The 54,303-nt window shown below is 72.4% G+C and carries 57 protein-coding genes and 3 pseudogenes (2 of these 60 running past the window's edge); 30 read left to right on the plus strand and 30 right to left on the minus strand.

Features of this window, described 5'->3' with window-relative positions; all coding sequences use genetic code 11:
* The 3 genes from ACFW48_RS12060 to ACFW48_RS12070 form a co-directional block, all read right to left on the minus strand.
* On the minus strand, positions 1-1,511 hold the 5' portion of the coding sequence (locus ACFW48_RS12060) for an MDR family MFS transporter (RefSeq protein WP_386313955.1). 64 nt of this gene lie to the left of the window's left edge; the window shows 1,511 of its 1,575 coding nt (coding positions 1-1,511); the start codon lies at positions 1,509-1,511; the stop codon falls past the left edge of the window.
* A gap of 93 nt (positions 1,512-1,604) precedes the next feature.
* On the minus strand, positions 1,605-2,282 hold the full coding sequence (locus ACFW48_RS12065) for a TetR family transcriptional regulator (protein ID WP_386313205.1): 678 nt from the start codon (positions 2,280-2,282) through the stop codon (positions 1,605-1,607).
* A 28-nt stretch (positions 2,283-2,310) separates the two neighbouring features.
* Positions 2,311-2,904 (minus strand): rhodanese-like domain-containing protein, encoded by a 594-nt coding sequence (locus ACFW48_RS12070; protein ID WP_386313208.1) that lies wholly within the window; start codon positions 2,902-2,904, stop codon positions 2,311-2,313.
* Positions 2,905-2,993: 89 nt separating this feature from the next.
* Between ACFW48_RS12070 and ACFW48_RS12075 the strand changes: the two genes are divergently transcribed.
* From ACFW48_RS12075 to ACFW48_RS12085, 3 genes are all read left to right on the plus strand, one after another.
* The gene (locus tag ACFW48_RS12075; protein WP_386313211.1) at positions 2,994-3,272 is read left to right on the plus strand and encodes a metal-sensitive transcriptional regulator; all 279 of its coding nucleotides are present in this window, start codon (positions 2,994-2,996) and stop codon (positions 3,270-3,272) included.
* Between the two features lie 870 nt (positions 3,273-4,142).
* Positions 4,143-6,533 (plus strand): phosphoketolase, encoded by a 2,391-nt coding sequence (locus ACFW48_RS12080; protein WP_386313214.1) that lies wholly within the window; start codon positions 4,143-4,145, stop codon positions 6,531-6,533.
* Positions 6,530-8,905: a glycoside hydrolase family 65 protein gene (locus ACFW48_RS12085; RefSeq protein WP_386313216.1), complete on the plus strand. Its 2,376-nt coding sequence runs from the start codon at positions 6,530-6,532 to the stop codon at positions 8,903-8,905. The genes ACFW48_RS12080 and ACFW48_RS12085 overlap by 4 nt, the downstream gene beginning before the upstream one ends.
* A gap of 12 nt (positions 8,906-8,917) precedes the next feature.
* Here the strand turns inward: ACFW48_RS12085 and ACFW48_RS12090 are convergent, their stop codons facing one another.
* On the minus strand, positions 8,918-9,376 hold the full coding sequence (locus tag ACFW48_RS12090) for a hypothetical protein (protein WP_386313218.1): 459 nt from the start codon (positions 9,374-9,376) through the stop codon (positions 8,918-8,920).
* A gap of 377 nt (positions 9,377-9,753) precedes the next feature.
* Between ACFW48_RS12090 and ACFW48_RS12095 the strand changes: the two genes are divergently transcribed.
* A complete protein-coding gene (locus tag ACFW48_RS12095; RefSeq protein ID WP_386313219.1) occupies positions 9,754-10,056 on the plus strand; it encodes a hypothetical protein in 303 nt (100 codons plus the stop codon).
* Positions 10,057-10,090: 34 nt separating this feature from the next.
* Here the strand turns inward: ACFW48_RS12095 and ACFW48_RS12100 are convergent, their stop codons facing one another.
* From ACFW48_RS12100 to ACFW48_RS12145, 10 genes and pseudogenes are all read right to left on the minus strand, one after another.
* A complete protein-coding gene (locus ACFW48_RS12100; RefSeq protein WP_386313958.1) occupies positions 10,091-11,329 on the minus strand; it encodes an arginine deiminase in 1,239 nt (412 codons plus the stop codon).
* Between the two features lie 85 nt (positions 11,330-11,414).
* Positions 11,415-12,869 carry a basic amino acid/polyamine antiporter gene (locus tag ACFW48_RS12105; protein ID WP_386313222.1) on the minus strand — a complete coding sequence of 485 codons (1,455 nt, stop codon included), beginning with the start codon at positions 12,867-12,869 and terminating at the stop codon, positions 11,415-11,417.
* Between the two features lie 129 nt (positions 12,870-12,998).
* On the minus strand, positions 12,999-13,466 hold the full coding sequence (locus ACFW48_RS12110; protein WP_386313224.1) for a TSUP family transporter: 468 nt from the start codon (positions 13,464-13,466) through the stop codon (positions 12,999-13,001).
* A 7-nt stretch (positions 13,467-13,473) separates the two neighbouring features.
* Positions 13,474-14,337, minus strand: coding sequence for a DMT family transporter (locus tag ACFW48_RS12115; RefSeq protein ID WP_386313226.1), 864 nt, complete (start codon positions 14,335-14,337; stop codon positions 13,474-13,476).
* A 94-nt stretch (positions 14,338-14,431) separates the two neighbouring features.
* Positions 14,432-15,148, minus strand: coding sequence for a hypothetical protein (locus ACFW48_RS12120; RefSeq protein WP_386313229.1), 717 nt, complete (start codon positions 15,146-15,148; stop codon positions 14,432-14,434).
* A 266-nt stretch (positions 15,149-15,414) separates the two neighbouring features.
* Positions 15,415-15,753: an SCO0607 family lipoprotein gene (locus ACFW48_RS12125; protein ID WP_386313231.1), complete on the minus strand. Its 339-nt coding sequence runs from the start codon at positions 15,751-15,753 to the stop codon at positions 15,415-15,417.
* Positions 15,754-15,843: 90 nt separating this feature from the next.
* On the minus strand, positions 15,844-16,788 hold the full coding sequence (locus tag ACFW48_RS12130) for a hypothetical protein (protein WP_386313233.1): 945 nt from the start codon (positions 16,786-16,788) through the stop codon (positions 15,844-15,846).
* A gap of 22 nt (positions 16,789-16,810) precedes the next feature.
* Positions 16,811-17,416 (minus strand): DUF488 family protein, encoded by a 606-nt coding sequence (locus tag ACFW48_RS12135; protein WP_386313235.1) that lies wholly within the window; start codon positions 17,414-17,416, stop codon positions 16,811-16,813.
* Positions 17,413-17,724, minus strand: a pseudogene (locus ACFW48_RS12140) (hypothetical protein); the annotation flags it as partial. The gene ACFW48_RS12135 and the pseudogene ACFW48_RS12140, both read right to left, overlap by 4 nt.
* Before the next feature lie 55 nt (positions 17,725-17,779).
* Entirely contained in the window at positions 17,780-18,271 is a 492-nt protein-coding gene (locus ACFW48_RS12145; protein WP_386313237.1) for an FBP domain-containing protein, read from the minus strand.
* A gap of 71 nt (positions 18,272-18,342) precedes the next feature.
* Here ACFW48_RS12145 and ACFW48_RS12150 point away from each other — a divergent pair, with 71 nt between their 5' ends.
* Together ACFW48_RS12150 and ACFW48_RS12155 are read left to right on the plus strand one after the other, a co-directional pair.
* Positions 18,343-18,912 carry a TetR/AcrR family transcriptional regulator gene (locus ACFW48_RS12150; protein WP_386313961.1) on the plus strand — a complete coding sequence of 190 codons (570 nt, stop codon included), beginning with the start codon at positions 18,343-18,345 and terminating at the stop codon, positions 18,910-18,912.
* Between the two features lie 47 nt (positions 18,913-18,959).
* On the plus strand, positions 18,960-20,135 hold the full coding sequence (locus tag ACFW48_RS12155) for a GDSL-type esterase/lipase family protein (RefSeq protein WP_386313240.1): 1,176 nt from the start codon (positions 18,960-18,962) through the stop codon (positions 20,133-20,135).
* A gap of 45 nt (positions 20,136-20,180) precedes the next feature.
* On the opposite strand, the gene ACFW48_RS12160 is transcribed toward ACFW48_RS12155, so the two are convergent.
* The 3 genes from ACFW48_RS12160 to ACFW48_RS12170 form a co-directional block, all read right to left on the minus strand.
* Positions 20,181-20,879, minus strand: coding sequence for a type 1 glutamine amidotransferase (locus tag ACFW48_RS12160; protein WP_386313243.1), 699 nt, complete (start codon positions 20,877-20,879; stop codon positions 20,181-20,183).
* Between the two features lie 77 nt (positions 20,880-20,956).
* Complete coding sequence (locus ACFW48_RS12165) at positions 20,957-22,582, minus strand: amidohydrolase (RefSeq protein ID WP_386313244.1); 1,626 nt, start codon at positions 22,580-22,582, stop codon at positions 20,957-20,959.
* Between the two features lie 2 nt (positions 22,583-22,584).
* Positions 22,585-23,247 carry a TetR/AcrR family transcriptional regulator gene (locus tag ACFW48_RS12170; protein WP_386313247.1) on the minus strand — a complete coding sequence of 221 codons (663 nt, stop codon included), beginning with the start codon at positions 23,245-23,247 and terminating at the stop codon, positions 22,585-22,587.
* A gap of 69 nt (positions 23,248-23,316) precedes the next feature.
* On the opposite strand from ACFW48_RS12170, the gene ACFW48_RS12175 reads away from it, so the two are divergent.
* Complete coding sequence (locus tag ACFW48_RS12175; protein ID WP_386313250.1) at positions 23,317-24,774, plus strand: purine-cytosine permease family protein; 1,458 nt, start codon at positions 23,317-23,319, stop codon at positions 24,772-24,774.
* A 20-nt stretch (positions 24,775-24,794) separates the two neighbouring features.
* The gene (locus ACFW48_RS12180; protein WP_386313252.1) at positions 24,795-25,535 is read left to right on the plus strand and encodes a class I SAM-dependent DNA methyltransferase; all 741 of its coding nucleotides are present in this window, start codon (positions 24,795-24,797) and stop codon (positions 25,533-25,535) included.
* A 50-nt stretch (positions 25,536-25,585) separates the two neighbouring features.
* On the opposite strand, the gene ACFW48_RS12185 is transcribed toward ACFW48_RS12180, so the two are convergent.
* On the minus strand, positions 25,586-26,707 hold the full coding sequence (locus tag ACFW48_RS12185) for a lipid II:glycine glycyltransferase FemX (protein WP_386313254.1): 1,122 nt from the start codon (positions 26,705-26,707) through the stop codon (positions 25,586-25,588).
* 229 nt (positions 26,708-26,936) lie between these two features.
* Between ACFW48_RS12185 and ACFW48_RS12190 the strand changes: the two genes are divergently transcribed.
* Positions 26,937-27,974 (plus strand): Ku protein, encoded by a 1,038-nt coding sequence (locus tag ACFW48_RS12190; protein WP_386313257.1) that lies wholly within the window; start codon positions 26,937-26,939, stop codon positions 27,972-27,974.
* Between the two features lie 8 nt (positions 27,975-27,982).
* Here ACFW48_RS12190 and ACFW48_RS12195 read toward each other — a convergent pair whose 3' ends face one another.
* From ACFW48_RS12195 to ACFW48_RS12205, 3 genes are all read right to left on the minus strand, one after another.
* On the minus strand, positions 27,983-28,828 hold the full coding sequence (locus ACFW48_RS12195; protein ID WP_386313259.1) for an RNA polymerase sigma factor SigF: 846 nt from the start codon (positions 28,826-28,828) through the stop codon (positions 27,983-27,985).
* 133 nt (positions 28,829-28,961) lie between these two features.
* The gene (locus tag ACFW48_RS12200) at positions 28,962-29,891 is read right to left on the minus strand and encodes an anti-sigma factor RsbA family regulatory protein (RefSeq protein WP_386313261.1); all 930 of its coding nucleotides are present in this window, start codon (positions 29,889-29,891) and stop codon (positions 28,962-28,964) included.
* On the minus strand, positions 29,888-30,241 hold the full coding sequence (locus ACFW48_RS12205; RefSeq protein WP_386313263.1) for an STAS domain-containing protein: 354 nt from the start codon (positions 30,239-30,241) through the stop codon (positions 29,888-29,890). The genes ACFW48_RS12200 and ACFW48_RS12205 overlap by 4 nt, the downstream gene beginning before the upstream one ends.
* A gap of 169 nt (positions 30,242-30,410) precedes the next feature.
* Between ACFW48_RS12205 and ACFW48_RS12210 the strand changes: the two genes are divergently transcribed.
* Together ACFW48_RS12210 and ACFW48_RS12215 are read left to right on the plus strand one after the other, a co-directional pair.
* Complete coding sequence (locus tag ACFW48_RS12210; RefSeq protein WP_386313266.1) at positions 30,411-30,767, plus strand: PRC-barrel domain-containing protein; 357 nt, start codon at positions 30,411-30,413, stop codon at positions 30,765-30,767.
* Between the two features lie 34 nt (positions 30,768-30,801).
* Positions 30,802-30,966, plus strand: coding sequence for a hypothetical protein (locus tag ACFW48_RS12215; protein ID WP_386313269.1), 165 nt, complete (start codon positions 30,802-30,804; stop codon positions 30,964-30,966).
* An 89-nt stretch (positions 30,967-31,055) separates the two neighbouring features.
* Here the strand turns inward: ACFW48_RS12215 and ACFW48_RS12220 are convergent, their stop codons facing one another.
* On the minus strand, positions 31,056-31,619 hold the full coding sequence (locus tag ACFW48_RS12220) for a Dps family protein (RefSeq protein ID WP_386313270.1): 564 nt from the start codon (positions 31,617-31,619) through the stop codon (positions 31,056-31,058).
* A 205-nt stretch (positions 31,620-31,824) separates the two neighbouring features.
* Here ACFW48_RS12220 and ACFW48_RS12225 point away from each other — a divergent pair, with 205 nt between their 5' ends.
* The 3 genes and pseudogenes from ACFW48_RS12225 (at position 31,825) to ACFW48_RS12235 (ending at position 33,639) form a co-directional block, all read left to right on the plus strand.
* Entirely contained in the window at positions 31,825-32,391 is a 567-nt protein-coding gene (locus tag ACFW48_RS12225) for a hypothetical protein (RefSeq protein WP_386313273.1), read from the plus strand.
* Positions 32,280-33,131, plus strand: a pseudogene (locus tag ACFW48_RS12230) (MFS transporter); the annotation flags it as partial. The gene ACFW48_RS12225 and the pseudogene ACFW48_RS12230, both read left to right, overlap by 112 nt.
* 115 nt (positions 33,132-33,246) lie before the next feature.
* Entirely contained in the window at positions 33,247-33,639 is a 393-nt protein-coding gene (locus ACFW48_RS12235; protein ID WP_386314013.1) for a hypothetical protein, read from the plus strand.
* Here ACFW48_RS12235 and ACFW48_RS12240 read toward each other — a convergent pair.
* Complete coding sequence (locus ACFW48_RS12240; RefSeq protein WP_210958340.1) at positions 33,605-34,210, minus strand: flavodoxin family protein; 606 nt, start codon at positions 34,208-34,210, stop codon at positions 33,605-33,607. The two genes, ACFW48_RS12235 and ACFW48_RS12240, sit on opposite strands and share 35 nt — an antisense overlap.
* A 113-nt stretch (positions 34,211-34,323) precedes the next feature.
* Entirely contained in the window at positions 34,324-34,539 is a 216-nt protein-coding gene (locus ACFW48_RS12245; RefSeq protein ID WP_386313275.1) for a hypothetical protein, read from the minus strand.
* Between the two features lie 346 nt (positions 34,540-34,885).
* Here ACFW48_RS12245 and ACFW48_RS12250 point away from each other — a divergent pair, with 346 nt between their 5' ends.
* From ACFW48_RS12250 to ACFW48_RS12285, 8 genes are all read left to right on the plus strand, one after another.
* Positions 34,886-35,611 (plus strand): hypothetical protein, encoded by a 726-nt coding sequence (locus ACFW48_RS12250; RefSeq protein ID WP_386313277.1) that lies wholly within the window; start codon positions 34,886-34,888, stop codon positions 35,609-35,611.
* A gap of 198 nt (positions 35,612-35,809) precedes the next feature.
* Complete coding sequence (locus ACFW48_RS12255) at positions 35,810-36,427, plus strand: sigma-70 family RNA polymerase sigma factor (RefSeq protein WP_386313279.1); 618 nt, start codon at positions 35,810-35,812, stop codon at positions 36,425-36,427.
* 203 nt (positions 36,428-36,630) lie between these two features.
* Positions 36,631-37,404, plus strand: a complete 774-nt coding sequence (locus ACFW48_RS12260; protein WP_386313282.1) for a class I SAM-dependent methyltransferase — start codon at positions 36,631-36,633, stop codon at positions 37,402-37,404.
* 102 nt (positions 37,405-37,506) lie between these two features.
* Positions 37,507-38,301, plus strand: a complete 795-nt coding sequence (locus tag ACFW48_RS12265; protein WP_386313284.1) for a hypothetical protein — start codon at positions 37,507-37,509, stop codon at positions 38,299-38,301.
* Between the two features lie 54 nt (positions 38,302-38,355).
* The gene (locus ACFW48_RS12270; RefSeq protein WP_386313287.1) at positions 38,356-39,159 is read left to right on the plus strand and encodes an alpha/beta fold hydrolase; all 804 of its coding nucleotides are present in this window, start codon (positions 38,356-38,358) and stop codon (positions 39,157-39,159) included.
* 72 nt (positions 39,160-39,231) lie between these two features.
* The gene (locus ACFW48_RS12275; protein ID WP_386313290.1) at positions 39,232-39,414 is read left to right on the plus strand and encodes a hypothetical protein; all 183 of its coding nucleotides are present in this window, start codon (positions 39,232-39,234) and stop codon (positions 39,412-39,414) included.
* Positions 39,411-40,001: a hypothetical protein gene (locus ACFW48_RS12280; RefSeq protein WP_386313292.1), complete on the plus strand. Its 591-nt coding sequence runs from the start codon at positions 39,411-39,413 to the stop codon at positions 39,999-40,001. The genes ACFW48_RS12275 and ACFW48_RS12280 overlap by 4 nt, the downstream gene beginning before the upstream one ends.
* A gap of 114 nt (positions 40,002-40,115) precedes the next feature.
* Entirely contained in the window at positions 40,116-40,838 is a 723-nt protein-coding gene (locus tag ACFW48_RS12285) for an FAD binding domain-containing protein (RefSeq protein WP_386313294.1), read from the plus strand.
* Between the two features lie 37 nt (positions 40,839-40,875).
* Here ACFW48_RS12285 and ACFW48_RS12290 read toward each other — a convergent pair whose 3' ends face one another.
* Positions 40,876-41,712, minus strand: a complete 837-nt coding sequence (locus ACFW48_RS12290; protein WP_386313297.1) for a lysozyme — start codon at positions 41,710-41,712, stop codon at positions 40,876-40,878.
* Between the two features lie 170 nt (positions 41,713-41,882).
* Between ACFW48_RS12290 and ACFW48_RS12295 the strand changes: the two genes are divergently transcribed.
* Positions 41,883-42,896: a TIGR01777 family oxidoreductase gene (locus ACFW48_RS12295; RefSeq protein WP_386313300.1), complete on the plus strand. Its 1,014-nt coding sequence runs from the start codon at positions 41,883-41,885 to the stop codon at positions 42,894-42,896.
* A gap of 47 nt (positions 42,897-42,943) precedes the next feature.
* Here ACFW48_RS12295 and ACFW48_RS12300 read toward each other — a convergent pair.
* Both ACFW48_RS12300 and ACFW48_RS12305 read right to left on the minus strand, forming a co-directional pair.
* Positions 42,944-43,549, minus strand: a pseudogene (locus ACFW48_RS12300) (cytochrome c biogenesis CcdA family protein).
* A 108-nt stretch (positions 43,550-43,657) separates the two neighbouring features.
* Positions 43,658-44,563 carry a PhzF family phenazine biosynthesis isomerase gene (locus ACFW48_RS12305; RefSeq protein ID WP_386313302.1) on the minus strand — a complete coding sequence of 302 codons (906 nt, stop codon included), beginning with the start codon at positions 44,561-44,563 and terminating at the stop codon, positions 43,658-43,660.
* Positions 44,564-44,648: 85 nt separating this feature from the next.
* Between ACFW48_RS12305 and ACFW48_RS12310 the strand changes: the two genes are divergently transcribed.
* Positions 44,649-45,536 (plus strand): LysR family transcriptional regulator, encoded by an 888-nt coding sequence (locus ACFW48_RS12310; protein WP_386313305.1) that lies wholly within the window; start codon positions 44,649-44,651, stop codon positions 45,534-45,536.
* Positions 45,537-45,677: 141 nt separating this feature from the next.
* Here ACFW48_RS12310 and ACFW48_RS12315 read toward each other — a convergent pair whose 3' ends face one another.
* Positions 45,678-47,549, minus strand: a complete 1,872-nt coding sequence (locus ACFW48_RS12315) for a LamG-like jellyroll fold domain-containing protein (protein ID WP_386313307.1) — start codon at positions 47,547-47,549, stop codon at positions 45,678-45,680.
* A gap of 823 nt (positions 47,550-48,372) precedes the next feature.
* On the opposite strand from ACFW48_RS12315, the gene ACFW48_RS12320 reads away from it, so the two are divergent.
* The 5 genes from ACFW48_RS12320 to ACFW48_RS12340 all read left to right on the plus strand — a co-directional run bounded on the left by ACFW48_RS12320 (position 48,373) and on the right by ACFW48_RS12340 (position 52,365).
* Positions 48,373-49,446 carry a polyprenyl synthetase family protein gene (locus ACFW48_RS12320; protein WP_386313310.1) on the plus strand — a complete coding sequence of 358 codons (1,074 nt, stop codon included), beginning with the start codon at positions 48,373-48,375 and terminating at the stop codon, positions 49,444-49,446.
* Positions 49,447-49,508: 62 nt separating this feature from the next.
* Positions 49,509-49,700 (plus strand): hypothetical protein, encoded by a 192-nt coding sequence (locus ACFW48_RS12325; protein WP_386313312.1) that lies wholly within the window; start codon positions 49,509-49,511, stop codon positions 49,698-49,700.
* Positions 49,701-49,840: 140 nt separating this feature from the next.
* Positions 49,841-50,125, plus strand: a complete 285-nt coding sequence (locus ACFW48_RS12330) for a polyprenyl synthetase (protein ID WP_386313315.1) — start codon at positions 49,841-49,843, stop codon at positions 50,123-50,125.
* Positions 50,118-51,191 carry a polyprenyl synthetase family protein gene (locus tag ACFW48_RS12335; RefSeq protein ID WP_386313317.1) on the plus strand — a complete coding sequence of 358 codons (1,074 nt, stop codon included), beginning with the start codon at positions 50,118-50,120 and terminating at the stop codon, positions 51,189-51,191. Before ACFW48_RS12330 ends, ACFW48_RS12335 begins: the two co-directional genes overlap by 8 nt.
* 13 nt (positions 51,192-51,204) lie before the next feature.
* Entirely contained in the window at positions 51,205-52,365 is a 1,161-nt protein-coding gene (locus ACFW48_RS12340; RefSeq protein ID WP_386313319.1) for an oxygenase MpaB family protein, read from the plus strand.
* A gap of 40 nt (positions 52,366-52,405) precedes the next feature.
* Here ACFW48_RS12340 and ACFW48_RS12345 read toward each other — a convergent pair whose 3' ends face one another.
* Positions 52,406-52,828 (minus strand): DUF350 domain-containing protein, encoded by a 423-nt coding sequence (locus tag ACFW48_RS12345; RefSeq protein WP_386313321.1) that lies wholly within the window; start codon positions 52,826-52,828, stop codon positions 52,406-52,408.
* Between the two features lie 128 nt (positions 52,829-52,956).
* Entirely contained in the window at positions 52,957-54,057 is a 1,101-nt protein-coding gene (locus tag ACFW48_RS12350; RefSeq protein ID WP_386313323.1) for a DUF475 domain-containing protein, read from the minus strand.
* A 192-nt stretch (positions 54,058-54,249) separates the two neighbouring features.
* Between ACFW48_RS12350 and ACFW48_RS12355 the strand changes: the two genes are divergently transcribed.
* Positions 54,250-54,303 carry the start of a Fur family transcriptional regulator gene (locus tag ACFW48_RS12355; RefSeq protein ID WP_386313326.1) on the plus strand. 393 nt of this gene lie beyond the right edge of the window, so only the first 54 of its 447 coding nucleotides appear in the window; the start codon lies at positions 54,250-54,252; the stop codon falls past the right edge of the window.

Below are 54,303 nucleotides of genomic sequence, written 5' to 3' on the forward strand. Positions count from 1 at the left end.
GCGAGGCGCTCCATGCCGCTGGTGGTCTTCAACGGCTTCTCCTTCAGGAACACGACGGCGACCAGCGCCAGCAGCGCGAACGGCGTGGCGACGAGGAACAGGTCGGCCGTGGCGACACCGTAGGCGTGCTCGACGATGGACCGCATCGGGGCGGGCAGCGTGGACATGTCCGGGACGCTGCCCTCGCCCGTGCCCTCACCGCCGGGCACGGTGATGCCCGCGTCGCTGAGCCCCTTGGTCATCTCACTGGCGACCCGGTTGGCGAGGATCGCGCCGAGGACGCTGACGCCGATGGTGCCGCCCATGCTGCGGAAGAAGGACAGCACGGAGGTCGCGGCGCCCAGGTCGGCGGCGGGCACGTCGTTCTGCGCGGCCAGCACCAGATTCTGCATCAGCATGCCGACGCCGACTCCGAGGATCGCCATGTAGAGGCTGAGCAGCCCGAAGTGCGTCTTCGCGTCGATCGTGGCGAGCAGCGCGAGGCCGACGGCCATGAGGGCCGCGCCCGCCACCAGGTACCGCTTCCACTTGCCGGTCCGGCTGATCACCTGCCCGGCGACGGTGGACGACACCAGCAGGCCGAGGATCATGGGCAGGCTCATCAGACCCGCGACGGTCGGCGACTTGCCCAGGGAGACCTGGAAGTACTGCGAGAGGAAGACGGTCCCGCCGAACATGGCGACACCGACCAGGAGGCTGGCGACGGTGGTCAGCGTGACCGTGCGGTTGCGGAAGATGTCGAGCGGGATGACCGGCTCGGGGGTACGGCCTTCGACGAAGACCGCGGCGACCAGCAGCAGCACGCCACCGCCGGCGAGCGCACCGGTCTGCCAGGACGCCCAGTCGAACTCGTTGCCGGCCAGCGTCACCCAGATGAGCAGCGCGCAGACACCGGCGACGATCAGGAAGGCGCCGAGCCAGTCGATGCGCACCTTGCGCGACACGGTGGGCAGCCGCAGCGTGCGCTGCAGCAGCGCGATGGCGAGCAGCGCGAACGGCACGCCGATGAAGAAGCACCAGCGCCAGCCCAGCCACGAGGTGTCCACCAGGACGCCGCCGATCAGCGGACCGGCCACGGTGCCCACGGCGAAGACGGCACCGAAGATGCCGGCGTACTTGCCCAGTTGGCGGGGCGGGATGACGGAGGCCATCACGACCTGTGCGAGGGCGGTCAGACCACCCGCGCCGATGCCCTGCACGACCCGGCTGAAGATCAGCAGCCCGACACCGTGGGAGAAGCCGGCCAGCAGCGAACCGACCACGAACATGGCCAGCGAGAGCTGCAGCAGGAGCTTCTTGTTGAAGAGGTCGGACAGCTTGCCCCACAGGGGCACCGTCGCGGTCATCGCCAGCAGTTCGGCGGTGACGACCCAGGTGTAGGAGGACTGGCTGGCCCCCAGATCGGCGATGATCGTGGGCAGCGCGTTGGAGACGACGGTGCCGGCCAGGATGGCGACGAACATGCCGGCCATCAGGCCGGACATGGCCTGGAGTATCTGCCGTTGGGTCATGGCGGTGGGAGGCGCGTCGGCGGGCGCCTGGGATGCGGTCACAGCATCTCTTTCGGTGGTGGTCTGATGGGTCGCGCGAGCCCGGCGCGGAGGCTACGCGGGAGGTGCCGGGAGACCGGCGGCGAGGAGGGCGAACACCTCGTGGAACACGTCGAGGAAGGCCGCGTCCTCCTGATGGGCGGACCAGTGGTCCATGCTGGTCCGCACCGCGGCGTTCGCCACCGAGGCCAGCAGCCGCGGGTAGAGGCCCGGCGCCGTGCGCCGTTCCCCGCCGCCCCCGAGCCCGGAACCGGGCCGATCGCCGCCCCCGGCGCCGTGGAGGCGTTCGGCGATGGCTTCGGCCAGGTCCGCCTCGGCCGCCATGTGCGCCCCGACGCCGCGTGCCAGGAGGTGCGGTGAGGCATGCAGCACCTCGGCGTGCAGCCGCCACAGCTCGTGGTGCTGCTCCGCCTCGGCGAGCTCGGCCGCCAAGGCTTCGCGCAGGGCTTCCAGCGGGGAGAGACCGGCCGGTGCGTCGAGTACGGCGTGCCGCAGGCGTACACCCGCGTCGACGTCGATGACGACGAAGGCGTCGTCGCGGGTGTCGAAGTAGTTGAAGAAGGTTCGCACCGACACACCGGCCGCGGCGCTGATCGCCTCGACGGTGACCTTCTCCGCTCCGTGTTCGGCGGCGAGGCGTACCGCGGCCTCGGTGAGGGCGGCACGCGTGGCCCGCTTCTTCCGCTCCCGCAGACCGCCTCCCGCGGCACTCTTCTCCGACATAAATTGCATGGTATGCAAAGATGCATGTCGTGCAAAATTAGGCGCCTCGGCCCTCCAGCAGCGCCAGCGTCTCCTCGAACGGGACGGCGCCCTTCGCGGGCCGGTTGCGCGGGAGCCTGGCCAGCACGGCGGCCATGCCGCAGGTGTTGGTCACGCCCGAGAAGACCAGGCCCGCGCCGATCGCGCCGGACAGCCAGTGCCCGGGACGCCAGACGCGGCCCGCCAGGAAGCCGGCGGCGACGAGCGACCCGGCGGCGAGGCGCACCTGCCGGTCCATGGGCCACGGCGTGCGGGCCCCGGCCGGACGCTCGACCGGGTGGCCGGCCGCCGCCCACGCGCCGGTGCCGCCCTGAAGGGTGGCCGCCTCGACGCCGCGCGCCGCCAGCCGCGCGCAGCCCTTGGCGGACCGCGCCCCGGAGGCGCACACGAGCAGCAGCGGCCCGCGTGCCGCGGCCGCCGTCAGGGCGCCCGCGGCCTCGTCGAGCCGCTCCAGCGGAACGTTGTGCGCGCCGGGGAGGTGACCGCCGGCGTACTCGCCGGGGGAGCGGACGTCGACGACGGTGAACTCGCCGAGGCGGTCCACGGTCTGGTCGGTGCTCAGGGTGGTGGCCGGTGCGGTGGGGGTGATCACGGAGGGGGACCTTTCTCGTTGCTGCCCTTGTGCGCGGTAGGATACCCGCGGGGGTATGCGGGCAAGGTGAACTTCGTGGAGGAGCGGGCGTGGAACTCGACATGTCGGCCGACGAACTGAAGTCGGCGCTCAACCGGCTGCGGCGCGCCCAGGGGCAGCTCGCGGGAGTCATCCGGATGATCGAGGAAGGGCGCGACTGCGAAGACGTGGTCACCCAGCTCGCCGCCGTCTCCCGGGCTCTGGACCGGGCCGGTTTCTCGATCATCGCCACGGGTCTGCAGCAGTGCATGACCAGCGACGACCCCGAGGTGCGGGATTCGGCGCAGATGCGGGCCCGGCTGGAGAAGCTCTTCCTCTCCCGGGCCTGACCCGCCGTTCGCTCACAGCACCGCCGTGGCGCCCATCGCCAGGGTGACGGCGAGCAGCACGGCGCCGAAGACGCGCCGCAGCGTGGCCGCGGTTGCCCAGTCCCTCGGTCTCCAGGACGTCGACAAAGAACACGGCGCACTCTCCTTCCGGCATTACCCCCGGGGTATCTCTGTCGTCCCCACCGTGACTGAGATACCCCGGGGGGTATAGGGGCGAGGGTGCGGGCCCGCGGGAGAGCCGCCGCAGAGTCATCCGTCGCGCAGCGCGTCGCGTCGGCGACGGACTCGACGCCCCCGTGCGCGGTGAGCCCACCGTCGACCGGGACCTCCGCGCCGGGACCCCGGTGCGGCCGCAGGCACACGGTGTCGCGGCCCGCCCCCGGGCAGCCCTGGCGCGCCGCCGTCCCGTGCTCCGGTCACGGGACACGAGCAACTCCTGCGTGCAGCAGAGAAGTTGGGGTAAACGGTGCGTCAGCACGGTCGGCACCGGAGTCGGCGCCGGTGACGGCCGTGCTGCTCGTGTCACGCACCGCCCTCCCGGTACGGGGCCCGGCCCCCTGTCAGTGCGGCCGCCATCGACGCCGGGGCACCTCGGCGGTCCACAGGCGCCGTCCGTGCCGAGCCGCGCGGGGACGCCGGACCGGGCCCGCGCTCGGTGGCCGGGCCCGCCCGCACCACGGTGGCCGACCCGCTCTTCCGGGCGGCCCGGGTACGCGGCCGACGCCTGACGGTCGGCGGCCCCCGTTCGGGAACCGACGTGACCCGAACGGCCCTGTCGGGTACCCGACAGGCCTGCGCGGGGTTGGGATGTGCACGGGGCACTCGTGCCCACCCGGCCCGACCGCTGCCCCGACACGGAAAGGACCACCGATGTCCGCCGACACGCAGCAGGCGCCCTCCGGGCTCACGGACGAGGAGCTCGCCGGTCTGGACGCCCACTGGCGCGCCGCGAACTACCTCTCCGTCGGCCAGATCTATCTGATGGCCAATCCCCTGCTGACCGAGCCACTGCGCCCCGAGCACGTCAAGCCCCGGCTGCTCGGCCACTGGGGCACCTCACCCGGTCTCAACCTGATCCACACCCATCTCAACCGGGTGATCAAGGCCCGGGACCTCGACGCCCTGTGCGTCTGGGGCCCCGGTCACGGCGGGCCCGCCGTCCTGGCCAACTCGTGGCTGGAGGGCTCGTACACCGAGACCTACCCGGACATCACCCGGGACGCGAGCGGAATGGGCCGGCTGTTCAAGCAGTTCTCGTTCCCGGGCGGCGTGCCGAGCCATGTCGCGCCCGAGACGCCGGGCTCCATCCACGAGGGCGGCGAGCTGGGCTACTCGCTCTCGCACGCCTACGGCGCCGCCTTCGACCACCCCGGCCTGGTGGTCGCCTGCGTGATCGGCGACGGCGAGGCGGAGACCGGCCCGCTGGCGACGTCCTGGCACTCCAACAAGTTCCTCGACCCCGTGAACGACGGCGCCGTCCTGCCGATCCTGCACCTCAACGGCTACAAGATCGCCAACCCGACGGTGCTCGCCCGCCTCCCCGAGGCCGAACTCGACGAACTCCTGCGCGGCTACGGCCACGACCCGATCCACGTCACCGGCGACGAACCGGCCGCCGTCCACCGCACGATGGCCCACGCCATGGACACCGCCCTCGACCGCGTCGCCGCCGTCCAGCGCGCCGCCCGTGAGGGGGGCGCGGGCGACCGTCCCCGCTGGCCGGTGATCGTGCTGCGCACCCCCAAGGGCTGGACCGGCCCGGCCGAGGTCGACGGCCTGCCCGTGGAGAACACCTGGCGCGCCCACCAGGTGCCCCTGTCCGCCGTACGGACCAATCCGGAGCACCTCGCGCAGCTGGAGCAGTGGCTGCGCTCCTACCGGCCCGAGGAACTGTTCGACGAGGCCGGGGCACCGCGGCCCGCGGTCCTCGCCGCCGTCCCGGAGGGGGCACGCCGACTGGGCGCCACCCCCTTCGCCAACGGCGGACTCCTGCTGCGCGAGCTGCCCCTGCCGCCACTGGAGAAGTACGCCGTCCCCGTCGATAAACCCGGCGCGAGCATGCACGAACCCACCCAGGTCCTGGGCGATCTGCTGGCGGACGTCATGGCCGCCACCGCCGACCGGCGCGACTTCCGTCTCGTCGGCCCCGACGAGACCGCCTCCAACCGCCTCCAGGCCGTCTACGCCGCCAGCGGCAAGGCATGGCAGGAACGCACGCTGCCCGTCGACCAGAACCTCGACCGGCACGGCCGCGTGATGGAGATCCTCTCCGAACACACCTGCCAGGGCTGGCTGGAGGGCTACCTCCTCACCGGCCGGCACGGCCTCTTCTCCTGCTACGAGGCCTTCGTCCACATCGTCGACTCGATGGTCAACCAGCACGTCAAATGGCTGCGCGTGACCCGCCGCCTGCCCTGGCGCGCCCCCATCGCCTCCCTCAACTACCTGCTCACCTCCCATGTGTGGCGCCAGGACCACAACGGCTTCTCCCACCAGGACCCCGGCTTCGTCGACCACATTCTCAACAAGAGCCCCGAGGCCGTACGGGTCTACCTGCCGCCGGACGCCAACACCCTGCTCTCCGTCGCCGACCACGCCCTGCGCAGCCGCGACTACGTCAACGTGATCGTCGCCGGCAAGCAGCCCTGCTTCGACTGGCTGTCCATGGAACAGGCGAGGACGCACTGCGCGCGCGGCGCCGGGATCTGGGACTGGGCCGGCACCGAGGACGGCAGCCGCGATCCCGACGTGGTGCTCGCCTGCGCGGGCGACGTCCCGACCCAGGAGGTACTGGCCGCCGCCCAGCTCCTCCGCCGCCACCTGCCGGAACTCGCCGTACGGGTGGTCAACGTCGTCGACATCGCCCGGCTGCTGCCCAGCGAGGAACACCCGCACGGCATGAGCGACTTCGAGTACGACGGCCTGTTCACCGCCGACAAGCCGGTCATCTTCGCCTACCACGGATACCCCTGGCTGATCCACCGCCTCGCCTACCGGCGCACCGGCCACGCGCATCTGCACGTGCGCGGCTACAAGGAGATCGGGACCACGACCACACCCTTCGACATGGTCGTCGGCAACGACATGGACCGCTACCGCCTCGTCATGGACGTCATCGACCGCGTACCCGGTCTCGCCGTGCGCGCGGCGGCCGTACGGCAGCGGATGGAGGACACCAGGCTGCGCCACCACGACTGGATCCGCGAACACGGAGTGGACCTGCCCGAGGTCGCCGACTGGTCCTGGGAGGGCTCGCAGTGACGGTGACGCCCACGACCTGGGACTACGACCACTACGACCCCGCTCAGGAGCGGCTGCGCGAGTCGCTGTGCACGCTCGGCAACGGCTACTTCGCCACCCGGGGCGCGCTGCCCGAGTGCGTCGCGGACGACGTGCACTACCCGGGCACCTACGCGGCCGGCTGCTACAACCGGCTCACCTCCACCGTCGCCGGACGCGACGTAGAGAACGAGGACGTGGTCAACCTCCCGAACTGGCTGCCGCTGCGCTTCCGGGTCGCCGGAGGGGACTGGCTCACGCCGGACACCGCCGAGGTCCTCGACCACCGCCAGACCGTGCACCTGGACTCCGGCGTACTGGAGCGCCGCACCCACTTCGGGCTCGGCGGGGGACGCGTGCTGTCCGTGCGCCAGCTCCGCCTGGTGCACATGGCCGATCCCCACCTGGCCGCGATGCGCACTCAGTTCACGATCGACGCGGGCACGGCGGACCTCGACGTTGAGGCGGCCCTCGACGGCGGTGTCACCAACGGCGGGGTGCCGCGCTACCGGGACCTGGAGGGCCGCCACCTGACCCACGTGCACACCGGCAGCGCCGACGACGGCACGGTGTGGCTGCGCTGCCGCACCCGCACCTCGGACATCCGGGTCGGCCTGGCGGCCCGCACGACGGCCGACGCGCCGGTCACACCGGCACGGGAACACCTGCGGGTCACCCAGCGCACGACCCTGCGTGCGAAGCCGGGCCGCACCGTCACCGTCGACAAGATCGTGGCCCTGCACACCTCGCGCGACCCGGCGATCAGCGACCCGCTGCAGGCCGCCGTCGACCGGGTGGCCGCCGCCCCCGGCTTCGACGAACTGCTGGTGTCGCACCGGACGGCCTGGGGCCAGCTGTGGCGCCGCGCGGAACTCGACGTACCCGGCGAGGCGGGCAGCATCCTGCGCCTGCACCTCTTCCACGTGCTGCAGACCCTCTCCCCGCACACCGCCGACCTCGACGTGGGCGTGCCGGCCCGCGGACTGCACGGCGAGGCGTACCGGGGACACGTCTTCTGGGACGAGCTGTTCGTCCTGCCCTACCTCAACCTGCACTTCCCCGAGGTGTCCCGGGCCCTGCTCCACTACCGGCACCGCCGCCTGGAACGGGCCCGCGCCGCGGCCCGCGCGATCGGCAGGCGCGGCGCGCTGTACCCGTGGCAGAGCGGCAGCGACGGACGCGAGGAGACCCAGCAGCTCCACCTCAACCCGCACTCGGGCCGCTGGCTGCCGGACCACTCGCACCTCCAGCACCATGTGGGGTCGGCGATCGCGTACAACGTGTGGCAGTACTGCGAGGCGAGCGGCGACGAGGAGTTCCTGCACACCAAGGGCGCCGAGATGCTGCTGCAGATCGCGCGCTTCTGGGCGGACTCCGCCACCTGGGACGAGCACCTGGGGAGGCACCGCATCAGGGGCGTCGTCGGCCCCGACGAGTACCACGAGGCCTACCCCGGCGCCGTGCAACCGGGCCTCGACGACAACGCGTACACCAACGTCACCGCCGCCTGGGTCCTGACCCGCACCCTGGAGGTCCTGGCGGACCTGCCCGAGCCCCGCCGCCGCGAACTCGTCGAGCGCACCGCCCTGGACGACGGCGAACTCGAACAGTGGGAGGACGTCTCCCGCACCCTCCACGTCCCCTTCCACGAGGGCGTCGTCAGTCAGTTCGACGGGTACGGCGACCTGGCCGAACTCGACTGGGAGGGCCTGCGCGAGCGGCACGGCGACATCCGGCGCCTCGACCGCGTCCTGGAGGCCGAGGACGACAGCGTCAACAACTACCAGGCGTCCAAGCAGGCCGACGTACTGATGCTGGGCTACCTCTTCTCCCCGGCCGAACTCCGCTCGCTCTTCGAGCGGTTGGGATACCGCCTGGACGACGAGACATGGCAGCGCACCGTCGACTACTACCTGGCCCGCACCAGCCACGGCTCCACCCTCAGCGGGCTCGTCCACGGCTGGATCCTGGCCCGGGCCCGCCGCGCCGAGGCCTGGACGTTCTGCCAGGAGGCACTCAAGGGCGACGTCGCCGACCTCCAGGGCGGCACCACCGGCGAGGGCATCCACCTCGGCGCCATGGCGGGCACCCTGGACCTCGTCCAGCGCGGCCTGACCGGACTGGAGACCCGCGCGGGCGCCCTGTGGCTGGACCCGGTGCCGCTGCCGGAGCTGTCGTCGTACGGGTTCTCCATCCGCTACCTGGGCCACTGGGGCGTACGGCTCCGGCTGGAGCACAGCAGCCTCGAGATCGCCGTGCCGGAGTCCGGCAGCCTGCCGTTCGACGTCCGGCTGCCGGACCGCGCGGTGCGCCTCCAGCCGGGGGACACCTGCCGGCTCGCGCTCCCGGACTGACCGCCCGGACCGTCAGGCCCACAGGGAGTAGGTCACGACGCGGGGGGCTCCGTCCGGCCTGCCGTCGGTGTAGGTCAGCGTCATCCGCGTGTAGTGCCGCTCGCCCGGGTCCTTCTCCCAGGCCCGCGGCTGGTCGAGCCGGACGGTCACGGGATACGAGTGGAACGTGCCCGCGGCGCAGTAGGGGTCGCAGTCGTTGATGGCGTTGGTGCCCCGGCCCACCGCGGCGTTCGCGTCCCACCGGAACCAGTGCAGCGACACCAGGCGGCTGTTGCCGTCACCGCAGGCGAGCAGGAACGCCTCGGGCCGTACCTCCGGCTGCCAGGAGCAGTCGACCAGCACGGGGTCCCGCGTCTGCTGTGTCGATGTCGCCCGTTCCGCCGGCGGTGCGGCGGAGGCCGTGCCCAGGGGTACTGCGAGCGCGGCGGCGGCACAGAGCGTGACCGCTGCCCTCATCGGGTTCCTGCCCATGTCTGCTCCCGGCCGTCTCGGGGTCGCTTGGCTCCGCTCTCCGTCTCCCCGTACCGACCGTACGGCCGTGTCGGGTGACGCACCACTCGTACGGAGCAGCGCCCGCCACGGCTCCCCGTCCCGGGCGCTGCTCCGGTGCGTCGAGCGGCCCGGTCACCAGATGGCGCGCGTAGGCGTCGTCGAGCCGTCCTGGGCGGAACAGAACGCGGTACATGGGCGCGGGGACGCCTACCGGCTGGCGCCCGTGCCGGGCGCTCGGTGCGATAAGGCGCCGATTGCATCCACCGTGTGGTCCTCGGGCCGGTCCGCAACCACCGTCGCCGCCCCGGTGTCTCTTGCCGTCAAGAACGGCGACCCACCAAGTGGAGGACCGCGGTATGCACACGATGACTGCCCCGACTGCCCCGACTGCCCCGACTGCCGCCGACCAGGCGCGCTCGCGCTCCCGCGACGCCCAGGGCGACTTCCTGCTCCAGCCGCCCGACCCGGCCGAACGCGTCCCCAGCCGCATCGACCCCGTCGACCTGCGCCGCCTGGACCTGCTCGCGATCCTGACCGCGGCGGGCATCGCGCCCTCCGCCGGGGACCGTGCCGCCATCGCACAGCTCAGCGAGCTGCCCGGCAGCGTGCACACGGCACTGCACCGGTGGCTGGAGCAGGCGTACGGGTTCTGCCGGTGACGCGTGGTGGGGTGCCCGCGGGACCGGGTGCGGGTCAGAAGTCGACGGGGTCCCGTACCAGCGGGCACGTCATGCAGTGCCCCCCGCCGCGGCCCCGGCCCAGTTCCGCGCCCACGATGGTGACGACCTCGATGCGGGCCTCGCGCAGCAGGGCGTTGGTGAGGGTGTTGCGGTCATAGGTGAACACCACGCCGGGTTCCACGGCGACGGCGTTGTTGCCGCTGTCCCACTGCTGGCGTTCGGAGGCGTAGGCGTCGCCGCCCGTCTCCACCACCCGCAGCGAGGACAGCCCGAGCGCCTTGGCGACGACGTCCACGAAGGGGGTGGTGCCCTCGTCGATGATGTCGAAGCCGGGTGCCCGGTCTCCGGGACGCAGGGAGAAGGTGTGCACCCCGTCCATGATCCGGGGGTAGAGGGTGACCACGTCCCGGTCGGCGAAGGTGAACACCGTGTCCAGGTGCATGGCGGACCGCAGCTTCGGCATCCCGGCGACGACCACGTGCTGCGCGGCGCCGCTGCGGAACAGCGCGGCGGCCACCTGGGTGATGGCCTGACGCGAGGTGCGCTCGCTCATGCCCATGAGGACGACGCCGTTGCCCACCGGCATGATGTCGCCGCCCTCGAAGGTGGCCTGGCCCCAGTCGAGTTCGGGGTCGCCCCACCACACCGTCGAGCCCCTGAAGTCGGGGTGGAAGGTGTAGATCGCCTTCATCAGCAGCGTCTCGTCGTGCCGCGCGGGCCAGTACAGCGGATTGAGGGTGAGCCCGCCGTACAGCCAGCAGGTCGTGTCGCGGGTGTACAGCGTGTTGGGCAGGGGCGGCATCAGGTACTCGCGCGCGCCGGTGGATTCGCGGGCCAGTGTGAGGTGGGGGGAGCGGAAGTCCTCGGGCAGGTCGCCGGTGGCGAGCCCGCCGACGAGGTACTCGGCCAGTTCCCTGGGCGACAGGGTCTCCAGGTAGGCGCGGGTCGCGTCGATGAGGCCGATGCCGACCTGGTTGGCGGTGATCTTCCGGTCCAGGAGCCACGCCTTCGCCTCCGGGATCGCCATGATCTGCGCCAGCAGGTCGTGCAGCTCCACCACCTCCACCCCGCGCCGGCGCAGCTCGCCGACGAACGCGGCATGGTCGCGCTGGGCGTTCTCCACCCACATCACGTCGTCGAAGAGCAGGTCGTCGGAGTTGGTCGGAGTGAGCCGCCGGTGCGCCAGGCCGGGGGAGCACACCAGGACCTTGCGCAGCCGGCCGACCTCGGAGTGGACGCCGAGCGCGGGCATCGCGGCGCTCTCGTTGCTGTTCACACGGCCTCCTTGAAGGATGCGGGACGAGGCGGGGGAAGGGGGGAGACGACGGGGATGCGGTTCACAGGCTGATCCATCCGGCCGCCAGGGCCACGATGCCGAGCACCGCGCCGACCACGGAGACGGCCAGCACGACGAGTTCCCCGGGCGAGAACAGCCGCCGGCCCTGTTCGCGGCGGGCCATCACGAACAGGGCGGTCGCCGGGGCGTAGAGGATGAAGGAGACCAGCACGAACTTCAGGCCGGCCGCGTACAGCAGGAACGCGGTGTACAGCGTGGCGACGACACCGACGACCAGCTCGCGCCGGGAGGTGCGGCCGCCCGCCGTGAGCGGGTCGGCACGGGCCCCGATCCGCACCGCGAACCCCGCCGCCAGCAGATACGGGATCAGCGAGAGCGCGCTGGTCAGGTTGAGCGCGAAGTTGAAGGCGTCGTCCGAGAAACTGGTGGCGATCAGGACCACCTGGGTGAGCAGGGAGGTCATCAGCAGCGCCGGCACGGGCACGTCGACGGCGTTGGCACGGCGCAGGAAGCGCGGCATGTCGTCGTCCTTGGCCGCGACGAAGAGCACCTCCGCCGCCATCAGCGTCCACGCCAGATAGGCACCCAGCACCGAGACGATCAGGCCGACGCTGATGAACACCCGGCCCCAGGTGCCGACGGCCTCCTCCAGGACGCCCGCCATGGACGGCTGGCGCAGGCCGGCGATCTCGGCCATCGGCATGATGCCGTACGACACGATGGTCACCGACGCGAAGACGGCGAACACGCTGAGGAAACCGAGCACCGTCGCCCTGCCCACGTCCGACCGGCGCTTGGCGTGCCGCGAGTAGACGCTGGCGCCCTCCACGCCGAGGAAGACGAACACGGTGGCCAGCATGGTGCCGCGCACCTGCGAGAACAGGGAACCGGCGTAGTCCGCGCCGCCGAAGTTGTCGGCGAACACACTCGGCCGGAAGTACACCAGGGCCAGGATGACGAAGATCACGATGGGTACGAGCTTGGCCACCGTGACGACCTTGTTGATGGCGGTGGCTTCCTTCACACCGCGCCGGATCATCCAGAAGAACGCCCACAGCCCGATCGAGGACAGGACGACCGCGAGGGCGGTGTCCCCGGCGCCGAGGCCCGGCCAGATCGAGCCGATGGTCGACATGATGAGGACCCAGTACGTCACGTTGCCGACACAGGTGCTGGCCCAGTAGCCGAAGGCGGCGAAGAAGCCCAGGTACTCACCGAAGCCGGCCTTGGCGTACGCGTACACACCGGCGTCGAGGTCGGGTCGGCGTACGGCGAGCGACTGGAAGACGAAGGCCAGCATCAGCATGCCCGTGCCGGCGATCGCCCAGGCGATCAGCGCCCCCGCGACGCCGGTCTCCTCGGCGAACCGCCCCGGCAGCGAGAACACCCCGGCGCCCACCATCGACCCGACGACCATGGCCGTCAGGGTGAACAGCGGCAGCTTGGCGGCCGGCGGGGACACCCCGTCGGTGTCGGAAGCAGCGGCCTGTGACATGCCGTCCCTCTGGGTCGCCGAGCGATTGCGACCACTGTGCATCACGTGGTGGCTTCGGGCATCTTGTTCGCTTCCACCACCTCCAGGTGCGCACACACCTGTTTCCCCGGATGCGTCCGTGCCCGGACGTCAGCCGTGCAGCGCGAGATACGGGGCGAGCGCGAACAGGGTCCCGATCAGGGCGTACTTCAGATGACGGGTGGGCAGCGCCTGGGCGATGCGCCGGCCCAGCAGCACCCCGGCCGGCTCCGGCACGCCGACCAGCGCCGCCGGCGGCCAGTCGACGGCCCCGTGGGCCACGTAACCCAGCGTTCCGACACCGGCGATGACGACGGACTGGGCCTGGGCCGAGGCGAGGAACTCCAGTACGGGTACGCCGAGGGCGACCAGCAGGGGGACGGTGAGCATCGGGCAGCCGATGCCGCCGGTGCCGACGCCCCCGGCCGCCACGGCCACCGCGCAACCCAGCCCGGCCACCACCACCGTCGGAGGGCGCGCCCGAGGCGACGCCGGTGGGCGGCGCTCGCGGAACCACACCAAGGCGGCCGCACCCGCCACGAACACCCCGAGCACCAGCCCGAACACCCGGCTCGGCACGACGCGCTCACCGCCCGGTGCGCAGGTCGATGCCGCGCCGGGCGAGGGTGATCACACCCACGACGATCAGGGCGACGCCGAGCAACTGCGGCACGACCCACCAGCCGGCGCGCACGTCCTCCTGGTAGAGGACGACGCCGAGCAGGAGGCTCACCGCGGCGTCCCCCAGGGTGAGGGCGGGCTGGGAGGCGACGAGGGGGCCGCCCTGCATGGCGTGCTCCAGCAGGAGCACGGCACCCACACCGGCCGCGGCGAAGCCGTACGTCTGCCACGTGGTCAGGAAGCCGACCACGCCATCGGTGTCCAGGACGCGCATCGAGTCCTTCATCAGAGCGGCCGTCAGGGCGTAGCTCACCGCGGTGGCCGCGCCGAGACAACCGGCGCGGGCCTTGCCGACCGGGCGCTTCAGACCGGCCGCGGTCAGCAGTAAGGCCGCCACGGCACAGGCCACCAGCGCGGGCACCCACCGATCCAGGGGCACGTCGGCCTCGCCGCCGTCCGGCGCGGCCGACGCCAGCGCGACACCGAGTCCGACGACGACCCCGCCCACGGCGAGCCACATGACGTGGGTCATGTGGCGGCCGGTCATCAGCGAGGCCAGCAGCAGGGCCGCCGGAAGCTCCAGCACGAACAACGGCTGTACGAGTGACAGCGGCCCCGTCGCCAGAGCCACCGCCTGCCCCACACCGGCGACGACGACGGCCACCATGCCGCCGATCCAGACCGGCCGCCGCAACAGGTCGAGCACCAGCCCCGGGCGGAAGCCCTGGGTCTGCGGCACACTCAGCGCGGCACGCCGCTGGAGTACGGTGGCCAGCGCGTTGCTGAACGCGGCGAGGAGTGCGAAGAGCACCGGCAGTACAACACCCATCCACCGATCCTCACCCCGTTTCCCCCCGACCGCGCGCCGCGCCACGACGGGGGAGGACGGTGCGACCGTGCGCCGGTACCGGGCGCGGGCGCCGTCAGTTGTCGCTCTGCGCGGACGGCTTCTCCGTTCCCGCGTCCTGCTTCTGCTTCGCCTCCGGCGCCTCGGTGGCGGTGTAATAGACCGAGGTGCCCTGCTTGGAACGCTGGGCCTGGTTCTTGGCGACGAGTCCCTCGAGGGTGGTGCGGACGACCGTGGTCTTGATGGTGCGTCCGGAGTTGGCCTGACCGAGCGCCGTGGTGACCTCGGCGGCGGAGCGCGGCTCACTCTGTTCGACGAGGTGGTTGCGCACCAGCTCGACCAGCGTGGGCCGGTCGGCGGCCGGCGACGACGCCTTCTTCGCCGCCGGCTTCTTGGCTGCCTTGGTGGCCGGCTTGGTGGCAGGCGCGGCGTCGGTCTTCGAGACCGGCTTGGCACCCGGCTTCGGGGCGGCGGCACGCTTGGGCGTGGTTGCGGCCTTCCTGCTCCGCGTCCGCTTTCCGGCGGCCGGCTCCGTGGCGGCACTGTCCCGGGGAGCGGGGACGGCGGCCGTGTCGGTCGCGGGCTGGGTCGGCGGGGAGGTGATACCGAGCGCCTGCTGCATGTTCACCAGCAGGGCGTGGTCGTGCTGCAGTGCGGCCAGCTGCTGCTGCAGAGCGGTGATCTCCGCGCTGATGCGTTCCTGCTCCTTGACGTTGCGCTCCAGGTCGTCGGTCACCTGGACGCTGTACTGCGATGCCAGTTGGGTGGCGGCCTGCATCGTGCTCTCGGACATGGTGTTGACTCTCCTCGATTCGCGGCCGTGAAGGCTCGTGAGGAACGGCGGGACATCAGGCGCGGGACATGGGGACCATGTCCGATCGGCGCCCGGCAGCGGAGAACTGGAGACTGCCACCGGCTGTGCTGACACACAGATAGTACGGACGGACGGCGCCTGTTGTTCCCCTGTTTGCTGCCGGGCCGGTATACCACGTATGGCCGCCAACGTGGTATGCGCCGCGGGTTCCTCGCGCGCGTGTTCGGAGCGAGGACGCCCGGTACTCACTCGCCGTCGGGCACCTCGACGATGTTTCCGTCCTTGTCGACGGTGTGAGTCTGCCAGTAGGTGTCCCACTTGTCGCCGACGTGCTCGGGGACCTTGCCCTCGGGGTAGCGGGTGTAACCCTCGGGCGGTTCCTCGTCGTTGGGAACGCAGGCACTGCCGGTGCTGCCGATGGTCATGACCGGGTACTCGCCGCCGCCGCAGGTCGCGTCCCGCATGGAGCAGCCGGTCAGGAACGCGGCGACGGTCACGCAGGCCAGGGCGAGCCCCGGGGCGGACCGCGTCGTGCGGTTGACGCGCAGGGGCGACGGGCGGTGAACTCGGCCGGTGGTGCGCACGGTTGGCTCCCTCTGGGTGGCTGGTACGGCAAGCCTCCCCCGGCGGGGGGAAACATCTCATGAGTACGAGTACTCAATCGCTGGGCCGTACTACCTGACACGGCCGGCCAAACGGTCAACCTCGCGGGCGGTCTCATGTGCCTCCCGCTCGGCCCGGGACAGCGCGTCGGCGGCCGTACGCCTCCGCTCCTCGGCTTTCCACCGCTCCCGCTCGGCCCGGTCGAGCCCCTCGTGCGCCTGCCCCAGGCGTTGCTCCGCGGCGGACACCTCCTCGCGTGCCCGGTCGTGTTCCTCGTCGGTCCGCCGCAGGGAGGCCTCGGCGTCGGCCTCTTCCGCGCGTCTGTCACTGAGCTGCCGCGCGGCCTTCTCCGCGGCCTGTTCGGCCCGGGCGAGTTCCTCCTGCCGTTCGCGGCGCCGCTCGGCGAGTTCGTCCCGCGTCCGGCCCGCGGGCGCGGGACGACGGGTGTCCGGCCGGGGCCGCTCGCGCGGTACGGGTTCGGCCGGCGCGGTGCCCGAGGGGAACGCCGACGGCGGGGTGAGGGAGCCCTCCAGGCGTCCCCTTGCCCACTGGTCGGCCGCGTCCGGGTCCGCGAGGACCGCGCGCAGGGTCGACTCGACCTCCCGCTGCGCCGCTTGCGACAGTGGGTGCCCGGCCTCGCGGGAGAGCTGGGCGGCCTGCCGGGACAGGGCGGAGACGATGTGCCGACGTTGCGCGGAGAGTTCCTTGAGGCCGGTCGCGTCCAGGGTGCGATGTGCCTCGCGCAGCGCCTGCCCCAGCTCCAGGAACCGCCGGCTCTCCTCCGGTTGGGAGCGCCTCAGCAGGTTCGCCGCCCAGGCCGCCAGCGTGGGCCGACGGGCGGCGTGGATGTGGCGGGCGTCCTCCTTGCGGCCTGCCGTTCTGGCGGCCGCGGCGTGTTCCTCACGACGGGTGACGAAGTCGGACGGCGGCGTCGCGTAGAGCTCGTCGAGGACCGACTCGACCGGCTCCACGTCGTGTTCGCCGGTCTCCCGACGACGCCCGCCCTTGCGCTGCATGTCCGCTGCCTCCGCCTCGCCTCTACGACCGTCCCGACCTCGACGCGGCCGGCTTCGCCGCCGCCTCCTGGTCGTCGTAGACGAGGAGGCCGTCCGACCGCAGTCGGGCACCAGGGGTGGGGGAGTGGGCGGTCAGGCGGCCGTCGTGCATGAGGTGGTCCACGGGCGTGCCGCGGGCCAGGACGGCGAAGTCGGCGATGACGCGCCGGTGGCACCGCCACCACACCGCTTCGCCGCACATGACCGCGGTGCGTTCCCGCGCCGCCTGGTCCAGTAGCTCGTCCATGGCGGTGACGAACTCCGGTGTGCGGGTGTGGCCGGCGTACCCGCGGAACGAGGTGTTGCGCCAGATGACGTCGGGCGAGTCCGGCACCGGCTTGCGGAAGCCGCCCAGGCGCTGCTCCCACCGGTAGGCGAGGCCCTCCTCGGGCATCCACCCGGCGAGCCGGTCCCGCAGCAGGTCGGGGTCGCGGCGGCTGCCGGGCGCCGTCCTGACGTCGACCACGGCGGCGACATCGGCGCCACGCAGCAGTTCGGCCAGCGCGGCGCGGCCCGCGGTGCCGTGCCCGAACGTGACCAGGTGAGGCTGGGACATGTCGTCGGGGTCCCCTCGCTGCCTGCGGCTCATGCGTCCTGTGTACGGTCACGCGGACCGCCCCGCGACCCGGAGACGGGACTCCTGGGGGCGTCCCGCCGGTCCTGGTGCTCAACCGGCGGCGGTCGGCCCCATGTGGGCCGGTAGGCGTGCGGGCTGACTCCGGCGGTGCGTTCGCAGCGGTCACGGAAGGCGGTGGGCGAGCCGAAGCCGATCTGGGAGGCGATGTCGCAGAGGGCGAGGCAGCGGGCCGGATTCTCCCTGGCCGGGTGAGCAGGGGTTCCATCGCGGAGCCCCTGGGTGCGGGGGCGGTCGTGGACGATGGACTGGGCCTGACCGCCTCGACCCCCGCCTTCGATCATTGCGGGGCCCTGGCCGTGCGCCGCGGCACGCCTGTCATGCGATCACCTTGTCGACGAAGGCGGCGAGGTTCGCCACGGTCCGCCGGATCTTCTCCTCCTGCGTGATCGTTTCGTGCAGTCGCGCGCCGGCGCCGGCCTCCCGCTTGCCCCGCACGTACAGCGAACAGGCCAGGTCGCTGCATATGTAGGCGCCCACCGAGTTGCCCTGCTGCCCGGCCTTGCCCGCCTTCGGCGCGACCATCAGGGAAACGCCGCCGGAATGGGTGGTCAGGCACATCGAGCACATGCTGCGGCGCGCCTGCCAGGAGGCGGCGCCGGAGGAGCGCAGCGCGAGTGCCGTCGGACGGCCGCCCAGTTCGGTCACGAGGTAGGCGCGGTCCGGCGCCTGGGGATCCCGCCAGCCGAAGTAGTCCAGGTCGTCCCACGGGCGGTCGGCCAGGTCGTGGGGTATGGACAGGCGCTTGGCCGCGCCCTTGGTGCAGTTCACGAAGGCGGCGCGGATCTCTTTGTCGGTCAGCGGTTTCATACACATCAGGCTAAGTTGCCTAAAAGCTTTAGGCAAGTGCATAATCGAGTCAGGTAACCGAGAGGATGATTATGGTGCGGGTGGGGCTGACCACGGAACGCCTGGTCCGGGCGGGCGCGGAACTGGCCGACGACGTCGGCTTCGACCAGGTGACGGTCTCCGCGCTGGCCAGACACTTCGACGTCAAGGTCGCGAGTCTCTACTCGCACGTGAGGAACTCCCAGGACCTGAAGACCCGGATCGCCCTGCTGGCCCTCGCCGAACTCGCCGACCGGGGCGCCACGGCGCTCGCCGGGCGGGCCGGCAAGGACGCCCTCGCCGCCTTCGCGGACGTCTACCGCGACTACGCCCGGGAACACCCCGGCCGGTACGCCGCGGCCCAGCTGCGGCTCGACCCGGAGACGGCGGCGGCCAGCGCGGGCGTCCGCCACGCACAGATGACCCGGGCCATCCTGCGCGGCTACGACCTGGCGGAACCGGACCAGACCCACGCCGTCCGGCTCCTGGGCAGCGTCTTCCACGGCTACGTCAGCCTGGAGATGGGCGGCGGCTTCAGCCACAGCGCCCCCGACACCCAGGAGACGTGGACGCGGATCGTGGACGCCCTCGACGCCCTGCTGCGCAACTGGCCCGCAGCGTGAACCACTCCGCCCCCGCGGGCGAACACACCACCACAGCCGGAGACGACATGCGCACCACGGACGACTGGATCACCACGCCGATCACCCGGGACCTCCTACGCGGCGCCCTCGACCTCGAGCGCACCGAGCGGGGCCTGCTGCCGCACCGGCTGCCCGCCCGGGCCCGCGCCCGGAACACCGACGGACAGCTGGCCATGGCCGAGTCCCAGCCCTCCGGCGTACGCCTGGCCCTGCGCACCCGGGCCACCGCCCTCGAACTGGACACCCTGCCCACCAAGCGGGTCTACGTCGGCGTCCCGCCGCGCCCGGACGGCGTGTACGACCTGCTCGTCGACGGCCGCCCGGCGGGCCGGGGCAGTGTCGCGGGCGGCGACACCCTGACCATCGACATGACCACCGGCACGGCGGCCGTCGAACCGGGCCCCGTCGGCACCCTCCGCTTCGCGGGCCTGCCCGAGGGCGGCAAGGACATCGAGATCTGGCTGCCGCACAACGAGACCACCGAACTCGTGGCCCTGCGCACGAACGCCCCCGTCGAGCCCGCCCCGGACCCGGGCCGCAGGGTCTGGCTGCACCACGGCAGCTCGATCAGCCACGGCTCCGACGCCGCGAGCCCCACCACCACCTGGCCCGCGCTCGCGGCCTCCCTCGGCGGCGTCGAACTCGTCAACCTGGGCCTGGCAGGCAGCGCCCTGCTCGACCCCTTCACCGCGCAGGCCCTGCGCGACACCCCCGCCGACCTGATCAGCCTCAAGATCGGCATCAACATCGTCAACGCGGACGTCATGCGCCTGCGCGCCTTCGGCCCCGCCGTCCACGGCTTCCTCGACACCGTCCGCGACGGCCACCCCACCACCCCGCTGCTGGTCGTCTCGCCCATCCTGTGCCCCATCCACGAGGACACCCCCGGCCCCAGCGCCCCCGACTTCTCCCACGTCGCCGAGGGGCGTCTGCGCTTCACGGCCATGGGCGACCCGGCGGAACGCGCGAGCGGCAAACTGACTCTGAACGTCGTCCGGGAGGAGCTGGCCCGGATCGTCGAGCAGCGGGCGGCCGACGACCCGAACCTGCACTACCTCGACGGCCGCGACCTGTACGGCCAGGCCGACTCCGCCGAGCTGCCCCTGCCCGACGACCTCCACCCGGACGCGGCCACCCACCGCCGCATCGGCGAACGCTTCGCCAAGCTGGTCTTCACCGACCACGGCGTGTTCACGGGCTGACTCACGACCCCGCCGACCCTCCCGGCCTCCGACGCTCCCGGCCCCTCATGTCCCGACGACCGCGGCGAAGCGCCGGGCGACCGCGCGCCAGACCGCTTCGGCCGCGGCTTCGTCGCGTTCCGCCCGGCGGGAGAGTTCCGCCGGGTCCAGGCCCTTGGCCCGTATCCGCTCCGGAGCCCACGACCGGACCCGGTCCGCGCCCGCCTCGGGGTGGAACTGCACCCCCCATGCCCGGTCGCCGACCCGGAACGCCTGGTACGGGCACCGCTCGCTCTCCATCAGCCAGGCGGCGCCCGGGGGCAGGGCGGTGACGGCGTCCACATGGTGCTCGACCGCCGTCACCCGCTCCGGCAGCCCTCGGAAGAGCGGATCGCTCCCGGTCTCCGCCCGCAGGGTGAGCGGCGTGCTGCCGAACTCGGGTTCGCCGTGGTCGGCCCGGACCGTTCCGCCCGCGACATGGGCGAGGAGCTGCCCGCCGAGGCAGATCCCGAACACGGGGGCGCCTCGCTCCACCGCCTCGGCGACCAGTGCCCGGGTGGGCGCGAGCCAGGGCGCGCGGACGTCGTCGTCGGGCAGATAGCCGCCGCCGAGCACCATGACGCCCTCGTGCGCCGGGCGCCGGGGGAGCGGCGCACCGGTGTACGCGTGGACCACGTCCAGTGCCAGCCCGTCCGAGGCCAGCCAGTCACCGAACCGGCCCGGCCCGCCGTCCGGACCGTTCTGCACCACCAGCAGCCGCGACATCGCCCACTCCTCGCTTCACACCCCTCGGACACCGTCCCACTGCCCAGGCCGGGGCGGGCCCCAACCCTCCGGCCGGGTCACAGGCTCGCGGCGCGATGCGTCGGGTCGCCGTCGAGGACGGTCAACAGCACCGGTACGTCGGCCAGTTCGGTGGCCGGTACGGTGAGCGGGTCGGCGGCGAGGACCGTCAGGTCGGCGCGGTGCCCGACGGCGATCCGGCCGGCCTCGCCCTCCTCGCCCGCCGCGTACGCCGCGTTGACGGTCATGCCGCGCAGCGCCTCCAGTGCCGTCAGCGCCTGTTCCGGGCCGTGCGGGTCCCGGCCGAGGTCGCGGGTCGGCCGGCGGTGACGGGCGCCCGCCATGACGCCCAGCGGCGGGTAGGAGGCGATGGGCCAGTCGGAGCCGAGGACCACGACGGCACCGGAGTCGTGCAGGTCGCGGCAGCGCCAGGCCCGCGAGGCGCGCGGCTCGCCCAGCCGGCGGGACCAGTTGTCGGTGTGGTCGGCCCGGGTGAAGTCGCAGCAGTGGGTGGGCTGCATGGACGCCACGACACCGAGCTCGGCGAACCGGCGCAGGGTGTCGTCCGGGACGGTCTCGATGTGCTCGACCCGGTGCCGTACCCCGCGTCCGCCCCCGGTCTGCGCCTTCTCGACGGCGTCGAGCACATGACGTACGGCGGCGTCGCCGATCGCGTGGGTGGCCGTGGGCACCCCGGCCCGGTGCAGCTCGCCGATGACCCGGGTGTACTCCTCCGGGTCCGGCCAGAAGGCGTGCCGGGACTCGCCGTGGCAGTCCGGCTGCTCCAGCCAGGCGGTGCCGTTGTCGACCGTCCCGTCCATGAAGATCTTGACGCCGGCGGTCCGCCACAGCCGCCCGCCCGCACCCTGCTGCCCGATGAGCGTGCGCACACCCTCGGCGTCGGTGCCGGGCTGGCACCACGGCGCCACCCGCAGCCGCAGCGGCAGCCGACCCGCCTCGTCCAGCTCGCCGTAGAAGGCGAGGCTGTCGCCGTTCGCGTCCATGACATGACCGCCCGTCAGGCCGGCGGCGGCCATGGCGCGCAGGGCCGCGGCGAGCCGGTCGCGGCGCTCCTCGCGGGTGGGCTGCGGAGCGATCCGCTCCACCAGCTCGCACGCGGCGTCCTCCAGCAGCAGGCCGGTGGGCCTGCCGTCCGCGTCGCACACCACCTCCGCCGTGGCCTGGTCGAAGGTGCGCGGCCCGTCCACCCCGGCCAGCTCCAGCGCGCGCCGGCTGGCGAGCATGGAGTGCGCGTCGAAGAGCAGCAACAGCGCGGGCACCCCGTCGAGTACCGCGTCGAAGGGTGCCGTCTCGACGGGGCGGCCGTCGAAGACGTTGGGGTCGAGGCCCCAGGCGTGCAGCCACGCGCCGGGGGCGAGGCCCCGTGCCGCGCGGGCCAGCGCCTCGCGCACCTGGCCGACGTCGGTGCAGCCCGACAGGTCGAGACCGTGGGTCAGTTCGGCCCCCGAGACGGGGTGGATGTGCCCGTCGACCAAGCCGGGCGTCACCACGGCCCCCTTGAGGTCGACCACCGTGGTCGAGGCGTCCGCGAGTGCGCGGATCTCCCGGTCGTCACCGAGGGCGGAGATCCGCCCGTCGGCCGCGGCCAGCGCCGTCTGCGGCAGGAACTCCCCGCTGACCGGGTCGAGCAGCCGGGCCGAGAGCAGGATGAGAGAGGTGCGCACGGTCACTCCTTGGGAGCGGGTCGGTTCGGGGTTTCGGGGGCCGTCAAGGTGCCTGCGGGCAGGCCGAGTTCGCGTTCCGCGGTGGTGACGGGCATCAGCCGGACCGCGGGCGGATCGTCCGTGGGGTCGACGCTGTTGACGAGCATGCCGAGACCGTCGAGGACGACCAGGATCTGGACGGCGGCCAGCAGCGGGTCGTCGGTGCGGAACTCGCCCCGCCGCACGCCTTCGCGGATGAGCGCCTCGAGCCGGTCGCGCCAGGCGGTCTCCTGGACGGCGACACGGTCGCGCAGCGTGGGCCGGTAGCGGCTCAGGTGCCGGGCGTTGAGCCAGAGCCGGCTGATGTCGTCGAACGCCGCTCCGGTCGCCCGGGCGAAGAACCGCGCCAGATGCCGCGTCGGCGTCGCACCGGCCAGGTCGGCAGGGAGGAGTGCCTCCAACTCGGCATCCGCGGCGTCGCCGTAGGCCTCGGCCACCAGGTCCTCCACCGCGGGGAAGTAGTGACTGATCAGCCCGGGGCGGACGTCGAGTTCCTCGGCGATCCGTCTCAGGGTGATGCACTCCAGTCCTTCGGTCAGTGCGACACCGGAGGCTGCGGCAACGATTTCCGCACGTCTGGCCGCTGGAGATTTGCGGATTCGCTTGTTCGGGACGCTTGACGGCATGGAATCAATGTTATTGAGTGTGCGACCAACAAGCAAGCAGGTGGGATACCAGCACCCCGGAGGAGCCTCATGGCGTCCACGATCCCCGACCCGCACCCCGGCTCCGGCGCCGCGCGTCAGGAGGCTCCGCCACCCCGGCCCCCGTCGGAACGGGCGGGCCGCGTCGAGGCCCACGGCATCGACCACATCCCCGACCACGAACGACACGGCAGCCCGAGGCAACTCTTCTCCGTCTGGGCGGCGGCCAACGTCACCTACCTCAGCCTGGTGACCGGCGGCGCCCTGATCCTCATGGGCCTGACCCTGTGGCAGGCCCTCGCGGTGATCGTGGTGGGCAACCTGTTCTGGCTGCTCACCGGCCTGCTTGCCATATCCGGCCCGGCGGCGGGCGCGCCGAGCGAGGTCGTCACGCGGGCGATGTACGGAGTCCGCGGCAACCGCGTGAACAACGCGGTCGTCGGCTGGCTCATCTCCGTCTGCTACTTCGCCCTCAACCTGGCCGCCGCCGCGACCGCCGCCTTCGCCCTCGTCGAGATGGCCGGCATCACCGCGACCACCGGCGTCAAGGTCACCGTGGTGATGGTGATCGCCGCCCTCACCCTGACCATCGGGGTCTACGGCCACGGCATGATCATGAAGCTGTACCTCCCGATCACGCTCACCCTGACGGCCGCCTTCGCCGTCGTCGCGGTCGGCGTGTTCCGGCACACCGACTTCGCGTACGTACCGGCCGAACCACTCACCGGCACCGACCTGTGGGCGGTGCTGATCGCCGGCGTCACCCTCATCGGATCCGGCCCGCTGTCGTACACCACGAGCGCCGACTTCTCCCGCTACCTGCCCCGCACGACGCCGGCCAGGGCGATCGCCGGCTGGACCGCCCTGGGCGGCTTCCTGCCCGGCGTGCTCGTCTGCTCCCTCGGCGCCCTCGCCGCGACCGCCGTCGACATGACGGACCCGCAGGCCGGTCTGCGGCAGCTCCTGCCCGGCTGGTTCGGCCCGGTACTCCTGCTCGCCCTGGTCCTCGGCACCATCGCCATCAACGCGCTGACCGCCTACAGCGCGGGCCTCGCCCTCCAGGCCGTCGGCATCCGCATCCGCCGCTCCCTCAGCGTGCTCGCCGACGGCACCGCGGCCGTCGCCCTCACCCTGTACGGGCTCCTCGCCTCCGACTTCCTCGACACCGTCAGCAACGTCCTCCAGCTCACCGTCGTCCTCCTCGGCCCCGCCATGGCCGTCTACGCCACGGACATCGTGCTGCGCCGCAACCGCTACGACGGCCGGGCCCTGATGGACGAGACGCCCGGCAGCGCCTTCTGGTACACCGCCGGAGTCAACCCGGCGGGCGCGCTGGCCCTCGCCGGAGGCGTCACCGTGGCGGCCCTGTGCGTCAACACCCTCTACACCGGGCCGATCGCACACGCCCTGGGCGGCCTGGACCTCGCCCTGCCGGCGGGCATCGTCGTCGCCTCGCTGCTGTACGCGGTCCTGGCGCGCGGCGGAAAATCACGGGCGCCGGCGGCCTGACGAGCGGTACGGTCCCTCGCATGTCTGATGAGGACGGCTGCTTCGGGGAAAGCGTCGCCGCGCACTACGACGAGTCGGCGGCGGACAGGTTCACACCCGAGGCGGTGAACCCCGCCGTCGACCTGCTGACCGAACTGGCGGGCACCGGCCGGGCACTCGAGTTCGGCGTCGGCACCGGCCGGATCGCGCTGCCCCTGGCGGGCCGCGGAGTCCCGGTGCACGGCATCGACATGTCCCGGGCCATGACCGCCCGGCTGAGTGCCAAGCCGGGCGGCGACACAGTCGGGGTGACCATCGGCGACTTCGCGACGACCCGGGTACCGGGCACCTTCACGGTCGCCTACCTCGTCTTCAACACCATCAACAACCTGACGACGCAGGACGCCCAGGTCGACTGCTTCCGCAACGCGGCCGACCATCTGGAGCCCGGCGGCTGCTTCGTCATCGAGGTGGGCGTGCCGGAGCTGCGCCGACTGCCCCCGGGACAGACCGCCGTGCCGTTCCGCATCGGCCCGACCGGGTGGGCGTTCGACATCTACGACACCGCCACCCAGGCGATGAGTTCGAACTACGTCACCATGGTGGACGGACGTCCCGAGTACGAGAGCTACCCCTTCCGGTACGTCTGGCCCTCCGAACTCGATCTGATGGCCCGGCTCGCCGGACTGCGGCTGCGTGACCGCTGGGAGGGGTGGACCCGGAAGCCGTTCACCCACGAGAGCGGCGGCCACGTGTCGGTCTGGGAGAAGCCCGCCGACTGACCGGGCGGGTCCGGGCCGCTCCGGGCCGCTCCGAGCCACTCCGGGACGGCTCAGCGCCGCGCCATGTACAGGCCCAGGGCCTTGTGCAGCAGCTTGTTGAGCGGATAGTCCCACTCGCCGAGGTACTCCACGGCCTCACCGCCTGCTCCGACCTTGAACCGCAGCAGTCCCAGCAGGTGGTCGTCCTCGTCCAGGGTGTCGGTGATGCCGCGGAAGTCGTAGACGGCCGCGCCGAGTTCATGGGCGTCGCACATCATCCGCCACTGGAGCGCGTTGTTGGGCCGCACCTCGCGCCGGCGGCTCGTGGAAGCACCGTAGGAGTACCAGACATGCTCGCCGACGGTCAGCATCGTGGCACCGGCGAGCACCTCCCCGTCGTGATGGGCGAGGTAGAGGCGCATGCGGTCCGGGTCCTCGGCCGTCAGCGCGGTCCACATCCGCTGGAAGTAGGCGAGGGGGCGCGGGACGAACCGGTCCCGTTCGGCGGTCTCGACGTAGAGCTCGTAGAAGGCCGGGAGGTCCTCGTGGTCGCCCCGGACGACTTTGACGCCGGCCTTCTCGGACTTCTTGATGTTGCGGCGCCACTGCTGGTTGAAGCCGTTCTGGAGCTGCTCCAGCGACCGCCCGGCGAGCGGTACCTGGCACACGTAGCGCGGCTGGCCCGCGGCGAAGCCGTCCTCGCCGCCCGGCGCGGTCTGCCGCCAGCCCATCCGGCGCAGCCGCTCGGCGACGCCGTCGGCCCCGGGCTCGCGCACGGTGGCCTCCACGTCCCCCAGCCGCCGGGCCCCCGGGTCGGCGATCGCGGCCTTGACCGCCTCGGCACTCCAGCGCCGGGCCACCACGGGCGGACCCATCCGCACCGAGAAGGCGCCCCGCTTCTTCAGGTACGCGAGCATCGGCTCCAGCCACCGCTCCAGATCCGCCGCACCCCAGTCGATGACCGGGCCCTCGGGCAGATAGGCCAGATACCGCTTCAGCTTCGGCAACGGCCGCAGCAGCACCAGCCCCGCGCCCACGAGGCCGCCGCCCTCGTCGAACCAGCCCAGGCTCTCCGCCCGCCAGTCCGGCTTCACGTCGCCCCACGAGGGCGTCTGCAGGTGACTCACGGAGGGCCGGGACGTGACGAAGCGCAGATGTTCCTCGCGGGTGATCGCCTTCAGGTGACAGCTCATGGGTCGGGGTCCCTTTGGTCGACGTTGTCCGTCTTCGTCCGACGGGGGGAGCGGAGAGGGCGGAGCGCGTTTGCCGTCCCGCACCTCACAGGAAATACCGACTGGGGCCGATGCGCGCGCTGTCACCCGGCTGTTGACCCGTGTGCGCCGTCCGGCGCGCACGATCGTGCCCGGGGTGTGAGCGTGGTGGGGTTGGGCGGAGCGGGCAGGACGGACGGAGCGGACGGCCATGGCACGGGCGATCTGGACAGGTGTGATCACGTTCGGGCTGGTCTCGGTGCCCGTCGGTCTGTTCACGGCGACCCAGGACCACACGGTCCACTTCCACCAGCTGCAGCGCGGCACCTCGGACCGGATCCGCAACCGGCGGGTCAACGAGCGCACCGGCAAGGAAGTCGGCCCCGGTGACATCGTCAAGGGCTACGAGGTCGGCGAGGGCGAGTACGTCGTCGTCGAGCCGGAGGAACTGGACGAGATCGCGCCGGGCCGCTCCCAGACCCTGGAGATCACCGACTTCGTCGACCTCGACCGCATCGCACCGGTCTACTTCGGCCGCACCTACTACGTCGCCCCGCGCGGCAAGGAGTACCTCAAGGTCTACGAGCTGCTCCGCACCGCCCTCGCCGAGGCCGGCAAGGTCGGCGTCGCCACGTTCGTCATGCGCAACCGGCAGTACCTGACCGCGCTCCGCGCCGAGGACAAGGTCCTGATGCTCCAGACGCTGCACTGGGCCGACGAGGTCCGCGACCCGGTCGAGGAGTTGCCCGAGCTGCCGGAGGGCCGGGCGGACCGGGGCAAGGAACTGGACATGGCGATGCGCCTCGTCGACGCTCTCAGCGGCCCCTGGGACCCTGCCCGCTACCACGACTCCTACCAGGAGAAGGTCCGCGAGCTGGTCCGGGCCAAGGCCGAGGGCAAGGAGGTCGCCGTCGCCGAGGAAGCGCCCCGGGCCACCAACGTCGTCGACCTGATGGAGGTCCTGCAAGGCAGCCTGGAACAGGCGAAGGGCACCGGCGGCAAACAGGCACCCGCGAAGGCGAAGGGCACCGGAGGCAAGCAGCCCTCGGCACCGCGGAAGAAGGCCACCGCACCCTCCCGCAAGGCGCCGCCCAAGCGGGGCGAGCTGCGGGAGCTGAGCAAGGCGGAGCTCTACCAGCGGGCCACCGACCAGGGCATCGCCGGACGGTCGAAGATGAGCCGCGAACAGCTCATCGACGCCCTCACCGGTGCCGGCGGCGGCCGGAAGAAGAAGACGGCCGCCGCCTGAGACGCCACTCAGTGGGTGCTGAGCATGCCTTCCCGCAGGCGGGCCAGCAGGCGCGAGATCAGGCGGGACACGTGCATCTGCGAGACCCCGAGGCGTTCACCGATGTCCTTCTGGGTGAGCTCCTCGACGAACCGCCAGTGGATGATCTGCCGGTCGCGCTCGTTCAGCTCGGCGATCATCGGGGCCAGGGCGTGGAAGTCGTCCACGAGCGCCAGCGCCGAGTCGTCCGCGCCGATGAAGTCGGCCAGCGCCGATTCGCCGTCCTCGCTGCCGTTGATGGCCGCGTCCAGGGAGGCGGAGTTGTAGCCGTTGGCCGCCAGGCGGGCCTCGACGACCTCGTCCTCCGGGAGGCTCATCAGCTCGGACAGTTCCTTGGTGGTGGGGTTGCGGCCCAGTCGGCTGCGCAGCTCCTCGGTGGCCCGGGCCAGCTGGACACGGGCCTCCTGGAGCCGCCGGGGCACGTGCACGGCCCACGAGGTGTCACGGAAGAACCGCTTGATCTCGCCGACGATGTACGGCACGGCGAAGGAGGTGAACTCGACCTCGCGGGTCAGCTCGAACCGGTCGATGGCCTTGATCAGGCCGATCATGCCGACCTGGACGATGTCCTCCATCTCCTCCGGTCCACGGCTGCGGAACCGGCCGGCCGCGAAGCGGACCAGGGACATGTTCATCTCGATCAGCGTGTTGCGCGCGTACTGGTATTCGGGCGTGCCCTCTTCGAGCACCGTCAGCTGCTTGAAGAACAGCTTCGACAACTCCCGCGCGTCCTTGGGCGCCACCTTGGACGGGTCCGCTACCTCCGGCATGCCCGTGGTGGTGTGCTCGGTGATCTGTGCGGTCGTCGTCGCCATGATGTGCCCTCCCAGTCGATCGGCCCCCGTCGCTGTCAGCTTGTCGGCCGACGACAGAGCGCCTACCCCGGGTCAAGGCACCCACACATGCTTCCGCGGTCGGCGTGGCGCGTGAACGGATTCCGACACCGTTTCAGAGGCCGACGTAGAAGCGGACGGTGGTGCCGTCGTCCGACGTGTGCACCCGCACCAGATCAGCGACGTAATGGACGAGCAGCAGGCCACGGCCGCCGATCTGCCCGCGCTCCGGGGGCCGGCGGCCGGCCAGCGGATCCGTGAGGCGTCCCGTGTCGCGGACCTCGAACACCACTTGCCCGGCATCGGACCAGATCGCCAGCGTCCCGTGACCGCCGCCGTGGACCACGCTGTTGGTGGTGAGCTCCGCCACCGCCAACTCCGCGTCCTGAAGGCGCTGCTCGGCCAGCCCGAGCGACGCGGCCCGGCCGACGGCGAAGTGCCTCGCCTCGGGCAGCTCCCGTGCACCGAAGGCGAGGACGTCGGCGTCCGGCGCGGGACCCAGGGGCTCGTTGTAGCGGGCGACGACCGCGGGCCAGTCGTAGGCCCCGCTGGCCCGCTCACGGCCTCCGGCGATGACCGTCGGATGGGTGACGAAGGCGTCGGCCAGGACGTCCGCGTCCAGCCCGGCCTCGTCGTACGGGCACAGGATCGTCGCGGAACGGCCCGCGAAGGCCGCGTTGATCAGTGCCTCGTGCTGGGCGCACGCCGGGTACTCCGCCGTGCTGCGCCCGGCCCAGACGGGCTCGCCGATGATGCGCACCCGTCCGTGCGTGTGCGCGTCGGCGAACGCCCTGAGCACTCCGGGGATGATCCGCCCCGGGTTGCGTCCGGCCTCCGTCATGTCCAGGAAGGAGACGTCCCGCGCGTCCGCTCCCAGCCCGTCCCTGATCAGCTCCAGGTTGGGGGCGGGCACGGCCACCGCCACGGGTTCGCCCGCGGCCAGTCCCTCCCGCACGAACGTCACCGTCCGGTCGGCGTACTCGCGCTCCGAGCGGTAGAACAGCGCCGGATGCGCGAACGCCTCCTCGTGGGTCACCGTGCTCATCGCGGCGCCACCTCGATACGGTGCAGGGACGGCCAGAACAGCTCGAGCACCCGGGGCAGTTGCGGCGGAGGCTGCTCCACCACGACCCGCCCGCCGGGCAGGTTCATGGCAGTGACGGCGAGTGCCGCGACCCCGGCCACATCGACGAACCGCACGCCGGACAGTTCCAGGTAGGACACGTCCGTGTGCTGCCTGGACAGTTCCGTGAGGGCCTTCTCCCAGGACGGGCGGGTGGTCACGCTGATCTCTCCGCTGGCCCGGAGGCCGGGACGGCCGGGCAGCGGGCGGACCTCCAGCACGGCCCCGCTGCGCACCCGGGGCGGTCCGCCCGTGGGGCCTGTGGCATCCACACTCGATCTCCTTCGGAAATTCGCCGGGTGTCCGTCCACACCCAGAGCACCCTCGTCCCGGCCAGGCAGCCTATCGCGATGAGCTGCCGTACGCCGGTGTGGGACAGAACGTGCGAGGGAGACGCGAAGCGGGGAACAAGACAGTGAGCGTCCTCGGAAGGGAAGAACCATGTTTGAAGCAGACAACATTCGTGACTGGCGTGGACATGACGTCGTCGACGGTGACGGCCGTAAGATCGGGGCTCTCGAGTCCATCTACTTCGACACCGCCACCGACCGGCCCGCGTTCGCCGCGGTCATCATCGGTCTGCCGACCCGCCGGCGTCTGGTGTTCGTCCCGGTGGACAAGGCCACCGTCGGACCGGGCTACCTGAAGGTGGGCTACGACAAGAGCCTGGTCAAGGACGCGCCCGGCATCGACCCGGACGGTGAACTCGCGGCCGAGGACGAGGGCGCCGTCTTCGCCCACTACCAGCTGCCCTACGAGCAGGGCAGCCGCGGCGAGCGCCGGCTCGGCCGACGCTGAACCGTCCGACGAGCCTCTTCGAGGGGAGACGATCTTGAGCCTGTTCCTCCTGCTGTTGCTGGTGGCGCTCGTCCTCGGCGTGATCGGGCTGGCCGCCGAGGGGCTGTTCTACCTCTTCGTCGTCGGCGCCGTGGTCCTGGTCGCCGACCTGGTCATCGCCGGGGTACTCATCGGACGCCGAGGACGACCCGCACGCTGAGCGGCACACCGGGCGGGCACGCGCCGGGGGCCGACCGCGCCGTCCCCGGCACGATCGGCCCACCCGGGCGGACCAGGGACGGGCCCTGGCTAGGCCAGTTCCGCGCCGCGGTCCGCGGCCTCCGTCTCGGACGTCGCGCCGCCCGTCGCCAGGGTGCCTCCGGAGCTCTCCAGATGGGCCCGCACGAACCACTGGAACTGCTCCAGGTCCCGGAGCTGACCGATCAGGAGATCCTCCGTGGCGGGATCGATGTCGCCCGCCTCCTTCACCGCCCCGCGCACACCCTCGATCACGCCGGTGTACACGACATCGAGCGCGCCGAGATGGGCGATGGCGTCGGCCCGGCCGATGGAGTAGTCGTCCCAGGGCCGCTCGGCCACCAGGGCCCCGGGCGTGCCCTGCGCCACCCCGCCGAGTGCGGCGATGCGCTCCGCGACGTCGTCGGCCATCTCGCGCACCTGGTCGACCTGCGGGTCGATCATCTCGTGCACGGCGATGAAGTGCGGTCCCACGACGTTCCAGTGCACGTGCTTGAGGGTCAGATGCAGGTCGTTGAGGGCGTGCAGGCGCATCCGCAGCACGCCGATCAGCCGGCCGGCGGCCTCGCGCTCGATGCCGGGGACCGTGTACTTCGGGGTCAGGTCGTGCGTCATGGCGGACACCAGCTCCTCATGCGTTCGGTACGTCGTTGCACGTGCACGACTGCCCCGCATCGGCGACGGCAGACATGCACGGGCGGTGTGCCTTGAGGAGGACGGGTCTCCCCCGGGCGGGGGAGTCAACCCTCGGGACGTCCTTCCGGCGCCGCGTCGCGGACCGTACCCGGGAGCGACGCCGGCGCGGCGGCCCGCCGACAGGATGAAGTGCATGACCACGACACCACGGCATCCCGCCCCCGCCCGCTGGGCGGTCCTCGCCGCTCACGCCGTCGCGCTCCTCACCCTGCCGACCGGACTCTGGCGCCTCCTGCTGGCGGCGGGGCAGCCGGCCGGGTACACCGAGGCGGGCTACGAGGCGATGGGCGTCGACGGATGGGGCGTGGTGTACGTGGTCGGACTGAGCGTGGTGAGCGAGGCGCTGGCCCTGCTCACGCTCGGCCTGGTCCGGCCCTGGGGCGAGGTGGTCCCGCGCTGGGTCCCGCTGCTCGGCGGGCGGCCGGTCCCGGTGCCGGCGGCGGTCCTCCCGGCAGGCCTGGGCGCCGTCGTGCTGACCGCCCTGTGGACCCCGTTCGCCTGGTGGTGGGCCACCCCCCACCCCGACCTGACGCCGCTCGGCGACATGCTCCTCGGCTTCGCCTACCTGCCCCTGGTGGCATGGGGCCCGCTGCTCGGCGCCGTCACCGTCTCCTATTACCGCCGACGCCGTCCCGCGGTGGCCGGTTCCGAGCGTGCGCCGATCGCGGGGTTCGAGGGCGCCGGCCCGTGACGGATGACCCGGATTCCCCCGACAGCGTGCCCCTGTGGCGCGACCAGCGCTTCGTGCCGCTCCTGGGCGCACGCGTCATTTCGGTACTGGGCAACGGCTTCGCCCGGGTGGCGCTGGCGTTCGCGGCACTCGCTCTGCCGGGGGCCGGCGCGGGCCGGCTGTCACTGGTGCTGGCGTGCCAGGCGTTGCCGCAGCTCCTGTTCATTCCGATCGGCGGCGTCATCGCGGACCGGATGTCCAGGTCGCGGCTGATGGTCACGGCCGACGTGCTGGGGTGCGGGGCGTACCCGGGCCTGGCCGCCATGGTGCTCACCGGCCACGCGCCGCTCGTGGCGATGTGTGTACTGGCGGTGGTGGCGGGGACGGCGACGACCCTGTTCGCCCCGGCCATGGACGGCCTCGTGCCGCTGCTCGTGCCGGCCGGCCGGCGGCAACGGGCCAACGGTCTGCTGCGGATGAGCAGCAACAGCGCCCTGCTGCTCGGACTGGCCCTGTCCGGCGTCACGGTGGCCCTCGTGGGCGCCGGCTGGGCGCTCGCCCTCAACGCCACGTCCTTCGCCGTCAGCGCCGCATTGACGCTCCGGCTGCGGGTGCCGGCGCGGGTCCGGAAGAGGGCGTCGGGGTGGGCCGACCTGGGCCGGCAGGAGTTCGCCGGACGGCGGTGGCTGTGGGTCGTGGTCGCGCAGTACGCGGTCGTCGTCGCCGCGCCCAACGCCAACGCCGGTGTCCTCGGCCCGCTGATGGCCGACCAGCACCTGGGCGGGGCGCGGACGTGGTCGGTGATCGTGGGCGCGCAGGGGCGTCGGCACCATCGCGGGCGCCGGGCTCGCCGCCCGCGTCCGGGTGCGCCGGCCCGTGCCGGTGTTGCTGTGCACGTTTCCCGGTGCCGTGCCGATCACCCTGCTCAGTGTGCGGGCCCCGGTACGGCTGATCGCCGCGGCCATGTTCGGCGCCGGCGTCGCGAGCGACGTCTTCGGTGTCCTGCGCGCCACGACGATCCAACGGCAGGTACCCGAACAGGCGCTCTCCCGGGTCAGCTCCTACGATTGGTTCGGCTCCCTCGCCTTCGCCCCGCTCGGCCTGCTCGTCGCCTGGCCCGTGGCGGCGGCCGTGGGCACCGCCCGCGCGCTGGCCGGCTGCGCGGCTCCGATCGTCCTGGCCACCGCGGCGGCCCTGCTCTCCCCGCGGGTACGCATGCTGCGCGCCGACGACGTCAGGACGGCGGAGCGGGCAGGGGCATCGCGCTGAGCGCACGCGCCGCGTGGACGAGATTGGACGCCATGGCCCGGCCGGTCGAGGTCGACCAGTCGTGGCCGCGGTCGTCGTCGAGGTAGTCGGGTCCGGGCCCGGGACCCAGGTGCCAGTAGGTCCAGGCCTGACCCGGAATGGTGTAGCCGATGTCCGAGAGCCCGCCGCTGATCTCACTGATGACGTGGTGGGCGCCGTCCTCGTTCCCGGTGACCAGGACCCCGGCGACGCGGTTGTAGGCGACGGGGCGCTCCTCGTCGTCGGTCTCGGCCAGCATGGCGTCCATGCGTTCGAGGACCCGCTGGGCCACCGAGGACGGGCGGCCGAGCCAGGTCGGCGAGGCGATGATCAGGATCTGCGACGCCAGCAGTTTCTCGTGCACGCCCGGCCAGTCGTCACCGTCGCCCATGTCGGTCTCGACCCCCGGTTTCAGGTTCAGGTCCACGGCCCGTACGACATCCACCTCCGCCCCGTGGCCTTTGAGGGCCGCGATGACCGTGGCGGCGAGCGCCTCGGTGTTCGACGGCTGGGGGGAGGGCTTGAGAGTGCAGTTGATGACGAGTGCGCGCATGCCTACCCCTCTTCCCCGGGCGGCGGCTTTCGATCGTCCGGGCGCGGGACCGTTCACCCGCCCGGACGTGCGGCGGCCGGGGGGCGGGCGGACGGCGGCCCTGCGGTGTCCGCTCAGGGCAGGGCGATGCCGTCCAGTCTGCCCTGCTTGGCGTCGTCGACCAGCGACGAGAACTGGTCGGCGCTCATCTGTACGCGCTGGCCGAAGTCGTCGGTCAGGACGATCCGTTGCTCCGCCGGGGCGTGGGGGTCGACGAACAGCTGGGGGCAGCCGCAGTCGCAGTCTCCGCAGAACGTCGCTACGGGCTCCAGGCCGTGAGGATCGGTCATACCGGTGCACCTTCCGTGGGATACGGGCGACCGCGCCGGTGTCCGCACCGGCGGTCGTGGGGGAACTGACTGGGGGATACCCGGCGCGGCGGCCGTGGACGCGTGCCTCCGCCGGGCGCGGAGGCACGGCGGACGGCCCTCGTGCGCCGGCGCTCCCGCGTCCGCTTCCGCTGCTCCGGTTCGGCGGGGACGGCCGGGAACCGGACGAGCCTTTCGTCCGACCGAATGTGTGTGAAGTGCGGTGTGGATGTGGTGTGGATCACGCGCGTCGTGTTGAGCGGGGGGCCGGGCCGGAATCCGTACCCACCGGTGATCACGGGAGCCCGGATGCGAGGATGAGGCCGCCATGACTGCAGGATGGTGTTCCCGCACGGTACGGGCCGCGGTGTTCGCGGCCGTCTGCGTGCTGCTTGCCGCCCTGGGCCACATCCTGATGTCCGGGACCGCGGTGCCCTGGTGGGCCATGGCGGCGGGCGCGTCGGCGACGGGCGGCGCCGCCTGGTGGCTCGCCGACCGGGAACGCGGACCGCTCGCCGTCGTCTGTGTCGCCGTGGCCGCCCAGACCGTACTGCACACGTCCTTCTCGCTCGCCCAGGCGACGAAGCGGCCGCGGTCCCCGGGCGGCGAGTCCCTCGTGCGCCGTTGGCTGGACATCCTGCTGTGCCGGATGCCGTCCGGCCCGGGCGGGGAGCACGGCCCCATGCCGACGCCGATGAACGCCGCGGACCACGGCCCCCACGCCGGCCACTCCATGGACGCCATGGACGCCATGGACCCCGCGGGCCACGCCATGGGCGGCATGTCCTCGACCGGCATGCTCACCGCCCACCTGGTGGCCGCGCTGCTGTGCGGCCTCTGGCTCGCCCACGGCGAACGCGCCGCCTTCCGCATCCTGCGGTGCCTCGCCACCCGGCTCGTCGCGCCCCTGCGCCTGCTGCTCCGGCTGCCCGCGCCCCCGCACCGCCCGCGCGTCCGGGCCCGCCGAGCGGCCTCGGACCGGGCACCGCGCCGTCTTCTCCTCGCCCATGCGATCACTTCTCGGGGCCCGCCCGCCGGGGTCGCTGTCGTCTGACGGCAGCAGGTTCCCCGAGGCCGCCGGCGAATCCGCCGAGCCGTCGAGCCGCCGGCGTCGTACCTCGGGCACACCGGCCGTGCGCTCCCGCGCCCGGCCGCCCACCCCTTAGCCGGTCCCGCCGTGCCGTCGGCCCGTCCCGCACGGGCCGGCCCCGCCCGGAGACCGGAACCCTGATCCCGAGAAGGACAGACACAGGTGATCACTCCTGCCCTGCCCCCACCACGCCGGCAGTCGGGTACGTCCGCGAAGGAGGCGTCCATCACGGCCTGGGCACTCGCCGCGCGCACCGGCGACCCCGTCGCCGTCGACCGCTTCGTACGCGCCCTGCACCGGGACGTCCGCCACTACGTGACCTTCCTCGGTGCCGATCCGCAGAGCGCCGAGGACCTGACCCAGGACACCTTCCTGCGGGCCCTCGGCAGCCTCCACCGCTTCGAAGGCCGCTCCTCGGCCCGCACCTGGCTGCTCGCCATCGCCCGCCGCGCGGTGGTCGACAGCATCCGTTACGACTCCTCCCGGCCCCGCCTGGCGGCCACGGACGACTGGGAGTCGGCCGCGGAGCACACCCAGCCGCGCGGTCTGCCCGGCTTCGACGACGGCATCGCCCTCGCCGAACTGCTGGCCGCGCTGCCCGACGACCGCCGCGAGGCGTTCGTCCTCACCCAGATGCTGGGGCTGCCCTACGCGGAGGCGGCCGACGTCAGCGAGTGCCCGATAGGGACGGTGCGTTCACGGGTCGCCCGCGCCCGTACCTCCCTGATCGAGTGGCTGAACGAGGCCGAGCGCCCCGTGCCGGTGGCCGCCGCCGCGTGACGGCCGGCCCTGACGGCGGTGGGCCGGATCACCGAGTGGCCCGAGCCCACCTCCGGACGGCGGTGGGCCGGATCACCTGGTGACCCGGGCCTGCGGCTGACGAGGACCGGCCCTGCGACGGCCTGCCGCTGACGCCGCCCGCGTGTCCTCGGGCCGGTCCCGGCCCGGGGACTTCGCGGAAGGCTTCGGCTACCGTCGGCCGCATGGCTGACGAGTGCTTCCGGCATCCACGGCTGGCCGCGGTGTACGACGCCCTCGACCCCGATCGCGGCGACCTCGACGCGTACGTGCGCATGGCCGAGGAGTTCGGCGCGCGGCGGGTGCTGGACATCGGCTGTGGAACAGGCGTGTTCGCCCTGCTGCTGGCCGGCCGCGGCGTGGAGGTCGTCGGCGTCGACCCCGCCCGGGCCTCCCTCGAGGTGGCTCGGGGCAAGGCGGGCGGCGACCGGGTGCGCTGGATCGAGGGCGACGCCACCTCACTGCCCGCGCTGCGGGTGGACCTGGCGACCATGACGGCGAACGCCCCCCAGGAGATCACGGACACGCGGATGTGGCACCGGACGCTGAAGGGCGCCTACGAAGCCCTGCGCCCCGGCGGACATCTCGTGTTCGAGACGCGGGACCCGGACCGGCGCGCCTGGGAGGAGTGGAACCGGCATCGGACCCACCGGGTCACGGAGATCCCCGGCGTGGGCGCGGTCGAGAGCTGGTGCCGGTTGGTGGAGGTGAGGTGGCCGCTGGTCTCCTTCCGCTGGACCTACGTCTTCGGCTCGGACGGCGAAGTGCTGACCTCCGACTCGACGTTGCGCTTCCGCGGGCGGCAGGAGGTCGAGGCGGACCTGGACGCTCAGGGCTACGTGGTGGAGGAGGTGCGCGACGCACCCGACCGTGAGGGCGGGGAGTTCGTCTTCGTCGCACGACGCCCTGCGGACGACCGGCCGTTCACCGGTCGCCCGATTCCACGGCAGGCCGGGTGAACCAGGAGCGAGCGGCCCGCCGGAAAGCGGCAACCGACTTCGTCCCCTCACTGCCGGGCCGCACCCGCGACCCGGCGCCCCCGGGCGTCCATCCTTGGCCCCATGGCCCGCCTCCAGCACACCGTGACGCTCGCCCCCCTGCCCCGCCGCTGGCTCGAGTCGTGCGTCACCACGCTCCACGACCTCGCGGAAGGCCTCGACGTCGAGGGAGCGTGCCTGCGCCTGCCCGACGGGCGACCGCTGCCCGGCCTGGTCCTGTCCGAGGGGCGTCACCTGCGGCCGGGCGCCCGCTACCGGCCGGTGAACGAGGAGGACGGGCAACCGGACGCCGGCCAGGCGGTCACCGTCCTCGCCTGGGACCGTCACCGCGAGACGGCACTGGAAGCCGTCACCCTCGACGACGACCCGGCACATCGAGCCCAGTTGACCTGCGTACTCCGGCTCGTGAGCGCCGCACGGCCACGAGAGGCGTGGTTCTCGGCGACGCTGCGGACCAGCGGGGACAAACGGGCGAAGTACCTCGGCGGCACCGTACGACTGCACCTCGATCTCGGCGGATGGTGGCCGTCGGCGGCGGGCCGAGGTCGCCGCCCCCTGGCCGCGCCCCTGAGCGGCACCCTCACACACGCACTCGCCCGCGCCACCGTGACGGTCGTACCGCGCCCGGCCCCCGATGGACGCTGGCGGGTGACGGTGAAGGCGCGGGTCAAAGGCCGTTCCTTCGCCCGGCCCCTGCTCCCTGTCGCGATGGCCGTCATGGGGCGGCGCGCACACAGGGCATTCGCCGAGGCGCTGGACGACGCGGCGCGGGAGTGGAACGGGCGGCTGCCCGCGCTGGTCCGCAAGGAAGGAGAGGAACTGCGTGCGGAGTTGACCGGGGCACTGCTCGCCCCTTGAGGCATCAGCACGCCCCGTGCTTCCCGCCGGGTGACAGCCCGTTAGGGTCCCGGAATGGACTCCACAACCGTGCGCGGCGCCACGATCCACTACGACGACCTCGGCCCCTCGACAGGGCTCCCGATCCTCCTGATCCACGGGCACCCCTTCAACCGCACCCTGTGGGCGCCCCAGGTGACGGCACTGACGGAAGCCGGCTACCGGGTCGTCACCCCCGACCTGCGCGGCTACGGCCGCAGCAGCGTGAGTGCCGGCAAGGTTCTGCTCGCCGACTTCGCCGACGACCTCGCCGCGCTCCTGGACCACTTGGGCATCGAGCGCGCGGTGGTCGGCGGCGTCTCCATGGGCGGCCAGATCGCCATGGAGTTGCAGTTGCGTCACCCGGGGCGGGTACGGGCCCTCGTCCTGTCCGACACCTCCGCGCCCGCCGAGACCGCCGAGGGCAGGCGGTTCCGCAACCGGCTGGCCGACAGGCTCCTCGCGGAGGGCATGGACGGTTACGCGCACGAGGTCATCGACAAGATGCTCGCCGCCTACAACGTCACCGCGATGCCGGACGTGGCCGCCCGCGTTCTGGAGATGATGTGCGCCACCGACCCGCGGGGCGCCGCGGCGGCACTGCGCGGACGTGCCGAACGCCCCGACTACCGGGACGTCCTGGCCGCCGTCGAGGCGCCGGTCCTGATCGTCGTGGGCGCGGACGACGTCTACACCCCCGTGGCGGAGGCCGAGTCCATCCGGCGCCTCGTCCCGCACTCCACCCTGGCCGTCATCGACGAGGCCGGTCACCTGCCGGGTGCCGAGCAACCCGAGCGCTTCAACGCCGTGCTGCTGGAATTCCTGGCCGCGCGGATGTGATGGGTGCGAGCCCCGCCCGGGGTGTCAAGGTTTCCTTGACAAGATCCATGCTGTCAAGGAAACCTTGACAGCATGCACACTTCGACGCGCTCTTCCCCAGCCGTGCCCACGGTCGCCACCGGCATGCCCGCCGTGGTGACCGCCCTGATCGCACTGGCGATCCCACTCGTCGACGACCTCGGCACCCCGGCCCTCCTCGTCCTGGTGGCCGCGAACCTCCTGGCCCTCCTCGTGGCGAAGGGCGCGCGGCGGTGAGCGGGACCGAACTGCTCACCGAGGCGGAGATCCTGCGCATCAGGGAGGGCATCGCGGCCGCCGTTCTCGATGCCCCGGACGGACTGGTCGAGTCACTGGAGGACGATCCCGAGGGCTATCTCCGCCTGGTGGCCGCCAGCCGCGTCGGTGCCGAGGAGGCGAGCAGGCTGCTCCGCGAAGCGGTCCAGGGTGCGCGAGCCGCGGGGCAGAGCTGGGACACCGTGGGCGGTGTCCTCGGCGTGAGCCGGCAGGCCGCGCAGCAGAGGTTCGCCGACCGGGGGCGCCCCGGTCCGGACGCGTCCGGCGCGGTGGAACGGCGGGTGCTGACCCCGCTGACCGCGTTCGACGAGATGCAGGCGCTCGCCGAAGCCGGCGCGGACGGCTGGCACGTGGTCGACTTCGGCCCGTTCTTCCATGTCGTCGAGAAGTCCGACCGCCCCTGGGAGCACCGAAGGGTTCCCTTCGCGGTCGGCCCCCGGCACCGTCGGATGGAGGAACAGGGGTGGACACAGGTCGGCTCCGGGGTGTTCCCGTGGCGCTACTACAAGCGCCCTGTCCAGCGCGCGCAGGGCGCACCTGGTGCATGAGTGAGCCCTGTACGCGCCCCCGCGGCGGTACGGACAATGCGCAGTGGCCGTGATCACGCGGCGGGAGGCGCGGGTCGTCCACCGTCGCCTTCCCGGGAAAGCAGGTCGATCGCCATGCTGTTGCGTCTGCCCACGTCCGTGTCCGAAGCGCAGGAGTGCATGGCCGAGGGAGCGGTGCCCATCGGCGGTGCCACCCTCGTGTGGGCCACCTGGCAGCGGGACGGCTTCCCGGAACTGGCCATGTCGCTGCGGAACCTGCCCGAGGCGACCGCGGTCGCACCCGAGGCGCTGGGGGCGGCCGTGGTGCTGCACCGCATGGACGAGCGCGTCCCCGAGGTGCTGCGAAGGGCGGCCGGCACGGTGGGCACCGGAGCGGTACGCCGGACGGCCACGGTCGGTGGCAACCTCGTCGGCAGCAGCCTGCGCTGCCTGCTGCCCGCGGCCCTCGTCCTGGACGCCCGCGCCACGGTGCTGGGGCCGGACCGGGCCTACGAGACCGACCTCGCCGAGGTCATGGCGAAGCGTCACCTGCTGCTGAGCCTCGGGTGGCGCACCCCGACAGCCAGCGGCTACCGCAAGCAGCCCGCCGAAGCCGGCGGGCCGCCGCCCCTGGTCGTCGCCACCGCCGTGCACGCCGACGGCGAGGGGCGGCACCACCTGCGGATCGCCGTCCGCGACGGCTACGAGGTCGTGAGCGAGAGCGCACCGTGCGACGCGGGCGCCGACGAGGTACTCGGTGCTCTGGAACGTACGGACGTCGGCGCCCTGCCTCCCGGGGCCCGGGACGTGGTGCGTGAGCAGGTCGCCGACATCCTGGGCTCTCTCACCGATCGCTGAGCCACGGACGGCCGGCGGCCCAGCCCGGCGGTCCGCGTCAGCCGTTGGCCAGCGCCTTGACGCGATCGAGCGTCCCGTTGAACTTGTCGTGGTCCCCGACGGTCGGCCCGGAGGAGGTGTACTGCCACATCGTGTGGACGTCCCAGCCGGCCGGGAGGGGACCCACGGTCGAGGCGTACCGGGCGATCCACAGCGGATTGGCGGAGCCGAAGCCGCTGTAGTCCCCGGTGCACTGCTTCCACCAGTTGGTGGAGGTGTAGATGACGGCCTGGCGGCCGGTGCGCTCCTCGTACCGGTCGAGGAAGTCCCGGATCCAGCCGACCATCTGACTCGACGTCCTGCCGTAGCAGGTGTCCCCGTACGGGTTGTACTCGATGTCGAGCACGCCCGGCAGTGTCCTGCCGTCCTTCGACCAGCCGCCTCCGTGATCGACGAAGTAGTCGGCCTGGGCGGCGCCCCCGGCGCCGTCCGGGATGGCGAAGTGGTAGGCACCGCGGATCATGCCGACGTCGTACGAACCGTCGTACTGCTGGGAGTAGTAGGGATTGCGGTACGACGTTCCCTCGGTGGCCTTCGTGTAGGCCCACTTCACCCCGCTGTTCCAGAGGGTCGCCCAGGCGACGTTGCCCTGATGGCTGGAGACGTCCACGCCCTCCGTCTGGGCGGCGCGGGTGTCGGTGGGCCGCCCCTGGACGCCCTCGTGGGCGAGAACGCCACTGCCCATGTAGGCGGTACCGCGGACGGGCGTCCGCGCGTCGTCGGCCGACGCGGGGGCCGCGGACAGGGTGAGCAGGAGTGACTGGGAGGCGAGGAGGACGCCCGACGTGAGCAGGCGGCGTGAGTGGCTGGACGCCACGGCTATGGGTCTGCGCATGGCACCCATCCGATCCGCTGTCACGCCCGACCGCATCCCACGGGCGCCCAGACGGTGTTGGGCGGTCGGCTCCCGGGGGCCGGGGCCTCGCCGTCCTGCGCATTTGAACGTGTTCAAATATGGGATAGGGTCGATCGCACGAAGACATGAGGCGGAGGAGGGAGCGTCCGATGAAGATCGTGATCCCCGGGGGGACCGGGCAGGTCGGTACGGTGCTGAAGCGTGCGTGGACCGCCGCCGGCCATGACGTCGTGGTGCTCACCCGGCGGCCGCGGCGGCCGGGCGAAGTCGGATGGGACGGCCGGACGCCGGGGGAGTGGGTCGAGGAGGTCGACGGCAGCGACGTGGTCGTCAACCTGGCCGGCCGCAGCGTGAGCTGCCGCTACACCCCCGGCAATCTGAAGGCGATGATGGACTCACGCGTGGACTCCGCGCGTGTGGTCGGCGAGGCGATCTCGGCCGCCGCCGTGCCGCCCCGCGTCTGGCTGCAGATGAGCACCGCCACCGTCTACGCCCATCGCTTCGACGCCCCCAACGACGAGGCCACCGGCCTGCTCGGCGGAGCCGAAACCGGAGTTCCGGACTACTGGTCCTACAGCGTCGACATCGCCAGGGCGTGGGAGCGCGAACAGGAGCAGGCCGACACCCCGCACACCCGCAAGGTGGCCCTGCGCTCCGCCATGGTGATGAGCCCGGACCGGGGCGGTGTCCTGGACGTCCTGCTGCGGCTGGCGCGACTGGGGCTGGGCGGCTCCGTCGCGGGCGGTGCACAGTACGTGTCCTGGATCCACGACCAGGACTTCGTCCGCGCGGTCGACTTCCTCGTCGGCCGCGACGACATCACCGGCCCCGTGAACCTCGCCGCGCCGGCTCCGCTGCCCCAGCGCGCGTTCATGCGCGCACTGCGGAAGGCGTGGGGCATGCCGGTGGGTCTGCCCGCGACGCGGTGGATGGCCGAACTCGGCGCCCTCGTCCTGCGCTCGGACACCGAGCTGCTCCTCAAGAGCCGGCGCGTCGTCCCCGGCCGGCTGCGCGAGGCGGGGTTCGCCTTCGACCACCCCGAGTGGCCCGAAGCCGCCGACGACCTCGTACGGCGGGTGCGCGGGGGCCGGCGAGGAGGGCGGCGTCCCGGACGACAGGACCGGCGCACGCCGCTGCCGGAAGCCGGCGGACCGGCCTCCTGAGAAGAGGGGCGCCCCGAAAGGCACCCCTCTGTGCCGAGCCGAGGCCGTCAGCGTCCCCGTTCACCGCGGCGCGCCTCCCGGGCCCCGCGCCCCAGGACGGCCAGGGAACCCGCGGCCACCACGAGGGCGAGCACGCCCATCGGCGACGGCGGCGCCGACGTCCCGTCGAAGAGCAGGAACACCGCACCCAGGGCGATGAACACCGCCCCGCCGAGCAGTGACGTGGAGTGCGGCCGCAACGGGCCCAGTCGTACCGGCCGGCCACGCAGCCAGTGTCGCCTGGCCCAGGTCGAACCGGTCCCACAACGCCGCCGACCCGAACATCGGCACGGCCATGCCCACTACCGCAGGCGGCGCGAACCGAACCCCGGGCCCAGCAGTCGCGCCACCCCGAGGGCGATGACGAGCCAGCCGCCCGCCGTGACCAGCAGGTCGCGCTGCCCGTAGAAGAGGCGCCCGGCCGGCGAGCCCGCCACACCCAGCGGCACCATGGTCAGGCACAGCCCGGCGTAGAAGAGCGCGGTGCGTCCGAGCAGCCGGGTGCGGCTGGTGGACGAGTAGGCGAAGAACGCGGGCAGCAGAAGTGCCGAGCACGGGCTGAGCGGCGCCAGCAGTCCACCGAGGAAGGCGACCACGAAGCCCGGGTCACTCATCGGTGCCGCCCTGTGCGCGCGCCCCCGCGGCTGCCGCGGCTGCCTCGGCCGCCTCGATCGCTTCGGCGAAGACGCCCGTCGGCTGGGCGCCCGAGCCGGCCGAGGCGACTAAGGGATGGGCACCGCCTGTCCCGTGACCCGTGTGCGCGGGTCCCGCGGGCTCACGTCGATGAGCAGGTCGCTGGGGCGGCCCATGTCCTCTCCCTGGCGGATCGCGATGGTGCCGGGGCGGGTGACCAGGCCCAGTTCACGGAGGTACCCGCCGAACGCGGCGGCGGCCGCTCCCGTCGCCGGGTCCTCCACGACACCGCCGACGGGGAACGGGTTGCGGGCGTGGAAGCGCTCCGGCGACTCTCGCCACACCAGGTCCACCGTCGTCCAGCCGTGACGCCGCATGACCTCGGCGAGCCCGTCGAAGTCGTAGTCGAGGTCGGCCAGTCGGGCCCGGGACGCCGCGGCGAGCACCAGGTGGTCGTTGCCGCCGAACGCCACGTGCGGGGGCAGGGCGGGGTCCAGGTCGTCCGGAGCCCAGCCGAGCGCCCGGAGCGTCGGGTCCAGCTCCGCGGCGAGAGCCGGGCGGGAACGTGTCGGCACACTGGTGAGGGTGGCCCGCACGGCGCCGGCGCCGTCGGTCGCGGTGGACACGGCGATCTCGCCGGCGGGCGTGTCGAGGACGATCTCGCCGGGCCCCACCCGCCGCTCGGCGAGGGCGACCGCCAGCGCGACCGTCGCGTGCCCGCAGAACGCCACCTCGGCGAGCGGACTGAAGTAGCGGACCCGGAACCGCCGCGTCGCCGCGTCGCCGCCGGTGACGAAGGCCGTCTCGGAGTAGCCCACCTCGGCGGCGATCGCCCGCATCGCCGTGCCGTCGAGCCCGGAGGCGTCGAGGACCACTCCGGCCGGGTTCCCGCCCACCGGGTCGTGGGTGAAGGCGGAGTAGCGCAGGATCTCGGTCTCGTACGGCGGCTCGGAATGGTCGGCCACGTCGCTCGTTCGCGTCACGTCGGTGCTCATGCCCCACACGCTGCCACCCGGCTCCGATCGTGTCCAACGATCGATCTCGATACTCTCCATCGGGAAAACGCATAGGGTAGCTCGCGTGGACACCCGACTGCTGACGACCTTCACCACGCTCGCCCGCACCGGCGGCTTCACCGCCGCCGCCGCCGAACTGCACCTGGCCCAGTCCACCGTCACGGTGCACATCCGTACCCTGGAACGGGACCTCGGCGTCCGGCTCTTCGACCGCCTGCCCACCGGCGCGCTGCTCACCGACACCGGTCGCCGGCTCCTGGAGCGGGCCGAGGAGGTACTCGACACCGTGGCGCGGTTGCGCGCCGCGTGCGACGACGCCGGCGTCGTGTCGGGGCGGGTGGTGGTCGGCAGTCCGGAGTCCCTGTGCGCGAGCCGCCTGCCCGGCGTCGTCGCCGCCCTGCGGACGAGTCACCCCGAGGTGGACGTCCACCTGTACGCGGCCGGGACCGCGCAGTGCCTCGAAGGGCTGAGGTCCGGACGGCTCGACCTGGCTCTGCTGCTGGAGGAGGAGACCGAGTTCCCCGACGTGACGGGCGAACCCGTCGCCCGCGAGCCGCTCGCCCTCGTGTCCGCTCCCGGACACCCCCTTGCCGCCCGGGCGCACGCGGCGGGCTGGCCGGAGCTGGCGGCGGAGAGCTTCTTCCTCCTGGAGGAGGGCTGCTCCTACAGTGACGCGCTGGCACGGCGGTTGCTCGACGTTCCGGGCGGGCGGCCGAGGCTCACCCGGTTCGGGAGCGTGGACGCGGCGCGCAACTGCGTGGCGGCCGGGCTGGGGCTGACCCTGCTGCCGCTGACCACCGTGGCGGAGGAGCTGCGACGGGGGCGGCTGGTACGGGTCGACGGGCCGCGCTTCCCCGACGTACCGGTGCGGCTGGCCCGGCACCGCCGGCGGTGGACGGCACCGGCCGTGCGGGAGGTCGCGCAGGCACTCGTGCGGCACCTGGGCGACTGAGCGGTCCCCGCGCCGGAACAGCCCCGCGCCGGAACAGCCCCGCGCCGGAACACCCCGGGGCCAGTGACCCGCCTCAGTCGCCGGGGCGGCACGGCGCTGGTGCGCCCCGGCGGCTTCGTCGCCCGGCGCGGGGAGCGGGCGTCAGTCGAACGGGGTGAGGAAGTCCCGGGTCCGCAGCGGCCGGTCGACGATGCGGGTGTCGCCGATCCAGCCGTAGAAGCCCTGTCCGAAGGCCTCGTCGAACTGCGTGGCGCCGAGCACGAAGGGTTTGCCGAGGGTGGCGATGCCGGTCGAGGGCGCCGTCGGATTGCGGGCGATCTTCGAGCCGTCCACGTACATGACGGTGCGGCGGCCGTCGTTCACGACGGCGATGTGCATCCAGCGGCCCACCGGTACGGCGTGGCTCCACGAGGTGGGGTCCGCGTCCTGGCGGTGCGGGTAGACGACGAACTGCAGGAACCGCTCCGGGGACAGGTTGAGGCTGCACGTGGGTTCCAGCGGGGACCAGCCGGTGGTCTTGCCCGCGTCCCCGTTGCGCCCCTCCCAGCTGAGGATGCCCATCCAGCCGTGATCGCCCTCGAACGGCTCGGGCAGCCGCACGAAGGTCTCGATGGTGTACCCGCGCGGGAACCTCTCGCTGTTCAGCGGCGCCTTCGGCCCCGTACGCAGGACGGCCCCGCGGTCCGGCGCCTTGCCGCCGTCGAACCGGAGGCTGGCGTGCGCCGGCTGCCCGGGATGGTGGTCCGGCGACCAGGTGAGCGCCTCCGGGCCACTGGCGTGCAACCGGCCGACGGTGAGGTCGTTGCCGTGGCCGGACAGGTCGCGCACGACGGAACCGTCCGTGACCGGGCCGCCGTCCGGGGCGGTCGTCATGCCGGAGGTGTCGAACCGCCAGTAGGCGACCGTGCCGCGCGGCATCACCGCGGAGGCGGGACGGGGCTTCGGCACCACGACGGGGGAGAAGCCCCGGAAGCGCTCGTCGAAGTCGATGCTCAGGCTGAACCGGTCGGCAGGGCCGGTCAGTTCGACCGTCTCGGCCTCCAACGGCGCACGCCGCTCGGGATCGCGGGCCAGGAACCACGGCGCGAACGTCTCCACGTCGATCACGTTGCGCACCAGGTCGAACCCGTAGGCGCGGATCATGCCGGCGCCGCCGTAGTAGCGGTCCTGGTAGTTGGTGATGTGGACGTGGACATCGTTGTCGGCGTCGTTGGTGAGAACCGTCCGGCCGGGCGGCCAGTAGTGCCCGCCCAGGGCCAGGAAGATCTGGTCGTTGCCGCGGACGAGGCCGTCCCACAGCCGCCGCCCGTTGCCCGAGAGGGACGCCGAGCCGTCCTCCTCCGCCCAGGCCAGGTCGTGCGTGGTGAGGACGGCGGGCAGGGTCGGGTGCGCGTCGAGCACGCCCTGGGCCCAGGCCAGCCCCTTGTCGGAGATCCGCCAGTCCAGGGCGAGGACCAGCCACTCGCGGCCCGCGGCACGCAGGACGTGGTAGCTGTTGTAGCCGTCGGGCGAGGCGCCCCGGAAGGTCGGCATCGAGGCGTAGCGCCCGGGCCCGAACTCCCTCAGATAGGCGGAGTCGCCGCGCTGGTCGTCCGTCGACGAGGCGATGTCGTGGTTGCCCGCGAGCACGCTGTAGGGCACCTTGCCGTGCAGCGTGCGGAAGGTCTGGGCGGCCCGCCGGATCTCGTCCTCGGTGCCGTGCTCGGTGACGTCGCCGAGGTGGGTCATGAAGGCGATGTTGGCCTCGGACCGGTCGGCGGCGAGGTAGCGGAAGGTCTCCCGCAGTGGTGCCGGGTCGCTGCTGTCTGCGTCGAAGAGGTACTGCGTGTCCGGCAGGACGGCCAGCGTGAAACGCGCGCTGTCGGAGTCGAACCGCCTGCCGCCGGCCGACTCCGCGGCCCGCGCGGGCACCGCGTCCAAGGCCCCGACCGCCGCCGTGGCCACCCCGCCGGCCACGGCCGCTCTCAGTACCGTGCGTCTGCCGGGGCTCTCGTGCTGTTCCGCCGTGCTCATCTGGCCTCCAGAACCGGGAAGTTCACCGTGCGCGGCTCACGGTGCTCAGCGGCCGTGACCTCGTGGCGACGGTGAGCTGAACGCCGCATGGTGCGCGGCGGGCTACTGGAGGGGCTGGTGCTGCGGGAGTCGGCCCGGAGGATGCTCAGGCCTCGCCGTCCACCGAGGCGCGCAGCCGTGCGCCGGCCATCCGCATGTGCTCGGCCATCGACCGGTCCGCGGCCTCCGGATCGCGTGCGCGGATCGCCTGTCGGCGCGCTGTTGACCGAGGCGCTGAAGCAGGTCAAGCGCTGTTCCACGGCGTCGACGAACGGGTGCCGCTGGAGGGACTGCGCTTCGGGGTACGGGTGATGACCCGGCTGTGGCAGGGCTGCTGAGCACGGGCGGCGGTCAGTCGGCGGCGTCGACGCCGATGTGCAGGGCACCGACGTCGCCGAACGCGGGGGAGCCGTCGACGGCGGCGGCGATGACGACCTTGTGGGCCGAGGGCGGCAGCGTGGCGAGGTCCACGCTGACGGTTCTGCCCGGTCGGACCGTCGCTCGCCTGACGCAGCGAGGCGCGCAGCACACCCCTCGGCTCCCGGGTGTCGTCCAGCGCGTCGTGCGCCTTCGTCCGGGGGACGCCGTAGTGCGCGGCGAGCGTGCCGCGCTGCCGCCCGCGCAACCGCTCGGCCGCCAGACCGTGCACGTACGCCGGTCCCGGGTCGCAACCCGGGGCCAGCGGTGTCGAGAACGGGCGCACTGGACCGTGCCGCTCCGTGGCCGGACGCCCCCTGACACACTGATCGCGTGGCACCCGCTCAGCCCCCAGGAGGACTTCGCCATGACCGAGCAACCGCTGGACCGGGTCGCCCGGTACGAGCGACGGTTCAACACGCTCTTCGCGGAGTACTTCGACACACTGGGCGCGACGCTGGACGCGCCGTCGTTCAGCCGCTTCACCCCGGACTGCCTGGAACTGCTGCGCGACCTGTCCCTGCGCGGCGGCAAGCGGATGCGGGTGGTACTGCTCCACGAGGCCGCGCGGCTGGTGAGTGACGAGCCGGTCGAGGGGCTGGACGCCGCCGCGCTGAGCATCGAACTCCTCCAGACCCACGGCCTGGTGCACGACGACCTCATCGACGACAGCGCCACCCGCCGGGGCGGGCCTACGACCTACTACGCCTACCGGGAGCGGTTCCCCCGCCATCCGCGGGCGGCGCTCGGGCTCACCGTACTCGCGGGCGACCTCGCGCTCGCTCTCTCGCTGCGCGTGCTCCTGGACGCGGGGCTCCCGGTCGAGGTGCGTCAGGCCATGGTCGAGGTGCAGACACGGGCCGCGGCGGACACGTTCGTGGGCCAGATCGTCGACCTGGAGCGCGACTTCGCCACCGCGGTCCCGGACGACGAGATCCTGCACGCAGTGGCCGACCACAAGTCGGCCCGCTACTCGGTCCTCGCCCCCTTGCAGCTCGGACTCCTGGCCGCGGGCGAAGAACCGACCGCCCACGAGGAGGAGTTGCGTCGCTACGCGCGACTGGTCGGCATCTGCGGGCAGCTGCGCGACGACTACCTGGACCTGTTCGGCGACGCGGCCGCCATGGGCAAGCCGACCGGCACCGACATCCGCGAGGGCCGGCGCAGTTACACCGTCGCCCGCCTGCTGTCCGCCGTGAGCGGCGCCGAGCGCGCCGTCGTCGAGGAGGCGCTGGGAAACCCCGCCTGCACGCCGGAGGCCGTCGCCGCGGTCCGCGAGATCGGAGAGCGCCGCGGTGTCGCCGACCGGATGCGGGCGGACATGCGGGACTACGCCGAGCGGGCCCGCCTGGTGGCCGAGGGCTGGCGTCCGCGGTGGCGCGAGGAGGCGGTCACCTTCTTCGAGCTTCTGCCGCGGTGGAGCGTGGAACGGGCGGGGTGAACCCGCGAACGCGCACCTCGTCGCGGATCGCGGGAAGAACCGAAGGAAGGGAAGGGAGGATAATGGCCGAGTTGGTCCTGTCCGTTGGCATCGTGGCCGTCGTCGGAGGGTGTGTCTGCGTCGTGTGGGCGGCGCGGGGCGGTCCGCGCTGGGTGCGCGCGGTGTCCGCCGTGACCCTGGCGGCGGGCGAACTGGTGCGCGGCTCGAAGAGTTCCGGCCGCCGCGGGGGCGGTCACAACGACTCGGGCGACTGAACCGGCCCGTCTGACACCTGTTCCCCATGTCGCTCAAAGGGGAATTCGGGATCTTCCGCCCCGTGCGTCCGGTCATGCTCTGACCGGATGCGCCGCTGACCAGGCGCATCCGTGACGACGCGATCCCCTGGGGGAGAAGCATGACGCACTCGACGCGACAGGGCTCGGGACCGGACGGCCAGGCCGTGCTGCTGGTCGCCGGACTCGCCCACCTGGCGGTGAGCACGATCGGCTCGGCGGTGGGCGGGCTGCGCGGGCTCCTCGGCCGTTCGGACACCGCCGACCTGGTGCGGGAGGCGGAACGGGATCTCCAGGCCCGGGGCAGGCTCGCGCTGGACCGGTGCACGAACGTGCCCCCCGCCCACCTGGAGGTACTCGCCCAGCACGTACGGGCACGGCGGGCGGCCGACGGCGGCGATGTCTGAACCCTGGGACCCGGCCGCCTTCAAAACCCGCGTCGACGGCGTCCTGCGGAGCTTCCTCGACGAGGAGGCCGGCCACCTCGTGGCCCTCGACGACGCTCTCGCACCCGTGGCCGGGCAGTTGCGGAACGCGGCCGGGCACGGCAAACGGCTGCGAGCGGCCTTCTGCTACTGGGGCTGGCGGGCGGCCGGGCAACCGGACAGCGACGCCCTGGTACGGGCGGCGGCCGCCATGGAACTGGTGCACGCCGCGGCGGTCGTCCACGACGACCTCATCGACGACAGCGGCCTGCGCCACGGCCTGCCCACCACCCACGTCGCCCTGGAAACCGTACTGACGGCGGCCCCCGGGCCGGCCCGGGACGGCCGCCGGGTCCGCACGGCCGCCCGGTCCCTGGCCATGCTCGTGGGCGATCACCTGATGGCCCTCGCCGGGCAGCTGTTCACCACCAGCGGTCTCCCCGCCGCCTACCTCGCCCGCGCCCGGGGCCTGTGGGCCGCGCTGGCCCGCGAACTCATCGCCGGCGAGTGCCTGGAGATCCTGCACACCGGCGGACCACCGGACACCGCGACCTCCCTCAAGGTGGTCCGGTACAAGACCGCCAAGTACACCGTCGAGCACCCCCTGCTCATCGGCGGCCTGCTCGCCGGCGCCCCCGCCGCGCTGCGGGACACCTACTCCGCCTACGGCCTGCCGCTCGGTGAGGCCTTCCAGCTGCGCGACGACCTGCTCGGCCTGTTCGGCGACCCGGAGCGCACCGGCAAGGCGGGCCTGGACGACCTGCGCGCCCACCGGCCCACCGCACTGCTGGCCGAGACCTGGCGGACCGCCGACGCCTCCCAGCGGGAGCGGCTGCGCCACGTGCTGGGCCGCGGCGACCTGGACGAAACCCATCTGCGCGAGGTACGGGACCTCATGCTGGAACTGAAGGCGCCGCAACGGGTCGAGCGGATGATCCGCACCCGCGTCGAGCGGGCCGCCCGCGCCCTGGACGCCGCCGGGACACCACCGCGGGCGCGCCGGGCACTGCGCGAGCTCGCACAGCGGGCCACCGACCGCATCCACTGACGAGGAGACCGCGATGACCTACACCGAGACGTCGATGGACGCACTGCGCGGCAGCGGCGACGAACTGGCCGACGCCGTCGTCGCCACCCTTTTCGAGCGCGGCGAGGTCGGCAAGTTCAACTCCCTGATGCGTTACGTCTCCACCGCCGGCCAGGAACTCCCGGACGGCCTTCCGGGGGTCGCCCGGGAGTACCTGCGGGCAACCGGCACGCCGCCGCACTGGGTGGACTGGGCCGAGATGGAGAAGGCCCGCCTGTTCTTCATCGACAACAACGTGCACATCTCCACCGCGTTGTCGTTCGCGTCGATGCCCGCCTGCTACGTCGTCCCGCACGTCGCCCAGCTGCTGTCGGCCACCCACGGGCTGAGCTACCCCTCCAAACGCATGGCGGAGACCGGCCAGTTCACCGTCTACCTCATGCGACCGGACGCGTTCGAGGCCGGCGGACGCTTCATCCCGGCCGCCCAGAAGGTACGCCTGCTGCACGCCGCCATCCGCCACCACCTGAAGCGGGAGAAGCGCTGGGACACCGACACCCTCGGCGTACCGATCTGCCAGGAGGACATGATCGGCGGGCAGATGTTCTTCTCCCTGCTCGTCCTGGACAGCCTGCACCGTCTCGGCATCCACATGACCGCCGAAGGAGCGGACGCGTACTTCTACGCCTGGCGCGTGGTCGGTGCCGTCCTCGGCGTCGACCAGGCGGCCGTGCCCACCACGCTCGACGAAGGGCGGCAGTTCCTCGACCTGTACATGCTGCGCCACATGGGCCCTTCCGAGGAGGGCGCCCATCTGACGAGGCAGCTGATCGACCTGTACGAGGAAGTAGTCCCCGGCACCCTCTTCGACCCGGTCGTCTCGGCCCTGATCCGCTACCTCGTCGGGGACACGTGCGCCGACTGGCTGGACGTACCCCGCACCCGTTGGGACACCTTGGTGAAGGCCGCCCCGCGCCTCCTCGGCGTCCTGGAGACGATCGAGGACCGCTCACCCATGGGCGCGTGGGCGCTGGACCGGCTCGGCCACCTCACCACGATCCTCGAACTGTCCTCCCTCACCCGTGGACGCGTCATGCACTACGCCATCCCCGAACAACTGAAGAAGGACTACGGCGTCTCCGGTGCCGCCGCCCGCACCCGTCGATGGACCCCGCCGCCCGCGACCGTCTCCTGAGTCACGGTGTGCGCGGGCGGGCCGGCCCCGAGGAACCCCGTCAAGCGATGGAGGCCGAAATGACCGCGGAGACGGCCAGGTTGCAGGAGGCCGTCACCCACACCGCGGGGTGGGGCTCCGGCTCGACCAGCGTCGCGCCCAGCCGGCCCGGGGTGATCAGGTCGATGACGAGGAAGGCCACGGCCATCATCACGAGCCCCAGAAGCCCGAACGCCGCGGTGGACACCAGGCCCTTGCCGAAGTCCTCGTACGTCGTCCAGATGGAGGTGAACACGATGCCGCCGATGCCGAGCAGCGCGGAGCTGAGCACCATGGCCGCGTTGCGGTTGCGCTGCTCCCAGATCTGCCGGCCGAGCTTTCCGGGCGTCAGCACGTCGACCAGGACGATGCCGAGGACCAGGAGGACCAGGCCCAGGCCGCCGTAGGCGGTGGCACGGCCGAGTCCGTTGACGATGTCGCTCATGGGGTTGCCGGCTCCGTAGCGTGAGAGATCGTGAGTGATCGTGGTCAAGGCGCTGCAAAATCTAGCGCACCCGTTCGGCCCCTTGACTCCTGCGGTCCGGCAATCCGGGAATTCGGCCGGACGCGGAGTCAGGAGGCCGCCGCCAGTGCGCGGTTGCGGCGCACCGAGGACCAGAAGGAGGCGCTGATCAGGACCACGCCGATGAGACCGGTGACGATGTCGTTGATCTCGTACTGGATGGTCACCAGGAGGACGGTGGCGAGGGCGCCGATGGCGTAGTGGGCGCCGTGCTCCAGGTAGACGTAGTCGTCGAGGGTGCCCTGGCGGACCAGGTACACGGTGAGCGACCGGACGTACATGGCGCCGATGCCCAGGCCGATCGCCATCAGCACGATGTCGTTGGTGATGGCGAAGGCGCCGATGACGCCGTCGAAGGAGAAGGACGCGTCCAGGACCTCCAGGTACAGGAACATGAAGAACGCGGCCTTGCCGGTGAGGGCGACGGCCGAGCGGGGCTTGCCGGCGCGTTCGGCCTCTTCCTCGGCCGCGTGCTCGCGCTCTTCCTCCCGCTCGAGCTTCCCCTCGAAGTAGCCGGAGAGACCGCCGACGACCATGTAGGTGATCAGACCGGCGACACCGGCGAGGAGGACCGTCTCCGTCTTGTCGACGTGGGTGCCGCCGTGCTGGTGGGCATGGGCGCCGACGGTGACCGCCGCGACGAGCAGCACGATCAGGGCGATGCAGGCCGACAGCATGTCGACCCTGCCGAGCTTGGCCAGCGGGCGCTCCAGCGGGCCGAGCCACTTGATCTCCCGGTCCGTGAAGACGAAGTCGAGGAAGATCATCAGGAGGAACATGCCACCGAAGGCGGCGATCGACGGATGGGCGTCCGTCACCAGCTCCTGATAGCGCTGCTTGTCGGTCAGCGCCAGGTGGACCGCGGACCACGGGTTCAGCCGGGCGCTGATCGCCACGATCACCACCGGGAAGACCAGGCGCATGCCGAAGACGGCGATCAGGATGCCGACGGTGAGGAAGATCTTCTGCCAGAAGGCGCTCATCTTCTTCAGGATCCCGGCGTTGATCACCGCGTTGTCGAAGGACAGGGAGATCTCCAGCACGGCGAGGATGGCCACGAGGCCGAAGGCGGTCCACCCGTCGTACAGCACTCCCGCGGCCAGGCCCAGGGCAGTGACGACGAAGGCCCAACGGAACGTCTTCAATAGCACGGGCTGCTCACTCACTCCTGTTGTCGCGCTGTGCCGGGATGTGGCTTTTCGTTGCCAGTGCCCCTCACCGACGTTGTCTACCACGATCGTCCGCCGTCACCGGGGCAGGCCGGGTACGGCACCAGGCAGTCACTGAAATGGATCGGTTCGTTTCCTTGAGCGGTTCGTGTTTACGGGAGTAGGTTCGCCGCCATGACCGCATCCCGGGATCCGGCCGTCGCCGCGGAACTGCGCGGGGTCGGCCTG

Source organism: Streptomyces sp. NPDC058812 (assembly GCF_042744565.1).
Taxonomy (GTDB): Bacteria; Actinomycetota; Actinomycetes; order Streptomycetales; family Streptomycetaceae; genus Streptomyces; species Streptomyces thinghirensis.

What these genes read in the sequence shown, in the direction of transcription:
- ACFW48_RS12135 (WP_386313235.1), bottom strand. Translation starts at nt 17,416, where the DNA reads ATGAGCCGCAGGCAGCGAGGGGACCCCGACGACATGTCCCAGCCTCAC.
- ACFW48_RS12145 (WP_386313237.1), bottom strand. Translation starts at nt 18,271, where the DNA reads ATGAAACCGCTGACCGACAAAGAGATCCGCGCCGCCTTCGTGAACTGC.
- ACFW48_RS12325 (WP_386313312.1), top strand. Translation starts at nt 49,509, where the DNA reads ATGGCCGAGTTGGTCCTGTCCGTTGGCATCGTGGCCGTCGTCGGAGGG.
- ACFW48_RS12065 (WP_386313205.1), bottom strand. Translation starts at nt 2,282, where the DNA reads ATGCAATTTATGTCGGAGAAGAGTGCCGCGGGAGGCGGTCTGCGGGAG.
- ACFW48_RS12095 (WP_386313219.1), top strand. Translation starts at nt 9,754, where the DNA reads ATGCACACGATGACTGCCCCGACTGCCCCGACTGCCCCGACTGCCGCC.
- ACFW48_RS12340 (WP_386313319.1), top strand. Translation starts at nt 51,205, where the DNA reads ATGACCTACACCGAGACGTCGATGGACGCACTGCGCGGCAGCGGCGAC.
- ACFW48_RS12245 (WP_386313275.1), bottom strand. Translation starts at nt 34,539, where the DNA reads ATGACCGATCCTCACGGCCTGGAGCCCGTAGCGACGTTCTGCGGAGAC.
- ACFW48_RS12210 (WP_386313266.1), top strand. Translation starts at nt 30,411, where the DNA reads ATGTTTGAAGCAGACAACATTCGTGACTGGCGTGGACATGACGTCGTC.
- ACFW48_RS12320 (WP_386313310.1), top strand. Translation starts at nt 48,373, where the DNA reads ATGACCGAGCAACCGCTGGACCGGGTCGCCCGGTACGAGCGACGGTTC.
- ACFW48_RS12105 (WP_386313222.1), bottom strand. Translation starts at nt 12,869, where the DNA reads ATGTCACAGGCCGCTGCTTCCGACACCGACGGGGTGTCCCCGCCGGCC.
- ACFW48_RS12260 (WP_386313282.1), top strand. Translation starts at nt 36,631, where the DNA reads ATGGCTGACGAGTGCTTCCGGCATCCACGGCTGGCCGCGGTGTACGAC.
- ACFW48_RS12175 (WP_386313250.1), top strand. Translation starts at nt 23,317, where the DNA reads ATGGCGTCCACGATCCCCGACCCGCACCCCGGCTCCGGCGCCGCGCGT.
- ACFW48_RS12240 (WP_210958340.1), bottom strand. Translation starts at nt 34,210, where the DNA reads ATGCGCGCACTCGTCATCAACTGCACTCTCAAGCCCTCCCCCCAGCCG.
- ACFW48_RS12155 (WP_386313240.1), top strand. Translation starts at nt 18,960, where the DNA reads ATGCGCACCACGGACGACTGGATCACCACGCCGATCACCCGGGACCTC.
- ACFW48_RS12180 (WP_386313252.1), top strand. Translation starts at nt 24,795, where the DNA reads ATGTCTGATGAGGACGGCTGCTTCGGGGAAAGCGTCGCCGCGCACTAC.
- ACFW48_RS12195 (WP_386313259.1), bottom strand. Translation starts at nt 28,828, where the DNA reads ATGGCGACGACGACCGCACAGATCACCGAGCACACCACCACGGGCATG.
- ACFW48_RS12170 (WP_386313247.1), bottom strand. Translation starts at nt 23,247, where the DNA reads ATGCCGTCAAGCGTCCCGAACAAGCGAATCCGCAAATCTCCAGCGGCC.
- ACFW48_RS12220 (WP_386313270.1), bottom strand. Translation starts at nt 31,619, where the DNA reads ATGACGCACGACCTGACCCCGAAGTACACGGTCCCCGGCATCGAGCGC.
- ACFW48_RS12100 (WP_386313958.1), bottom strand. Translation starts at nt 11,329, where the DNA reads ATGCCCGCGCTCGGCGTCCACTCCGAGGTCGGCCGGCTGCGCAAGGTC.
- ACFW48_RS12120 (WP_386313229.1), bottom strand. Translation starts at nt 15,148, where the DNA reads ATGTCCGAGAGCACGATGCAGGCCGCCACCCAACTGGCATCGCAGTAC.
- ACFW48_RS12190 (WP_386313257.1), top strand. Translation starts at nt 26,937, where the DNA reads ATGGCACGGGCGATCTGGACAGGTGTGATCACGTTCGGGCTGGTCTCG.
- ACFW48_RS12250 (WP_386313277.1), top strand. Translation starts at nt 34,886, where the DNA reads ATGACTGCAGGATGGTGTTCCCGCACGGTACGGGCCGCGGTGTTCGCG.
- ACFW48_RS12150 (WP_386313961.1), top strand. Translation starts at nt 18,343, where the DNA reads ATGGTGCGGGTGGGGCTGACCACGGAACGCCTGGTCCGGGCGGGCGCG.
- ACFW48_RS12200 (WP_386313261.1), bottom strand. Translation starts at nt 29,891, where the DNA reads ATGAGCACGGTGACCCACGAGGAGGCGTTCGCGCATCCGGCGCTGTTC.
- ACFW48_RS12160 (WP_386313243.1), bottom strand. Translation starts at nt 20,879, where the DNA reads ATGTCGCGGCTGCTGGTGGTGCAGAACGGTCCGGACGGCGGGCCGGGC.
- ACFW48_RS12225 (WP_386313273.1), top strand. Translation starts at nt 31,825, where the DNA reads ATGAAGTGCATGACCACGACACCACGGCATCCCGCCCCCGCCCGCTGG.
- ACFW48_RS12185 (WP_386313254.1), bottom strand. Translation starts at nt 26,707, where the DNA reads ATGAGCTGTCACCTGAAGGCGATCACCCGCGAGGAACATCTGCGCTTC.
- ACFW48_RS12345 (WP_386313321.1), bottom strand. Translation starts at nt 52,828, where the DNA reads ATGAGCGACATCGTCAACGGACTCGGCCGTGCCACCGCCTACGGCGGC.
- ACFW48_RS12080 (WP_386313214.1), top strand. Translation starts at nt 4,143, where the DNA reads ATGTCCGCCGACACGCAGCAGGCGCCCTCCGGGCTCACGGACGAGGAG.
- ACFW48_RS12265 (WP_386313284.1), top strand. Translation starts at nt 37,507, where the DNA reads ATGGCCCGCCTCCAGCACACCGTGACGCTCGCCCCCCTGCCCCGCCGC.
- ACFW48_RS12270 (WP_386313287.1), top strand. Translation starts at nt 38,356, where the DNA reads ATGGACTCCACAACCGTGCGCGGCGCCACGATCCACTACGACGACCTC.
- ACFW48_RS12090 (WP_386313218.1), bottom strand. Translation starts at nt 9,376, where the DNA reads ATGGGCAGGAACCCGATGAGGGCAGCGGTCACGCTCTGTGCCGCCGCC.
- ACFW48_RS12130 (WP_386313233.1), bottom strand. Translation starts at nt 16,788, where the DNA reads ATGCAGCGCAAGGGCGGGCGTCGTCGGGAGACCGGCGAACACGACGTG.
- ACFW48_RS12290 (WP_386313297.1), bottom strand. Translation starts at nt 41,712, where the DNA reads ATGCGCAGACCCATAGCCGTGGCGTCCAGCCACTCACGCCGCCTGCTC.
- ACFW48_RS12330 (WP_386313315.1), top strand. Translation starts at nt 49,841, where the DNA reads ATGACGCACTCGACGCGACAGGGCTCGGGACCGGACGGCCAGGCCGTG.
- ACFW48_RS12305 (WP_386313302.1), bottom strand. Translation starts at nt 44,563, where the DNA reads ATGAGCACCGACGTGACGCGAACGAGCGACGTGGCCGACCATTCCGAG.
- ACFW48_RS12295 (WP_386313300.1), top strand. Translation starts at nt 41,883, where the DNA reads ATGAAGATCGTGATCCCCGGGGGGACCGGGCAGGTCGGTACGGTGCTG.
- ACFW48_RS12335 (WP_386313317.1), top strand. Translation starts at nt 50,118, where the DNA reads ATGTCTGAACCCTGGGACCCGGCCGCCTTCAAAACCCGCGTCGACGGC.
- ACFW48_RS12275 (WP_386313290.1), top strand. Translation starts at nt 39,232, where the DNA reads ATGCACACTTCGACGCGCTCTTCCCCAGCCGTGCCCACGGTCGCCACC.
- ACFW48_RS12115 (WP_386313226.1), bottom strand. Translation starts at nt 14,337, where the DNA reads ATGGGTGTTGTACTGCCGGTGCTCTTCGCACTCCTCGCCGCGTTCAGC.
- ACFW48_RS12285 (WP_386313294.1), top strand. Translation starts at nt 40,116, where the DNA reads ATGCTGTTGCGTCTGCCCACGTCCGTGTCCGAAGCGCAGGAGTGCATG.
- ACFW48_RS12315 (WP_386313307.1), bottom strand. Translation starts at nt 47,549, where the DNA reads ATGAGCACGGCGGAACAGCACGAGAGCCCCGGCAGACGCACGGTACTG.